The 56,146-nt window shown below is 74.3% G+C and carries 49 protein-coding genes and 1 pseudogene (1 of these 50 cut by a window edge); 28 read left to right on the top strand and 22 right to left on the bottom strand.

Translation table 11 applies throughout. The features are described from left to right. From ABTZ17_RS05730 to ABTZ17_RS05715, 4 genes are all read left to right on the top strand, one after another. A protein-coding gene (locus ABTZ17_RS05730; RefSeq protein WP_352194229.1) for a YbaK/EbsC family protein crosses the window boundary here: on the top strand, nt 1-70 show its final stretch. 509 nt of this gene lie to the left of the window's left edge; 70 of the gene's 579 nt are visible here — the last part of the coding sequence; the start codon falls outside the window, past its left edge; it ends in the stop codon at nt 68-70. 134 nt (nt 71-204) lie between these two features. Continuing rightward, nucleotides 205-594, top strand: a complete 390-nt coding sequence (locus tag ABTZ17_RS05725; RefSeq protein ID WP_352194228.1) for an ASCH domain-containing protein — start codon at nt 205-207, stop codon at nt 592-594. Nucleotides 595-706: 112 nt separating this feature from the next. After that, on the top strand, nt 707-1,312 hold the full coding sequence (locus tag ABTZ17_RS05720) for a hypothetical protein (protein ID WP_352194227.1): 606 nt from the start codon (nt 707-709) through the stop codon (nt 1,310-1,312). A 243-nt stretch (nt 1,313-1,555) separates the two neighbouring features. Then, the gene (locus tag ABTZ17_RS05715; RefSeq protein WP_352194226.1) at nt 1,556-2,074 is read left to right on the top strand and encodes a hypothetical protein; all 519 of its coding nucleotides are present in this window, start codon (nt 1,556-1,558) and stop codon (nt 2,072-2,074) included. Between the two features lie 144 nt (nt 2,075-2,218). Here the strand turns inward: ABTZ17_RS05715 and ABTZ17_RS05710 are convergent, their stop codons facing one another. Then, nucleotides 2,219-3,349 (bottom strand): hypothetical protein, encoded by a 1,131-nt coding sequence (locus ABTZ17_RS05710; protein ID WP_352194225.1) that lies wholly within the window; start codon nt 3,347-3,349, stop codon nt 2,219-2,221. A 100-nt stretch (nt 3,350-3,449) separates the two neighbouring features. Next, on the bottom strand, nt 3,450-3,890 hold the full coding sequence (locus ABTZ17_RS05705; RefSeq protein ID WP_352194224.1) for an ArsI/CadI family heavy metal resistance metalloenzyme: 441 nt from the start codon (nt 3,888-3,890) through the stop codon (nt 3,450-3,452). A 279-nt stretch (nt 3,891-4,169) separates the two neighbouring features. Here ABTZ17_RS05705 and ABTZ17_RS05700 point away from each other — a divergent pair. The 4 genes and pseudogenes from ABTZ17_RS05700 to ABTZ17_RS05685 form a co-directional block, all read left to right on the top strand. Then, nucleotides 4,170-4,463: pseudogene (locus ABTZ17_RS05700) on the top strand (ArsR/SmtB family transcription factor); the annotation flags it as partial. A gap of 170 nt (nt 4,464-4,633) precedes the next feature. Beyond that, a complete protein-coding gene (locus ABTZ17_RS05695) occupies nt 4,634-5,575 on the top strand; it encodes an aquaporin (protein ID WP_352194223.1) in 942 nt (313 codons plus the stop codon). Nucleotides 5,576-5,631: 56 nt separating this feature from the next. Further along, nucleotides 5,632-6,045: an arsenate reductase ArsC gene (locus ABTZ17_RS05690; protein ID WP_352194246.1), complete on the top strand. Its 414-nt coding sequence runs from the start codon at nt 5,632-5,634 to the stop codon at nt 6,043-6,045. Next, entirely contained in the window at nt 6,042-6,554 is a 513-nt protein-coding gene (locus tag ABTZ17_RS05685) for a GNAT family N-acetyltransferase (protein ID WP_352194222.1), read from the top strand. The genes ABTZ17_RS05690 and ABTZ17_RS05685 overlap by 4 nt, the downstream gene beginning before the upstream one ends. A 141-nt stretch (nt 6,555-6,695) precedes the next feature. On the opposite strand, the gene ABTZ17_RS05680 is transcribed toward ABTZ17_RS05685, so the two are convergent. Further along, nucleotides 6,696-7,040 carry a hypothetical protein gene (locus ABTZ17_RS05680; RefSeq protein ID WP_352194221.1) on the bottom strand — a complete coding sequence of 115 codons (345 nt, stop codon included), beginning with the start codon at nt 7,038-7,040 and terminating at the stop codon, nt 6,696-6,698. A gap of 143 nt (nt 7,041-7,183) precedes the next feature. Further along, nucleotides 7,184-7,432 carry a hypothetical protein gene (locus ABTZ17_RS05675; protein ID WP_352194220.1) on the bottom strand — a complete coding sequence of 83 codons (249 nt, stop codon included), beginning with the start codon at nt 7,430-7,432 and terminating at the stop codon, nt 7,184-7,186. A gap of 178 nt (nt 7,433-7,610) precedes the next feature. Here ABTZ17_RS05675 and ABTZ17_RS05670 point away from each other — a divergent pair, with 178 nt between their 5' ends. The 3 genes from ABTZ17_RS05670 to ABTZ17_RS05660 all read left to right on the top strand — a co-directional run bounded on the left by ABTZ17_RS05670 (nt 7,611) and on the right by ABTZ17_RS05660 (nt 10,780). Next, nucleotides 7,611-7,868, top strand: coding sequence for a hypothetical protein (locus ABTZ17_RS05670; RefSeq protein WP_352194219.1), 258 nt, complete (start codon nt 7,611-7,613; stop codon nt 7,866-7,868). 199 nt (nt 7,869-8,067) lie between these two features. After that, nucleotides 8,068-9,087 carry a PHP domain-containing protein gene (locus tag ABTZ17_RS05665; RefSeq protein ID WP_352194218.1) on the top strand — a complete coding sequence of 340 codons (1,020 nt, stop codon included), beginning with the start codon at nt 8,068-8,070 and terminating at the stop codon, nt 9,085-9,087. A gap of 244 nt (nt 9,088-9,331) precedes the next feature. Then, a complete protein-coding gene (locus ABTZ17_RS05660) occupies nt 9,332-10,780 on the top strand; it encodes a serine hydrolase domain-containing protein (protein ID WP_352194217.1) in 1,449 nt (482 codons plus the stop codon). A 169-nt stretch (nt 10,781-10,949) separates the two neighbouring features. Here the strand turns inward: ABTZ17_RS05660 and ABTZ17_RS05655 are convergent, their stop codons facing one another. After that, nucleotides 10,950-11,432, bottom strand: a complete 483-nt coding sequence (locus ABTZ17_RS05655) for a WapI family immunity protein (RefSeq protein ID WP_352194216.1) — start codon at nt 11,430-11,432, stop codon at nt 10,950-10,952. A 114-nt stretch (nt 11,433-11,546) separates the two neighbouring features. Here ABTZ17_RS05655 and ABTZ17_RS05650 point away from each other — a divergent pair, with 114 nt between their 5' ends. Further along, complete coding sequence (locus ABTZ17_RS05650; protein ID WP_352194215.1) at nt 11,547-12,377, top strand: tetratricopeptide repeat protein; 831 nt, start codon at nt 11,547-11,549, stop codon at nt 12,375-12,377. A 54-nt stretch (nt 12,378-12,431) separates the two neighbouring features. Here the strand turns inward: ABTZ17_RS05650 and ABTZ17_RS05645 are convergent, their stop codons facing one another. From ABTZ17_RS05645 to ABTZ17_RS05635, 3 genes are all read right to left on the bottom strand, one after another. Then, nucleotides 12,432-12,656, bottom strand: coding sequence for a hypothetical protein (locus ABTZ17_RS05645; RefSeq protein WP_352194214.1), 225 nt, complete (start codon nt 12,654-12,656; stop codon nt 12,432-12,434). 270 nt (nt 12,657-12,926) lie between these two features. After that, nucleotides 12,927-14,696 carry an FG-GAP-like repeat-containing protein gene (locus tag ABTZ17_RS05640; protein ID WP_352194213.1) on the bottom strand — a complete coding sequence of 590 codons (1,770 nt, stop codon included), beginning with the start codon at nt 14,694-14,696 and terminating at the stop codon, nt 12,927-12,929. A 184-nt stretch (nt 14,697-14,880) separates the two neighbouring features. Beyond that, nucleotides 14,881-15,627, bottom strand: coding sequence for a hypothetical protein (locus tag ABTZ17_RS05635; RefSeq protein ID WP_352194212.1), 747 nt, complete (start codon nt 15,625-15,627; stop codon nt 14,881-14,883). Here ABTZ17_RS05635 and ABTZ17_RS05630 point away from each other — a divergent pair. Further along, nucleotides 15,601-16,758: an S-4TM family putative pore-forming effector gene (locus ABTZ17_RS05630; RefSeq protein WP_352194211.1), complete on the top strand. Its 1,158-nt coding sequence runs from the start codon at nt 15,601-15,603 to the stop codon at nt 16,756-16,758. The genes ABTZ17_RS05635 and ABTZ17_RS05630 overlap by 27 nt on opposite strands. Before the next feature lie 51 nt (nt 16,759-16,809). Here ABTZ17_RS05630 and ABTZ17_RS05625 read toward each other — a convergent pair whose 3' ends face one another. The 4 genes from ABTZ17_RS05625 to ABTZ17_RS05610 all read right to left on the bottom strand — a co-directional run bounded on the left by ABTZ17_RS05625 (nt 16,810) and on the right by ABTZ17_RS05610 (nt 27,082). Further along, the gene (locus tag ABTZ17_RS05625) at nt 16,810-22,374 is read right to left on the bottom strand and encodes a hypothetical protein (RefSeq protein ID WP_352194210.1); all 5,565 of its coding nucleotides are present in this window, start codon (nt 22,372-22,374) and stop codon (nt 16,810-16,812) included. Next, entirely contained in the window at nt 22,371-24,110 is a 1,740-nt protein-coding gene (locus ABTZ17_RS05620; RefSeq protein WP_352194209.1) for a hypothetical protein, read from the bottom strand. The genes ABTZ17_RS05625 and ABTZ17_RS05620 overlap by 4 nt, the downstream gene beginning before the upstream one ends. A 202-nt stretch (nt 24,111-24,312) precedes the next feature. Continuing rightward, on the bottom strand, nt 24,313-25,239 hold the full coding sequence (locus ABTZ17_RS05615; RefSeq protein WP_352194208.1) for an ADP-ribosylglycohydrolase family protein: 927 nt from the start codon (nt 25,237-25,239) through the stop codon (nt 24,313-24,315). Nucleotides 25,240-25,369: 130 nt separating this feature from the next. Next, nucleotides 25,370-27,082, bottom strand: coding sequence for a carbohydrate binding domain-containing protein (locus tag ABTZ17_RS05610; RefSeq protein WP_352194207.1), 1,713 nt, complete (start codon nt 27,080-27,082; stop codon nt 25,370-25,372). Between the two features lie 444 nt (nt 27,083-27,526). On the opposite strand from ABTZ17_RS05610, the gene ABTZ17_RS05605 reads away from it, so the two are divergent. Then, on the top strand, nt 27,527-27,871 hold the full coding sequence (locus tag ABTZ17_RS05605; RefSeq protein ID WP_352194206.1) for a WhiB family transcriptional regulator: 345 nt from the start codon (nt 27,527-27,529) through the stop codon (nt 27,869-27,871). 125 nt (nt 27,872-27,996) lie between these two features. Next, complete coding sequence (locus ABTZ17_RS05600) at nt 27,997-28,866, top strand: histone deacetylase (protein WP_502994601.1); 870 nt, start codon at nt 27,997-27,999, stop codon at nt 28,864-28,866. Nucleotides 28,867-28,896: 30 nt separating this feature from the next. Here ABTZ17_RS05600 and ABTZ17_RS05595 read toward each other — a convergent pair whose 3' ends face one another. Beyond that, nucleotides 28,897-29,601 (bottom strand): maleylpyruvate isomerase N-terminal domain-containing protein, encoded by a 705-nt coding sequence (locus ABTZ17_RS05595; RefSeq protein ID WP_352194205.1) that lies wholly within the window; start codon nt 29,599-29,601, stop codon nt 28,897-28,899. Between the two features lie 247 nt (nt 29,602-29,848). Between ABTZ17_RS05595 and ABTZ17_RS05590 the strand changes: the two genes are divergently transcribed. Next, complete coding sequence (locus ABTZ17_RS05590; RefSeq protein ID WP_352194204.1) at nt 29,849-30,886, top strand: sulfotransferase family protein; 1,038 nt, start codon at nt 29,849-29,851, stop codon at nt 30,884-30,886. A 46-nt stretch (nt 30,887-30,932) separates the two neighbouring features. Here ABTZ17_RS05590 and ABTZ17_RS05585 read toward each other — a convergent pair whose 3' ends face one another. Both ABTZ17_RS05585 and ABTZ17_RS05580 read right to left on the bottom strand, forming a co-directional pair. Next, nucleotides 30,933-32,270 carry an amidohydrolase gene (locus ABTZ17_RS05585; RefSeq protein ID WP_352194203.1) on the bottom strand — a complete coding sequence of 446 codons (1,338 nt, stop codon included), beginning with the start codon at nt 32,268-32,270 and terminating at the stop codon, nt 30,933-30,935. Next, a complete protein-coding gene (locus tag ABTZ17_RS05580; protein WP_352194202.1) occupies nt 32,267-33,712 on the bottom strand; it encodes an MFS transporter in 1,446 nt (481 codons plus the stop codon). Before ABTZ17_RS05580 ends, ABTZ17_RS05585 begins: the two co-directional genes overlap by 4 nt. A 345-nt stretch (nt 33,713-34,057) precedes the next feature. Between ABTZ17_RS05580 and ABTZ17_RS05575 the strand changes: the two genes are divergently transcribed. After that, on the top strand, nt 34,058-35,170 hold the full coding sequence (locus ABTZ17_RS05575) for an Lrp/AsnC family transcriptional regulator (RefSeq protein WP_352194201.1): 1,113 nt from the start codon (nt 34,058-34,060) through the stop codon (nt 35,168-35,170). A 55-nt stretch (nt 35,171-35,225) separates the two neighbouring features. Here the strand turns inward: ABTZ17_RS05575 and ABTZ17_RS05570 are convergent, their stop codons facing one another. Beyond that, nucleotides 35,226-35,525: a hypothetical protein gene (locus ABTZ17_RS05570; RefSeq protein WP_352194200.1), complete on the bottom strand. Its 300-nt coding sequence runs from the start codon at nt 35,523-35,525 to the stop codon at nt 35,226-35,228. Nucleotides 35,526-35,925: 400 nt separating this feature from the next. Next, complete coding sequence (locus ABTZ17_RS05565; RefSeq protein WP_352194199.1) at nt 35,926-37,722, bottom strand: nucleobase:cation symporter-2 family protein; 1,797 nt, start codon at nt 37,720-37,722, stop codon at nt 35,926-35,928. A gap of 482 nt (nt 37,723-38,204) precedes the next feature. On the opposite strand from ABTZ17_RS05565, the gene ABTZ17_RS05560 reads away from it, so the two are divergent. Both ABTZ17_RS05560 and ABTZ17_RS05555 read left to right on the top strand, forming a co-directional pair. Then, nucleotides 38,205-38,909, top strand: a complete 705-nt coding sequence (locus ABTZ17_RS05560) for a helix-turn-helix domain-containing protein (RefSeq protein ID WP_352194198.1) — start codon at nt 38,205-38,207, stop codon at nt 38,907-38,909. Between the two features lie 520 nt (nt 38,910-39,429). Continuing rightward, nucleotides 39,430-40,872 (top strand): nucleobase:cation symporter-2 family protein, encoded by a 1,443-nt coding sequence (locus tag ABTZ17_RS05555; protein ID WP_502994600.1) that lies wholly within the window; start codon nt 39,430-39,432, stop codon nt 40,870-40,872. 67 nt (nt 40,873-40,939) lie between these two features. On the opposite strand, the gene ABTZ17_RS05550 is transcribed toward ABTZ17_RS05555, so the two are convergent. Beyond that, on the bottom strand, nt 40,940-41,113 hold the full coding sequence (locus tag ABTZ17_RS05550; RefSeq protein ID WP_352194197.1) for a hypothetical protein: 174 nt from the start codon (nt 41,111-41,113) through the stop codon (nt 40,940-40,942). A 73-nt stretch (nt 41,114-41,186) separates the two neighbouring features. Beyond that, nucleotides 41,187-43,169, bottom strand: a complete 1,983-nt coding sequence (locus tag ABTZ17_RS05545) for an APC family permease (RefSeq protein ID WP_352194196.1) — start codon at nt 43,167-43,169, stop codon at nt 41,187-41,189. 341 nt (nt 43,170-43,510) lie between these two features. Between ABTZ17_RS05545 and ABTZ17_RS05540 the strand changes: the two genes are divergently transcribed. Beyond that, nucleotides 43,511-46,048 (top strand): ATP-binding protein, encoded by a 2,538-nt coding sequence (locus ABTZ17_RS05540; protein ID WP_352194195.1) that lies wholly within the window; start codon nt 43,511-43,513, stop codon nt 46,046-46,048. 59 nt (nt 46,049-46,107) lie between these two features. Here ABTZ17_RS05540 and ABTZ17_RS05535 read toward each other — a convergent pair whose 3' ends face one another. Then, nucleotides 46,108-47,433: an NsdA family TPR-like regulatory protein gene (locus tag ABTZ17_RS05535; RefSeq protein ID WP_352194194.1), complete on the bottom strand. Its 1,326-nt coding sequence runs from the start codon at nt 47,431-47,433 to the stop codon at nt 46,108-46,110. A gap of 255 nt (nt 47,434-47,688) precedes the next feature. On the opposite strand from ABTZ17_RS05535, the gene ABTZ17_RS05530 reads away from it, so the two are divergent. The 6 genes from ABTZ17_RS05530 (at nt 47,689) to ABTZ17_RS05505 (ending at nt 52,071) form a co-directional block, all read left to right on the top strand. After that, on the top strand, nt 47,689-47,847 hold the full coding sequence (locus tag ABTZ17_RS05530; RefSeq protein ID WP_352194193.1) for a hypothetical protein: 159 nt from the start codon (nt 47,689-47,691) through the stop codon (nt 47,845-47,847). A gap of 127 nt (nt 47,848-47,974) precedes the next feature. Beyond that, the gene (locus ABTZ17_RS05525) at nt 47,975-48,901 is read left to right on the top strand and encodes a hypothetical protein (protein WP_352194192.1); all 927 of its coding nucleotides are present in this window, start codon (nt 47,975-47,977) and stop codon (nt 48,899-48,901) included. A 40-nt stretch (nt 48,902-48,941) separates the two neighbouring features. After that, a complete protein-coding gene (locus tag ABTZ17_RS05520) occupies nt 48,942-50,264 on the top strand; it encodes a tetratricopeptide repeat protein (protein WP_352194191.1) in 1,323 nt (440 codons plus the stop codon). A 190-nt stretch (nt 50,265-50,454) separates the two neighbouring features. Further along, on the top strand, nt 50,455-50,622 hold the full coding sequence (locus ABTZ17_RS05515) for a hypothetical protein (RefSeq protein ID WP_352194190.1): 168 nt from the start codon (nt 50,455-50,457) through the stop codon (nt 50,620-50,622). Nucleotides 50,623-51,184: 562 nt separating this feature from the next. Then, nucleotides 51,185-51,523 (top strand): hypothetical protein, encoded by a 339-nt coding sequence (locus tag ABTZ17_RS05510; protein ID WP_352194189.1) that lies wholly within the window; start codon nt 51,185-51,187, stop codon nt 51,521-51,523. Then, nucleotides 51,520-52,071: a hypothetical protein gene (locus ABTZ17_RS05505; protein WP_352194188.1), complete on the top strand. Its 552-nt coding sequence runs from the start codon at nt 51,520-51,522 to the stop codon at nt 52,069-52,071. Before ABTZ17_RS05510 ends, ABTZ17_RS05505 begins: the two co-directional genes overlap by 4 nt. A gap of 52 nt (nt 52,072-52,123) precedes the next feature. Here the strand turns inward: ABTZ17_RS05505 and ABTZ17_RS05500 are convergent, their stop codons facing one another. Further along, a complete protein-coding gene (locus tag ABTZ17_RS05500) occupies nt 52,124-52,600 on the bottom strand; it encodes a hypothetical protein (RefSeq protein WP_352194187.1) in 477 nt (158 codons plus the stop codon). 633 nt (nt 52,601-53,233) lie between these two features. Next, nucleotides 53,234-54,409, bottom strand: coding sequence for an amidase (locus tag ABTZ17_RS05495; RefSeq protein WP_352194186.1), 1,176 nt, complete (start codon nt 54,407-54,409; stop codon nt 53,234-53,236). 717 nt (nt 54,410-55,126) lie between these two features. Between ABTZ17_RS05495 and ABTZ17_RS05490 the strand changes: the two genes are divergently transcribed. Both ABTZ17_RS05490 and ABTZ17_RS36860 read left to right on the top strand, forming a co-directional pair. Further along, complete coding sequence (locus ABTZ17_RS05490) at nt 55,127-55,933, top strand: SDR family NAD(P)-dependent oxidoreductase (RefSeq protein ID WP_352194185.1); 807 nt, start codon at nt 55,127-55,129, stop codon at nt 55,931-55,933. Nucleotides 55,934-55,947: 14 nt separating this feature from the next. Next, entirely contained in the window at nt 55,948-56,022 is a 75-nt protein-coding gene (locus ABTZ17_RS36860; protein WP_502994603.1) for a 50S ribosomal protein bL37, read from the top strand. Nucleotides 56,023-56,146 lie beyond the last annotated feature (124 nt).

Below are 56,146 nucleotides of genomic sequence, written 5' to 3'. Positions count from 1 at the left end.
CGACCCGACCGTGCTCGTCCGCCTGCCCCGCGCCCGGGTGACCCTCCTGCACCGAGGCTCCGCCGACTGAGGGGTCGGGCCGGGGTTCGGGCCGGGGGTCGGTTCCACCCGATAATTCCCTCCCCGCCCCGCGCGCCCCCGGCTACCCTCGTCGCCGCGGGCGCCCCGAACGGCGGGGCACCCGGAACAGAGAGGGACACGACGATGTGGCCACGTGTGAACGGCATGCGCGGACTGGAACTCGGCACCCCCGGCGAGCTGCGCTCCCGCCTCAACGGACTGGTCCTGGCGGGGAAGAAGCGGGCCACGACGGGCCTCCTCGACGAGTACCGGACCGAGACCGAGGGCCTGGAGTACGTGGGCGAACGGCTCGCCCTGCTGGACGACGAGGGCGCCGCCCTGGCCACGGTCGAGATCACGGACATCACGCTCAGCACCTTCGCCGAGGTGACCTGGGCACACGCCGAGGCGGAGGGCGAGGGCGATGCCGACCTCGACGCGTGGCGGGCCGGCCATGCGAGGTTCTGGACCTCGGTCGGTACTCCGGTGACCGAGGACACCCCGCTGGTCTGCCTGGCGTTCCGCCTGGTCTGACCGGCTCCGGTCGCGCCACGGGGGATCGAGGGGGGATCCAGGAGATCGAGGGGGCCGAGGAGGCCCGGCCGCGGGGCTTCCCGTCCGCCCTGTCGGTTGTCATGATCCAGCCATGACCGAATCCGTACCCCCGTCCGTGCCGCCGTCCTCGCCCCCGTCCGACGGCCCGTCCCCGCCCGGGTCCGGGCCGGTGTACGAAGCGCGCTACGGCTGGGACCTCAGGACCGTCGGCGTCGTGGCCATCTGCGCCGTCTTCACCGTCGCCCTGCTCCTCCTCGACACGATCCCCCTGTTCGCGCGCGTGATCGGCCTCCCGCTGTTCGGCGGGGGAGGCGTGCTCATGGCGTACAGCGCGCTGAGCCGGAGGGTCGCCTTCCGGGTGGACGCGGTCGGTGTCCTGCTCGGCGGCAGCCCCGCCCGGTACGCCGCCACCAGCGCGCTCGTGCCCTGGGCGGACGTCACCGGACTCGTGCTCTGGCGGCAGGACGCGGTCGGCGCCAAGCTCCCGTACGTCGGTGTCACCCGCCGCCCGGGTTCCCCCGCCCTGCCGGGGGACGGGCCGAAGGCGCGGGCGGTCCTCGCCGCGCTGGTGCCGGTCTCCGCCGACGTCGCCATGTCCTCGCGGGCGGTCTCCGGCTGGCGGCTCGACGAGCGACGACTGGCCGCCGCGGTCGAACACTTCGCCCCCGGCACCCCGGTACGCGACCTGCGCGGCTGACACCGCGTCGGGGAGGCGGCGGAGGAAGGGCGGGGAGGGGGAGAAGCGGCGGCGGGGGCCGTCGCCCTCCCGGGCGCGATCGGCGGGCCGGAGTGGTCGGGATTGGGCATTTCGGGCTAAGCGGTGGTGCGCCAGCCGGGCGGTCGGGCTTGACGTGGTCATAGTCATCCGTGGCAGCCGCTTGGTTGTCCTCCGCGCCGCAGGTCGCGGTACGGCGGTGTGTCTGCACAGAGGAGCCGGCTCATGCTGAAGCCCACCAGGACCATCCTCGCCCTCGTCACCGGAAGTCTGGTGCTCGGCCTGGCCGGGTCCACGGCCGCCGTGGCCGTGGACGGTCCGCACCGCGACGGCCCGCAGTCCGTCGCGCGGGACAACGAGGACGCGGAGCGCCCCGGCGCCGGCGAGTACGGCCAGGCCCGTTACGCCCGCGGCGTGGTCGTCTCCAACGGCCCGCTGACCGTGCGCAGCCGCCCCAGCACCAACGGCCGGGCCGTCGGCAAGGTGCACCCGCAGGAGAAGCTGGCCATCGAGTGCAAGGAGCGCGGCCAGGACGTCCGCGGCAACGACATCTGGTACCTCCTGGAGGACCGCCGCAGCAACGGCAACGACGAGCGCGACGAGTACCCGATCGGCATCGACGGCCGTGACGACGAGCGCCCCGGCCGCGAGGACATGTCCGACTCCCGCGGGGAGTACGGGGAGCACTGGGTCGCCGCCCGCTACGTCAAGAACCTCAACCCGGTGAAGTGGTGCCGCCTCTGACCGTTGGTCGGTGCGGAGCCCTCGTGGACCTCCGGCGCGGTGGGGACCCCCTGACTCCCCGCCGCCCCGGAGGTCTTCGTCGTTCCTGGGCGGGACAGGGAGGGACGGGAAGGGGCGGGACAGGGAGGCGCCCCGCCCTGTCGCCTACTGGGGGAGGTACGCCTGCGCGCTCGCGCAGGTCCACACGGTGGGCTTGCGCACGCCCTTCGCGTTCACGGCGTACCCGCCCACCCGGTCGCTGTCGGAGACCGCCTCGGCGCCCGAGGCGCCGTTCGGGGAGAGGCGGGGCAGCGCCAGCATCGGCCCGAAGCCGGGCCAGTACTGCGCCTGGTCCGGCAGGACCGTCTCCTCGGGGTGGTACTTGGCGGTGCCGACGCTCACGTTCGTCGTCGGGCTGATCGCCTGGAGCGTCCCGTAGGGGAAGGTGCCCAGCGTGCCGGGGTCGATGCCGGGAGTGTCCGGGGTGGCCTGGTACGAGGAGTAGTACCGGTACGCCGGGCCGTTCCAGGCGTAGCCGACGACGCGGCCGGACTCGTCGAGGTCCTGGGTCTCCATGGTGGTCCAGCCGCGGGCCCAGGAGGGCAGTTCCCGGGCGGGTCCGCCGCCGGCCGGCCACAGCACCGGGTAGCTGCGCAGGATGTGCTCACCGGTCTCGGGGACCTCGTGGTCCTGCTCGGCGACGCCCACGATGTCGCCCCGGTTGTTGATGGAGACGACGGTGATCAGCCTGGTGCCCGGACCGGAGTCCGCCGGCAGCGCGAGCCGGCGCGTGACCTTGCCGCCCTTCCAGACGATGCCCACGCCGTCCGCGTCGGTCATGACGATCGCGCCGGAGTTGTTGACGTCGATGTCGTACCGCTGCCAGTACGCCTCCGGCAGGACCTTCACCGCCGGGTCCCCGGCCTTGTAGCTGAAGCCCCGCAGCTTGTTGTCGACAGCGGAGCGGAACTGGCCCACCATCAGGTTCTTGGTGTTCACCGCCAGGACCGCGCCGGTGTCCTGCGGGCCGGGCAGCGGAATCCGGTGGACCGTCGTGCCGGTCCAGTACACCGGCTTCCCCGCCGACCGGCCGGCGGCGAACTTCGGCGCGCCCAGTGCCAGTACGGCGTCGGTGTCGTGGCTACCCGGGGTCGCGTCCGCGACGGTCCCCATGACGTTGACCTTCGGGGTGCAGGCGGCCGACTCGGCCGCCGCGGCGGTGGCGGCGGGCGCCACCACCGCCACGAGCCCGGCCAGCACGGACGCGGCGGCGCAGACGGCGATGCTTCTCTTCACGTTGACGTTCTCCCCCATGTCGTCAAGCAGGTGCGCCGAACATATTGCCTGCCGTTCGACCGGAACGGACCGGAATGTCGCCACCCTCTTTGAAGGGGCGTCAGGCGGTGCCGCCCGTGCCGGGGGCCGGGCAGCAGCGGTCCTCCGCCGCGGGGGCGGCCTTCGTGAGGGTGTCGGCATCGGCCTTGACGACGTACACCTCCCAGGGCTCCTTCCCCGGGCCGGTGACCCACACCTTGTCCTGGAGGGCGTAGCAGCAGGAGGTGTCGGCCTCCTCCGCGGTGGCGAGGCCCGCGTCCCGCAGTCGGGCCGTGGCCTCCGTGACCTCCGCGCCGGTGGCCACCTCGACGCCGAGGTGGTCCAGGCGGGTGTCCTCGCCGGGCTCGCCCTGGATCAGGACGAGCTTGAGCGGGGGCTCGACGACGGCGAAGTTGGCGTACCCCTCGCGCCGCTTCGCGGGTCCGGTGCCGAACAGGCGGGTGTAGAAGTCGACGGAGGCTTCGAGATCGGCGACGCGCAGGGCGAGCTGGACACGGGACATGGCGGTCTCCCCTCGAAGGCCCGGCGCGCGGGTGTGGCCCGGCTGCCGGCCTTCTGTATCGATGGATGTCGATGCAATGTTGATGGGGGAGACCTTGGCAGGGGCATCGACAGCTGTCAATATTGAAGAATGTCGAAACAGTTGGGGTTGTTGCCGGTCCTGGATCAGGACGGGTGCGGGGGAACGGGCGCGGACGGCGTCGGGACCGGGATCGGGCCCGAGGGCGGGACCGGACGCGGGGCGGGGGATCCCGGGCGGGCGGGGTGCCGCACGCTGCCGCTGGTCCGGGAACCTCTGGACGCGGAGGCGGCCGGCGGGCTCTCGCGGATGTTCAAGGCGCTGTCCGACCCGGTGCGGCTGCGACTGCTGTCGCTGATCGCCTCCCACGAGGGCGGCGAAGCCTGCGTGTGCGACCTCACCGGCCCCTTCGACCTCTCCCAGCCCACCATCTCCCACCACCTCAAGGTGCTCCGGGAGGCGGGACTCGTGGACTCGGAGCGGCGCGGGACCTGGGTGTACTACCGGGCGCTCCCGGAAGCCCTGACCCGGCTCTCCGACCTCCTCCGGGTCCCGCGCGCGGCGGGGACGGGCGGGGTCACCGGAGATCACGGGGTCACCGGAGATCACGGCGGCGCGAGGGCCGGTGACGCCGAGCGGGAGGGTGACGCCGAGCGGGAGGGTGACGCGGCGGGGGACGGGGACGTCGCGGGGGGTCGGGGCCTCCTGGAGGAGGGGGTTCCGGCGTGAGCGGGCCCGTGTCCCTCGGGCGCCGCGCGCTCGTGGAAGGGCTGGGGACGGCCGCGCTGGTCGCGGTGGTCGTCGGAGCCGGGATCCAGGCCACCGGACTGTCGTCCGACGGCGGGGTCAGGCTGCTGGCCGCCTCGCTCGGCACCGTCTTCGGGCTCGGCGTGCTCATCGCCCTCCTCGGCCCCGTCTCGGGGGCCCACTTCAACCCGGCCGTCACCCTCGCCGCCTGGGCCACCGACCGCCGAGGGCGCCGAGCCCCCGGTCCTCACCACCGCAGCGCCCCGGACGGCCCCACCGCGCGCGAAGTCGCCGCGTACCTCGGAGCCCAGACGGTCGGGGCGATCGCGGGCGCCCTCCTCGCCGACGCGATGTTCGGCGCACCGCTGCTCCGCCTCTCCACCCACGAACGCTCCTCCGGGCAGCTCTGGCTGGGCGAGCTCGTGGCCACGGCGGGCCTCGTCTGGCTGGTCCTCGGCCTGGTGCGCACCGGCCGCACCCACCTCGCCCCGCCGCTCGTCGCCGCGTACATCGGCGCCGCCTACTGGTTCACGTCCTCGACCTCGTTCGCCAACCCGGCGGTGACCGTCGGACGCGCCTTCACGGACACCTACGCGGGGATCGCTCCGGCCTCCGTACCGCCCTTCCTCCTCGCCCAACTGCTCGGCGCGGCCGCCGGAGTGGGCCTGACCACGCTCTGCTTCGGGTGCCCGGGTCCGGACTCGGTCCCGGTTCCGGTTCCGGACTCGGTTCCGGGCTCGGTCCCGGGTTCGGACCCGTACCCGGTCGTGGATCCGGTCGTGGATTCCGACCCCGAACGGGTACCGGCCGACGGGGGAGCGTCGCGGCCCTCGCCGGCCGTGCCGCACCCGTCCCGAGGCCCCGCCCACACATCCGCCGCCGTCCCCGGCCCCACCGAAGGAAACACCTCGCACCGATGAACACCCCGCCCCCGGAACCCCGTTCCGCCGCCACCGCCGCCCCCGCGGGTGCGTCCATGCCCTCCGTCCCCTCCGTGCTGTTCGTGTGCGTGCACAACGCCGGTCGCTCCCAGATGGCCGCCGCCTACCTCGCGCGCCTCGGCGGTGACCGCGTGGAGGTCCACTCGGCCGGCTCCGCCCCGGCGGACACGGTGAACCCGGCGGTCGCCGAGGCCATGGCGGAAGTGGGCATCGACATCTCCGCCGAAACGCCCAAGATCCTCACCACGGAGGCCGTCCGGACCTCGGACGTGGTCATCACCATGGGCTGCGGCGACGCCTGCCCGTACTTCCCCGGCAAGCGCTACCTGGACTGGCGGCTCGACGACCCCGCAGGTCAGGGCGTCGCCGCCGTCCGCCCCATCCGCGACGCGATCGAGTCCCGCGTCCGCGGCCTCCTCGCCGAACTCGGCATCGGCCCGACGGAATGACGGCCGCAAGCACCGACCCCGCCCACCGCATCGCACCCATGCTGCCGGAGCACGCCGAACAGGTGCTCGCCATCTACCGGTCGGGCATCGACGAGGGCGACGCCACCTTCGAGACCACGGCCCCGGGCTGGCGGGAGTTCGACGCCGCCAAGCTGCCGGACCACCGGCTCACGGCCCTGGACGGGGACCGGGTGCTCGGCTGGGCCGCGGTGGTACCCGTATCCGACCGCTGCGTGTACGCGGGAGTCGTCGAGCACTCCGTATACGTCCATCCTGACGCCCGGGGCCGGGGCGTCGGCCGCGCACTCCTGGCCGCTCTGCTCGACTCCACCGTGGCGGCCGGGATCTGGACCGTCCAGTCCGGCATCTTCCCGGAGAACACCGCGAGCCTCGCCCTGCACCGGAGTGCGGGCTTCCGTGTCGTGGGCACCCGTGAACGCATCGGCCGCCACCACGGCGTCTGGCGCGATGTGGTCCTCGTCGAACACCGCAGTCCGATCGTCGACTGACCGGTTACTCCGTCGATTGACCGGTTCCCTCCGCGACACGGAGCCGTCGATGGACCCGCCCGGACGGAGCGGGCGGGTCCGGGCCGGTGGCCGCCGACCGATCCGCGGAGGGAGGTCGGGCGGCTGTCGGGACGGGAGCGGTCAGCCGCAGTAGGCGCGGGTGATGATCGTCGGCTCGCCGTGGCGCGGGGTGTCCTGGGTCACCAGCGTGAGCCGGTTCGGGTCGAAGTCGCCCGTGGTCATGTCGGTCTGCCCGTGGGCCCGCAGGTTGCCGCTGATGCCGACCTCGCGGCCGGTGAAGTTCCACACCCGGATCCCGTGGTCCACGGGCGTCGCCACGGAGCCGACCAGCGAGGCGGGGTCCCCGGCGGGGCAGTAGGTGTCGGTTCCGGTGCCCTCCGCCGCCGAGCTCGCGGAAGCGACGGGCAGGACGGCGGCCACGGCCAGAGCGGCGGCGAGGGCGGCGGTACGGTACGGCGTGCGCATGTGCATCTCCTCAGCCGGCGCGCGTACGGCCCCGGCACGCAGCACAACGCCCCGCCTCCCGCCCAGGACACGCCCACCCCGACCCCCGGCCGGCCGCCCGACGTCACCCGGATGCCGTACGGGGCGGGGTCGGGTGGGATCCATCAGGGTGTGTGTGGGGTGGTTCCGTCCGGGAGTGGGGTGCCGCAGCGGGCGCAGACCTTGCCGGCGCGGTCCGGGTCCAAGGCTCCGCATTCCTCGCAGACGAGGTGCAGGAGGCAGGCGGGCTCGCCTCCTCCCGCGCCGACGCGGGGCAGGACGTCCGGTCCCGCGCCGGGCTCGTCCTCGTGCTCGCGCTCGTGTTCTCCCGTGTCCTCGTCCGCTCGCGGTCCGCGCTCGGGGGTCGTGTGCATGGGGCCTCCGGGACGACCGTGACGGGGGGAGCGGGGGAACGGGAGGAGCGGGGGAGCGGTGGCCGATGCAGGGGACCCGCCACGGGCAGCCTAGCCCCGGGAGTCCCGTCGGAACACCGGTTCGCGGTCCGCGATCGGGTCCGCGCTTGCTCGACGCCGGGCCGGGCAGACGCCACGCATGGCAGAGGAGAAGGCAGAGGCGAAGAAGGACGAGCCCGCTGACGCGAACGAAAACGTCGAGGAGGACCGGGGAGAGCAGGGCGGCCCGGAACAAGCCCCGTCACCCCGTGCGCTCCTCGCGGACGAGGGTGCGATGGTCGACGAGCACGGCCGGCCCCCTGGCGTGGCCTCTCGTACGGGCACGGGTGCGGGTCCGGCCGCCGACCCCGCCCGTGTGGCCCGAGCCCGGGCCGAGGCCGACGGAACGGAGCGGTAGGAAGCGGAGCCGCAGCGGCCGGCCGCTGCGGCCGGCACCGGCCCCGCGCCGCATCCGGATGCAGCCCGCAACCGTCGGTGACACCCTGGAGTACGGCCGCTCGTGAGCGGAGGCGTGGCCGCCGGCCGGGGACGCGGCCGGGTCCGGAACCGGGCTGTGGCCCGCCCCGGGCCTTCGTCGGGACGGAGGTGTGACGTCGATGGACCCCGTGGCCGCGCTGCGGCGGATCGCCTTCCTGTTGGAGCGGGCGCAGGCGCCCACCTACCGGGTGCAGGCCTTCCGGACCGCGGCCGCCCGGATCACGGAGATGGAGCCGGGCGAGACCGAGCGGCGGGCGCGCGAGGGAACCCTGGAGGCCGTGAAGGGCATCGGACCGAAGACGGCGGCCGTGGTCGCCGAAGCCCTCGCCGGCCGCATCCCCGACTACCTCAGCCACCTGGAGGAGGAGGCCGACGCCGGGCTGACCTCGGACGGCCGGGGCGAAACCCTCCGGGCGGCCCTCCGCGGCGACTGCCACCTGCACTCCGACTGGTCCGACGGTGGCGCCACCATCGAGGAGATGGGACGGGCGGCGGCCGAGCTGGGCCACGAGTGGGCGGTCCTCACCGACCACTCGCCGCGGCTCACCGTGGCCCGCGGACTCTCCCCCGACCGCCTCCGCGAACAACTCGCCGTGGTCGAGGAACTCAACGAGACCTGGGCGCCGTTCCGACTCCTCACCGGCATCGAGTGCGACATCCTCGACGACGGCACCCTCGACCAGGAACCGGAACTCCTGGCCCGCCTCGACCTGGTCGTGGTGTCGGTCCACTCCAAGCTGAGGATGGACCGCCGCGCCATGACCCGCCGCATGGTGGCCGCCGTCCGGAATCCACACGCCGACGTCCTCGGACACTGCACCGGCCGCCTGATCACCGGACGGGGCCGCCCCGAGTCGGAGTTCGACGCGGACGAGGTCTTCGCGGCCTGCGCCGAGTCGGGCACCGCCGTGGAGATCAACAGCCGCCCCGAGCGCTCCGACCCGCCCCGCCGCCTCCTGCGCCGGGCCGTCGACGCGGGCACCCTGTTCGCCCTGGACACCGACGCGCACGCCCCCGGCCAGCTCGCCTGGCAGATCCTGGGCTGCGCCCGGGCCGAGGAATGCGAGGTGCCGGAGGAACGGATCGTCAACACCTGGCCCGCGGAACGGCTGCTGGAGTGGACGCGATCGGAGTCCTGAGCGCCCCACCGCAGGGCCCACCCGGTGCGTGACCACCCCTGACCGATCCCCGCCCGTCCCCGTCCCCTTCCCCGCTCCCACTCCCGCCGCACCCGCCCTTCCCATCTGCTGCTTCGCTCCGTACATTGCGGCCGCCCCGTGCACCAGGTGTCGACACCGATGACCGACACCGATGACCGACACCGACGGTCGGCGTCGCTGGTCGACGGGGCTACGGGACGGAACGCACACCACTGGGGGACACATGAGGTCGACGGATACGTGCCGGACGAGGGCCCGACGGAATGCGATCGCCGCAACGGCGGCACGCGCCTCGGCCTTCGCCCTGGCCCTGACCCTGGCTCTGGCCCTACCGGGCGCCGCGACCGCGGCCCCACCGGACGCGGGCGCCACCCGCACGAACACCACCGGCAGCGGCGCCGGGCACGAGGAGCTGCTGGCTGCCATGGCGGCCGAGGCGGGTACCGCCCGGGGCGGGGACGGGATCCCCGGGATCATCGCCCGGGTGCACCGCGACGGCGTCGACTGGACCGGTACGGCGCGCTCGGACGCCGGCGCGCCCGACCGCGACCCCGACCGGCCCTACCGAGCGGGCTCCATCACCAAGCTGTTCGTGGCCACGACCGTGCTGCAACTCGTCGCCGAGGGAAGGCTGAAGCTCAGCGACGACGTGTTCGGCCTGCTCGGGCCCGTCCTGAAGGCGAACGCCACCCAGGGCTGCAACCCGTACACCTGGACCTGCTTCGACCCGCCCGGACCGGGCAAGGCGCCGATCACCGTCCGGGACCTGCTGACCCACTCCAGCGGCGTCTTCAACTACCTCCGCGACACGAGCTTCCTGGCCGAGGCAGGACCGGCCTTTCCCGCTCTGCCCGACTACACCCCGCAGCGACTCGTTGACGAAGGCGCCAACCACGGACCGCAGTTCGCGCCCGGCCGGGGCATGGAGTACAGCAACACCAACTACATCCTGCTGGGCATGGTCGTCGAGAAGGTGACCGGGCAGCCGTGGGCCGAGGAGATCGGCCGCCGGATCATCCGGCCGCTGGGTCTGAGCCGCACCGTTCTGCCCGGCTCGGACCCCGTGCTGCCCGGCCCGCACGACGCCTTCTTCACCAACTACCTCCAGCCCCGGGGCGCCCTCGGCCACCTCTCCCGGCCCGCGGCCGACTGGAACCCCTCCATCGGGGGCGCCGCTGGAGCCGTCGTCTCCACCACCGGAGACCTGGTCACCTTCATCCGGGCCCTGCTCGGCGGCACCCTGCTGCCGCCGCGACAGCTCACCGACATGCGGGAACTCCTCAACGCCAACGTGGTCGGCACCCCCGGCCCCGGCGTGCCCGGCATCTCCTGCGATCCGCAGCTCGCCTGGCCCGAGTGCGTCGTCAATCCGCGCATCAGCACCGCGAACACCGGGGACACGGCCGCGGCGGGCCACTGGTACGCCGACCAGCCGTGGAAGTCCATCCGCGCCGACGTCGGCCTGGGCCTGGTCCGCCGTACCCTGACCTGCGCCGACGACCGCGAGGTCAGGCTGTACGGCCACAACGGCGCCGCGTTCGGCTCCTTCAGCTACCTCTACGCCACCGAGGACGGCTCGCACGCCCTCGCGCTCAACTACAACGGCGACTGGCCCAAGTGGGAGCTGTACAGCCTGAACGGCCTCCTCGCCGCCGAGTTCTGCACCACCTGACCGGGGAGGCGGACGGCCGGGACCCACGCCCCGGGCCGAAGGGCCCGCCCGGCTGACGCCCACCACCCAGCGGGCTCCCGTCCCCACCGGCCGGGAGCCCGCCCCGGGGGCCGTTCTCACCAGGGCACGCTGAGCAGGACAGTCTCAGCGCGGCCTCTCAGCGCGGCTTTCAGCGGGGCGGGAAGGCGGCCAGGGCGAGGTCCCACGTGTCGGCCGCGAGGAGCAGTGCCTCGGTGTCCGTCCTGATCTCCACGGCGTACTGGTGGATGTCGGGCCCGTCCTCGCCCCGGTGCCACGGGGGCGCCGCCTCCAAGGACAGGTGCACGCGCACGATCCGCGCCCCGTCCTCGCTCCGCGCGGCGAGGCTGAACGCCAGGACCGGCTCGATGAACCAGGTGTCCGGCGAGAGCTCGCCCTCGGACGCGTCGGTGACGGCCACGGTGCCGGCGGCCACGGCGCGCAGCCATGCGGCCACCCGGCGGGCCTCATCGGTGAGCAGGCAGGGATCGTCGAAGGACCACGTTCCCTCCGGAGTGCTCACCGTGCCGCCGATGACCAGCCAGTTGTCGTCGTACGCGTCGCCGCGGACCGTCGCGAACTGATAGCGGAGCGGGCGCAGCTCGACCCTGTGGTCGGCATCGTTCAGGAGCACGGGTTCAGGATGGCACGTGCCACGGCGCGCGCCACGGCGTGCTCCCGAGGGCGGGACGCGGCACGGGTCAGCCCCGGGCCGGGTGAGGCCGGGCCGGGTCCGTAGGCTCGGGGGATGAAGATCTTCGGGTGGGGTGGCCGGCGCGGGGTGGGGCGGACGGAGGAGAGGGTGGCTCGGGCGGCGGAGCTGTACCGGTCGGGGAGTTACGTCGAGGCCGAGCGCGAGGCGCGTGCCGTCGCCGCGTCCGGGTCCCGTCGGAACGCGGGCGATCCCCACGCGGCCCTCGCGCTGGGGATCGCCGCGCTCGCCGCGGGGGCCCAGGGGCGCCATGCCGAGGCCGTCTCCACCTACGACACGGCCCTGCCGGTCTTCGGGGAGACCTTCGGTACCGCACACCCGCAGACCCTGAAGCTGCGCTCGGACCGCGCCCAGGCGCTCGCTTCCCTCGACCGGCACGCCGAGGCCGAGGCGGAGTGCGCGGCCGTCGCCCGGACCGCCGCCGACGGTACGGACCCGGACCTGCCGCTCGTCGCCACCGCCGCCCGCAGCGGGCGGATCTACGCCCTCTGCGCGCTCGGCCGGCATCCGGAGGCGGAGGCCGTCGCGCGGGAAGCGCTGGCAGCCCATCCCGGGCCGGACCGTTTCACCCTGGTCCTGCGCCTCGGGCTGGCCCGCGCCCTCCGGGGCCAGGACCGCCACGAGGAGGCCCTTGCCGAGGCGGAGTACGCGGAACGGCTGTACCGGCTCCTGCCGCCGGAGCAGCGGCGCCCGGAAACCGGCGCCCCCGAACTGGCCAGGGCCGCCGCCCTCCTCGGCCTGGGGCGCGCCGCCGAAGCCCGCCCTCTGGCCGCCGCGGCCCACGACTCCTGCCTGTCCGCCTTCGGTCCGTCCCACCGCCGCACCACCGAGGCCCGGACCCTGCTCGCCAGCCTCGACGCGGCATGACGACGGCCGGGGCCCCTGGTCGGGGCCCCGGCCGTCGGACGGTCGTGGGTCGGGTCAGGCGCGCGGGTTCTTGCGGCCGGTGCCGAACTCGCCGAGCGGCGAGACGAGGTTCGGGTCCGACACCGACTGCTCGTCGCTGAAGACGACGGTCGCCTGCGGGGCGGGGGTGGACACGGACCCGTGGTCCCCGGTGGACGCCTGGCTCGTGGCCGGGACGGCGATGAGGACGCCACCGGCGATGGCCGCGGCACCGGCGAGCATGAGGATCTTCTGCTTCATGAGGGTCTTGCCTTTCGCTGTGCTCGATGTTCCCTGGGCGCCGCTGCACGTCCCGGACCGCGGAAGGGTCCGGGCGGGGCGCCGTGTGCGGGCGGTGGACTGACCGCCCGCACAGGCCGGCACTCCTGCGGCAGAGCCAGTCGACCACGCCGGCCGGGCCCGCCCCCAGGAAGTTCCACCGGCAGAAGTGGCGCGGTCACAGTTCTGCCGGCCCCCGGGTGCGGGCTCTCCGGGCCTTCTCCGGTGGAGGGGTGCGGGGCGTGGGGTGGGTCAGCGGGCGGAGCGGATCCACTGCCAGCCGCCCTCGCCGATGGTGACGGGCGGGAGGAAGCCGGTGCCGGCGGGGTCGCCGGGCAGGAGGGTGAGGTTCCCGGTGTTCGCGCCCTGCGGGGCCGTGGTCAGGAGCAGGTCGGCGCGGCCGTCGCGGTCCGCGTCGCCGACCGTGCCCGCGAGCGGGTGGGCGGTCCGGTCGGCGGTGCCGAGCGTGGTCGGCGCGGGCAGGAGGGCCGCCCCGGCGGAGGGGTACTGGAGGATCCCGCCATCGGCGGCGCGGGCCCACAGGTCGGCCCGGCCGTCACCGGTCACGTCGCCGGGCGCGAGGATCTCCGGGAGGTCGGCGGGCCGCCACTCGGGGCCGCCCAGGACCACGGCGTCCCGCGGCAGGGCCGGGTTGGTGCCGACCGTACCGCGGTGCAGGTACAGGCCGTTGACGCTGCGGCCGATCATGTCGGGCTGTCCGTCGCCGTCCACGTCGCCGACGGCGAGCAGCGTGGCGTGGGACCAGCCGGTGGGCCGCCCGCCCATCGGGATCCGCTCGCCGAGCAGCCCCCGCCCGGTGTTCGGGTACACCCACAGGCCGTCGCCGATCCGGGCGACCACGTCCTCGCGGCCGTCGCCGGTCCAGTCCCCGCGGTGGCTGACGTCCGCGCCCGCGAAGCCGGTCCCGATGACCCGGTGGGCGCCGAAACGGCCGTCGCCCAGGCCCGGGTAGAGCCGCAGCGAGCCGTCCTCCTGGACGGCGAGCAGGTCGGGCAGCGCGTCACCGGTGAGGTCGCCGGGGACCCGGGCGCGTTCCTGGAAGGCGGCGGCGGACCGCACCAGCAGGTGGTCCTTGGCCTTGGTCAGGCCGGTCTCCACCGTCTCGCTCCGCAGGTCGCGGAAGTCCTGCCGGGTGAAGAAGGTGAAGTCGAACTTCGAGACGTACTTGGTGCCCGTCTCCACGTCCACGGTCGTCGGGGCCCCGGTCCGGCACTCCGCCACCGCCGCCGTCTCGCACGCCGCGGTGAACCACCGCCGGTCCGTGCCGTCCGCCTCGGCGAAGGACAGGGTGCCGGGCAGGCCCGCGTACACCGGGTCCATGTGGGCGTAGTCGGGACGGGCGTTGAAGTCCCCGGCCAGGATCACCGGGAGGCCGTTCGACCAGCCCTCGATCCGCTCCAGCAGGGCCGGGGTGTCGTTCAGGGTGGCGTTGTCGCGCCGCAGGTGCGTCCCGCAGGCGAGGACGGTCCGGCCGTCGACGGGCGCCTTCGCGCACACCACCGACCGCTTCTCCCCGACGAACCCGGGCGGGGTCAGCTCCGCCGACATGCCGGTGACCTCGGACTGCGGGGCGCGCACGAGCAGCGCCTGCCCGAAGCTCTCGTCGTCGCCCCACTTGTCGCAGCCGTCGGCGGTCTGCGTACTGGTCCACACGCCCGTGTACCCGGGCAGCAGCAGCCGCAGCCGGTCGTACTGGCCCTTGCACATCTCCTGGAGCGCCACCACGTCCGCGTCCCAGTCGACGATCTGCCCCCGCAGGCCCTCCGCCCAGGCCGCCGGGGCCAGTTCGCTCCGGCACTTGGCCTCGTACGCGCCGCAGGCGTTGTAGGAGACCGTCCGCACCGGAGGCGTGCCGTCCGGAGCCGCCGCCGACACGGTCGGGGCCGCGGCCAGGGCCGCGGCGGTCAGGCCGGCGCCCACCGTGACGAGCCCGGAGGCCAACCAGGCCCCCAGCGCCCTTCTCGTCCGCGTACCGGCGTTCCCGATGTGACCACCACTCATGTCCGTGGCTCCCCCGTTGCTGTCGTCGACGACCGTGGGCCGGAGCCCGTGCGCGGCCGGACCGATGCCCGGCGCTCGCCGCCCGTCCCCGGCCCGAACAGCGAGAATCTAGCCGGACGGGGGAGACCGATCAACTGTGGGTGTTCGGCTCACAATTGCCGTTGAGTTCGGGGTGGTCGCGAGGTCAGGGGAGGAGGTCGGACACGATGCGGTCCGGGACGGCGAAGTCGGTGTCGCAGTCGGGGCAGGTGGCGGCGCCGAACACGTAGGTCAGCAGGTGGGCGACCTCGGACCGGCCGTCCGAGAGCGCCAGGTCGTGGAGGCGGCGGCCGATGCCGTCGAGCGCGGCCGGGGCCGCGGGGCGGAGCGGGCGGGTCGTGGCTGCGTCGGTGTCCGGGAGGGAGTACTCCCCGCTGCTGGTGAAGAAGCCGCCCTCGGCGAGCACGACGAACAGGTCCGACTCGCAGCCGGGGCAGGCGATCTCGTACTCCTCGTTCCCGAGGCCCCAGGCCAGTTCCTCGCCCCAGCCCGGCACGCCCTCGATGCCGAGCATGGACTCCAGGAGGTCGATGTACTCGGAGCCGCCGGTCGCGGTGCGGAGGTGACGGTTCACCAGTGTCAGCAGCGTGGCGATCTCGGACGCGTACCGGGCCCGGACGTCCCCGGCGCCGTGCGCCTGACCGGTGCCCGCGAGGACGGCGCCGGCGAGGTACAGGGCCTGGACGGCCTGCTCGCGATCGTCCACCGCCGCGGTGTCCGCGAGCCACGGGAGCGCCGCGAAGCTCGCGGAGTAGACGCTGCCCTGGTGGCAGAGCGCGGACCACAGCTCGCTCCAGAGCTCCGGATCGCGTTCGGCGTCGATGCGCGCGAGCAGGGCGGGTACGTCCCCGGCGGGGCCGTAGGCGTGGCTGAGTTCCTGCCAATCGGTCATCCCGGCATCCCATCACGGCCCACTGACGACGACCGCTCGGGGTGCCTCGTACGCGGTGCGCTCCGTCCGCGCCGTCCGGCGTCGCGGCACCCGCCTCCGGTCCCGGACGGCCGGCGCCCCCGGGCAGGCGTAGGCGCCCGCGGAGATGGACACAGAACAGAGGCGGAACGGAACGGGCAGGGCAGGGGAGGCCCCGTAGGACGGGCCACGGGCGAGGGGGAGTACGTGGGGACACCGGCACCGGGCGGGATAGAGGTCCGTCAGAACGAACCCGACATGATCACGATGCTGCGCGCGGCGGCCGCCTCGCACCGGCAGGCCCAACGGCTCGTGGCCCTGCACCTGACGGCCTCCGCCGTCCTCGCGGGCGGGGCCGTCCTCGCCCTGCTCGTCCCCGCCACGAACGCGGCCGTCAGCCTCCTCGGCATGGTGTGGGCGCTCGCGTACGCCCTGTGGGCGGGGGAGTGGTCCCAGCGCGGGCACCGCAAGGCCGCCCTCATCCAGGAGGCCTTCGACACCGAACTGTTCGGGCTGCCCTGGAACCGAGCCGTCGCCGGCTCCCCGCCCGAGGCCCACGAGACGGCCCGGCTCTCCCGCCGCTACCGCGGGGACGAGGCCAAGCTCCACGACTACTACGAGATCGACGCCCTGCCGCGTCCACTGGACGTCCTCGCCTGCCAACTCCAGAGCCTCGGCTGGGGCGTCCGGGTCCGCAGCCGCTACGCGACCGCGATCCAGGTCGGACTGGCGGTCTGGTGCCTGACCGGCCTGCTCGTCGGGATCACCGCGCGCATGAGCGTGTCCGAGGTCCTGACGACCTGGTTCGTGCCCTCGCTCGGCCTCCTCCTGCTCGGCGTCGACACCCAGCGCGCCCAGCGCGACACCGTGGAGGCCCGGGAACGCGCCCACCGCGAGCTGAGCGACCGGATCGACGCGTACGTCGCGGCCGGCTCCGACCCGGCGCACCACCCCGCCCTCCTGGAGCTGTCGCGCCAGGTCCAGGACGTGCTCCTGCAGACCCGCCTCAAGCACGCCCGGGTCCCCGACTGGTTCTTCGACCGCTTCCACGGCACCGACCGCGCCGACTTCGCGGCCGACCTCCGCGAGCTGCACCGCCGCACCGGCGTGTAGGCGCGGACAGGGGGCGGGGGAACGGCCCGTCGGCCGTCCCGCCCCCGCCGGTCACCCCGCCCGTGCCCCAGGCGGCCCCTCGGCCACCGCCCGGAGCCGGCCGATGACCTCCGCGTCCGCGCCGGGGCCGGATCCGAACGGGCCGGGCCCGCCGACGCCCTCCAGCAGGGCGAGCACCCATCCGGCGAGTTCCGCGGCGTCCGGATCCCCCGGACGCGCGGTCAGCCAGTGGTCGGCCCGCTCCGCCACCGCTCTCCTCTGGCGGGCCGTCAAGCTCCTGTCCTTGATCAGGCGGACCGCCGTGGGGAGGGAGCCCCGGACCTCGTTCGGCACGTCGCCGGTGCCGGCCCCGAGCCACCCCACCAGGTCGTCCACGATCCGCTGCTCCCAGGAACGGTTGCCCAACCGCCGCCGGAGGTACTGGGGCCGGGCGAGCATCGCCTCGGCCAGGTACGGGGCGGAGGCCTGCTCGTGGTGGTGGTGCCACCACCCGCGGGCGTGCTCCATGGCGTCCCGTTCCTCCTGCTCCGTCAGGTCGTCCCGATCCAGGAGCCGCTGGATGAGGATGCCGGGGATCCGCTCGTACGGATGGTCGGCGACGAGCGTCAGCGCCTCCTGCCGGGCCCAGGCGCTCTCGCCCGGGGAGAGGGTGCGGCGCTGCAGCAGACCGCCCAGGACGAGCGAGCGCCACGGCCAGGGCGGGTCCTCGCGCAGGACCTCCCGGGCGTGGGCCACCACCCGGTCGTCGTCCGGGGGCGCCAGCGGCAGCAGGCGGGCGAGGAGGTGACCGGCCTTCTCGACGGGAGGGGACGTGGACAGCCAGGCGGTGCCCGCCGCCACGGCCACCCGCGCGGTCTCCGCGTCGATGTCCTCACGGGACAGGAACATGGCGACCAGGCTGCCCGTCTCCTGGTGCTCGGGCTGCGCCCCCAGCCAGGCCCGGGCAGCGGCGCACATGCGGACGTGCTCCTCGGAGCCCGCGCCGATCTCCTTCCGCCGGACGAGGCCCTTGAGGGCGTACGCGGCCTGCTCCGTGACCGCCGCCGTGTCCAGCCAGTCCAGCGACTGCGTGATCACCTCCGTCACGAACTCCCCGGGCAGCTCCCGGGGGCCCAGCAGGGATTGGACGAGCAGCCCCCACTGCCCCCGCAGGTCCTCGTCCGCCAGGAGCAGCTTCCCCCGCTCGCGGAGCTTCGAGGCCCGGTCCGGATCCGTCGGGAGCGTCAGGGCCGCGCGCAGCATCGGCAGGTGGACCTGGAGGGCGAAGATGTCCACCCCGTCGGCTTCGGCCGTGGTCGGGGTCGTCTGCCGGGGGGTTCCGTCGCTCGCCAGGAGCCTGTCCAGGAGGGTGATGACGTGGTCCACCGCGGCGGCCAGCTGCTCGGGGTCGGGGGCCTCCCGTTTGAAGGCCGACAACATCCAACGGACCACGTGCAGGGCGGTGGTGTTCCGTCGGCCGTGGCGCTCCAGCCAGGACAGCGCGTACGCGTAGACCTTCCGTGCCTCGCCGCCGGCCAGTTGCTTGTGCTTCAGCAGCGCCTGGAGCACCACAGTGGCGTCCTGGGCCCGGTGGTGGGCGCGCAGCCATTTCATGGCGGGCCCGATGGCCTCCGTACCGAGCGGCAGACCCGGCCCCGACACGGCCAGGACGGCACCCAAGGCCGGGAACGCCTTGCTCTGAGCGGAGTGTTCCTCCGTCCAGCGCAGCAGGGCGCGCGCCAGCGCGGGCCCGCCCGCGGTGCGGTGGGTGGCCCGCAGCACCCGGGCCGCGGTGTCCGGGGTGACGTTCTCCCGCTCCCACTGCACCAGCCACGTGCAGGTGACCGTCGCGAGTCGGGAGCGCAGCTCCTCCGGCAGGAAGGGGTCCTGCGGATCCTGGTCGCGTTGGGACCTCCGCTCGGCGTGCATCAGATCCGTGAGGACCCAGATGGCGGGCCGCCGCGGCCAGTTCAGCTCCAGCCAGTCCACCGACAGCGCGGCCGCGGCGCGCAACCGCCCGGAGTCGACCCGGTCGTCCAGCATCAGGCCCGACAGGACGTGCCCGGCACGCGGATGCCGGGCGTTCTCCGCCAGCCACAGGTCGGACGAAGCCAGGGCCCGCCGGTGGTCCGGGCCCGACACCTCCTCCCGCACGAGGAGCCACTTCAGCACCTCGTTCGAGGTGGAGGCCAGGGGATGCGACGCCAGATGGGCCTTCGCCATCTCCAGGGCCTCGGCCAGGATCCGGTCCTCGACGTCCCGCCGGGAGAGCAGCGCCGCCAGCAGCGGGGCGTTCGTCTCGGCACCCGGGTCGCCGCGCAGCTCCTCCAGCGCGCGTTCCGCCAGCGGTCCCGTACGGTCCGGGTCGTGGGACCGCTGCTGCACGAAGGCGGCCGCCAGCACGTGGTTCGGCCGGACCTCCGGGTGTGCCTCCAGGAACACATCGGCCATCAGCAGGGCACGGTCGCGCACCGGCCCCCGGGTCTCGTGCCTCCGCAGCAACCAGCGCAGCACCCGGTCGGCACCCGCGTCGCGGGCGTGCCGGTCCAGCCAGGAGAAGGCGAGCTCGACGATCCGGCGCCGGTCCTCGTTGCGGTCCTCGTACAGGGCCCGGGCCAGCAGCAGAGGGTCGACGGGCGTGGCCTCGGGACGCGCGAACCAGGGACCGGCCACGGAGGTCCAGTGCACGTACGTGAGCCGGTGCCACGGCCGTGTGAACAGCAGGAACTCCAGCACGCTCGCGGCGCCGTGGCCCACCTCGGCCAGGGTGCGGCCCAGGACCTCCGCCCGCTCGTGGAACCACAGCCCCGCCTGCCCGTCGAACCGGTCCCGGACCGCCTCGGGAGCCGTCGGGAACCAACGGGTCACCGAAGCGGCCGTGTTGGCGAAGGCGCCCGTGTCCGTGAGCGCGGCGTCGAGGAGCAGGCCCATGCCGGCGCGCTCGGTTCCGTGGCGGGTGACATGGGCGAGGAAGGTGTCACAGGCGAGGGGGTGCGCCACGACCAGCACGCCGTCCTGCCGGGTGTCGGCGTCGGTGGCGTCGGTCGCCTCCGTCCTTCCGGGCCCGCCGGTCCCGCCGACGGGTTCCTCGGGCCGGCCGGCCGCGTGGCCGCCGGGGCGGGTCGGATCGAGGTGCAGCAGACCCGTCTCGTGCGCGAGGCGCACCAGGTCGGCGCCGTCGTGCCGGGCCGTCCGGCCCAGCGCCCGTGCGGTCGCGGACAGTGCCTCGTCCGCGACCGCGGCGAGCCGGTCCGGGGGCAGCGGGGCGGAGGCGAGGACGGCCGCGACGGGCAGCAGGACGAGCAGCCCCGCCGTCTCCGGGTCGGCGGCCCGGCCCTGGAGGTGCCGGAACAACGCCTCGGGCAGGGAACCCTCGGGGAGGAGCGGTCCCGGCACCGGGCCCGGACTCGCACCGCTGTCGGCCGCACCTCGCGTGGGGGAGACCCCGGCCGTGGTTCCCGCCAGCGCCCCGGCCTCCCCTGCCCCCGCCGCCTCCCCCGCCTCCGCCGCGCGCTCCAGAAGCACCGACCACATGGCCGCGGACGCGGGGGGCAGGGGGTTCGCCACGTCGTTCCCCAGGGCCGCCAGGACGGCACTCGCGCCGGACGCCCGCACCGCGTGCCCGGCGGACCTGCGGAGCACCGACCGCAGCAGCGGCGCCCGGTATTCCGCCTCCTCGGGCAGATGCCGGACCTCGGCGAGCAGCGCGGCGGCGCCCCGCCCCAGCTGGGAGGTCCAGTGCGTGCCGCGGCGCGAGGTGGCGAGGAGACCCACCGGTCTGCCCCGGTGGGCCAGGTCCAGCAGGGCCTCGTGCAGTCCGGGCAGGTCCAGCCCGGGGAAGCGGTCGAGACCGTCGATGACCAGCAGGGCGGGCGGGTCCGCCGCGGTCCGGCCGGAGAGCGCCTCGGACAGCTCTCCCACCACCTCGTCCGTGGACAGCGGGAGCAGTTCGGCCGAGCCGCCGTCGATCCCGCCGAGGAAGTGGACCGGCGAACCGGCCTCCTCCGCCAGCGCCGCCACCTCCAGGCACCAGCGCGACTTCCCCGTACCCGGCGCCCCCAGCAGCACCGTACGGTCGGGCAGCCGGTCCCCGTCCGCCTCCGGAACGAGCGACCGCGGGGTGAGGACGGGGGCGATCGGTCCCCCCGTACGGATCGCCGCGGCCCGGACCGTCCTGCGGAAGAACGGCAGCTCCTCCGGCAGCAGCCACCGCCCGCGCACCGCCGCGACCACTTCCGCGCGGGTGCGCAGCAGCCGTTCCGGGACCTCACGGGCCCGGCGGGCCGCCGCCGCGTGCGGCCCCACCAGGGGGAAGTCGCCGCTGGCGGGGACGGACGGCACCACACCCGCCGGAAGGCTGTTCCGGGCCTGTTCCAGAGCGGCCCGCGCGGCGTGCGCCGCGAGCCGTGAGTACCACCAGCGCACCCGATCCCCGGCCGCCTCGTACGAGGTGTGCACCAGGGCTTCCGCGACCACCGACCACAGGTACTGGGCCCGCCACACCTCCACGTCACCGGGCAGGCACTCCCGGCAGACCTTGTCCACCTCGCGCAGCGCGTCCACCACACCGGCGCCGATCCGGTCGCCCCGGCTCGGAACGGGATCGACCACGATGTCGATGAGGGCGCGCGCCTCGGCCGACGCGTGCGGCCTGAGCTCGGCGACGCGGCGGTCCACCAGGGCGAGGACCAGTGCGGCGACGTCCCGGCTGAGCGGCACCTCGTCCCGGTAGTGGGCCAGGTCGATCAGCCAGTGCCGGCCGGGCACCGGGCGCCCCTCCTCCGATGCCACGAGGACGTTGTCCAGGTGCAGGTCCCCGTGCGAGCGGCCCGTGTACCGGTCGAGGGGCAGTGCGCCGATCGGACTGTCCGGCCGGGCGATCAGGGCGGGGTTGGGCAGGATCAGGTGCGGCTCCGTCTCGTCCCGGATCCACATCCCGGTACCGGTGTCGATCATGAGGACGTCCCGGGCCCACCGTCGTGCCGAACGCCCCGGCTCCAGCGCCGACCGCAGCTCGCCGGCGAGGAACTCCCCGACCGTGGTGCTCCGTAGCGCCCGGTCCGGGTTCCACACGTCGAACAGGGTGCGCGTCAGCTCCGCACAGGGCGCCCGCAGATCGCCGTTGGGCACGGCGCTCAGCGGGACCACGTCCACCACCGACTGCGGGAGCCGCTGGAACATCAGCCGCCGTCCGTCCGGCAGGTCACAGGGCGGGTACGCCTGTGCGACCACGTGCGCCGAGGCGAAGGCGGGTGCCGAGGCCGCGGCCCGTTCGTGCAGGTCCGCCTCCGCGGTGTCCGGTCCGCCGGGCAGCAGCTTCACCACGACGCGTTCGTCCGTGCGGTCCGGGTGGCCGAGGACCACCAGACCCAGCCGGGCCCCGCTGTACCCGGAGCGTTCCCACGGCGCGGCCTGCGCCCGGACGCCCACCCCCCGCTCCGCCCAGTGGGTGCGCAGGGCTTCCGCGGCGGGCTCGTCGAAGAGACGGGTCAGGCCGTCGTCCGCGGCGGTGCCCTCCTCGGGCGGGTCCACCCGGGGCCGCGGCGGGACGCCGCGGCCGTCACGCGGCCGTCCACCCGGGGTGCGGGCGGCCGGGATCCCGGATTCCGGCCGGGTCCGGTACCCGTCGGCGCTCATCGGGCGCCTCCCTTCCGGCCCCCCTTCGAACGACGTTTCCTGCGCGCGAGGTCGCTGTCCCGGCTCGCCCGCCAGGCGTCCAGGACCTCCGCCACCGCCCGGGTGTCGGGGTGGTCCTCGTGCAGGACGGAACGCCGCCGCTCCAGGAGCTCCGCGGCGTGCCCGATGGCCGCGTCGAACTCCCCGGCGTCGTGCTCGGCGTAGGCCAGCGCGCGGAGGGCGGCGAGCGTCTCGGGATGGGTGGGACCCCGGTGTTCCTCCTGGCGCCGCCACATCTCACGGAAGGCGGCCAGGGATCCGCTGACGTCGGCATCCGCCAACAGCGCGAAGGCCAGGCTGCGCAGGGCGGCCGACCCGGCTTCGTCCTGTACGCCGCCGGCCGACCGCGCGGTCAGCGCCCCGCGCAAGGTCTCCACGGCTTCCCCGGAGCGGCCGGCGGCGATGAGCGCCGAGGCCAGCCGCCTCTGGAGCGCCAGGACGGCCGCCGACCCCGCGCCCTTCGTGCGCGTGGTGGCCGCGATCAGGACCCGGTACTCGCTCGCGGCGGCCGCCGGATCACCGGCGTGCATCCGGATGTCGGCCAGGCGGGCGCGCAGCGACAGCACGACCGGGTGCAGCGGACCGGCATGCTCGGACTGCGCGTCCAACGCGGCGGTGACCGTCGCGGCGGCGCCCTCGTAGTCCCCCGCGGACTCCTGCCAGTGCGCGAGCCGCCGCCGCGCCGCGTACAGCTTGGTGGGCGCGGACGGCACGGCCTCCAGCAGGGCCTCGACCACGCCGGTCAACTCCTCGGCCGCCGCCGCCCGGTCGCCCGCCTGCCCGAGCGCCTCCGCCAGATACGTGCGCGCGGTGAGCACGGCGGGGGCGTCCTCGCCGAGGGCGGTCCGCCACCGGTCCACCAGCCGCTCCACCTCGGACAGCACCTCGTCGTCGACCCGACCCTGGGTGAGGCTCCCGAGGGACTTCAACACGGCCGGGGAGCCCGGCTCGGCGGTCGCCCAGAACGCGGCCGCGGGGTCGGTGCGGGCAGGGAGCGCCGCCGGCGGGGACGGCACGTGCGAGCCCGAGGCGGACAGGGAACCGGAACCGGAAGCGGAAGCGGAAGGTGGAGTGGGGGACGTGGTGGCGGAGAGGCCGCCGCCGGGCGTGCCGCCGAGCCGGGACCGCAAGCGCTCGGCCTGCTGCCGGGCGGTGGCGGCCCGCGCCCCGTCCGGCACCTGGTCGTAGCCGGCGGCCAGCAGCTCCCACTGCTCGGCCGCGTCGGCCATGTCACCGACCGCTTCCAGGGCGTGCGCGAGGCGCCGACGGGTGGCCGCGAGCCGCTTCCCCGCGCCGGCTCCGGCGACCACCGCCGTCAGTACGGTGCGCAACCCCTCCACCGCTCCCCGCGCGTCCCCGGTGGCGATCCGCAGGTCCGCGATCCGGGACCGGGTGTCGAGCACCGCCTCGGAGGCGTGCGGCAGGGCGTCGAGCTGGAGGGTCAGCAGTTCCTCCGTGAGCGCCAGGGCCTCCTCGGGCCGGCCGTCCGCGACCTGCCAGTGCGCCAGCCGGGCCCGCGCCTTCACGGCGCGCACGGCCAGCGGGCCGCCGTCGCGGCACTCCGCGTCGAGCACGTCGCGCAGCTCCTTCGCGGCTTCCCAGAAGGCGCCCGCCTGCCCCCGCGCCTCGGCCCGCCGCATGCGCGCCGACAGCGTCTTGGTGTGGTCCGGCCCGAATTCCCGCAGGGCCGCGGCCACGGCTTCTTCATGGCCTCCCCCCGAGCCGGAAGCGGAGGATCCGCCCTCCGGTCGTGGAGAGGTGCCCTCGGCTCCGTCCGGACCTGTCGAAAAGGATGAACTGCCCATGCTGAACCCCCTGACCCCCGGTGCGACGCCCCCGCGTCATGGCTCGAATACCCCTCGCGCACCCTCCGTACGCCGCCGAACCGTGCCCACGGCACTACACGCCCGGATATGCCCCGCCGGTGAGGGCCGGCAGGGGTTCGAGGGCCGTGTGCCAGGCGGGCGGGAGGGCCGCCACTCCCGTGCGGGCGGCGATGACCCCGCCCGCGATGGCGCAGGTGGTGTCGATGTCGCCGCGCCCGCCGACGGTGGTCCACAGCCCCTCGTGCAGGTCGTCGAGGTGACCGGCCGCGCACCACAGGGCGAAGGGCACGGTGTCGGGTCCGGACATGCGGTACCCCGAGCCCGGGACTTCCGCTGCGTGCCGGACGGAGGTGTGCTCGGGGAGCCGGGCCGCGACGCGGAGTCCGGAGCGGACGTCGCCGACGGGCAGTCGGTCGGCGACGGCCCGCAGGAACGCGGCGCGCGCGGGCGCGGGGCCGCCCCGGCCACCGGCGGCCAGGGCCGCGGCGACCGCGACCGCCACCGCTCCGCCGACGGCCTCCGGGTGGTGGTGCGAGACCTCGCTCTGCCGGGCGGCCTGCTCGGCCACGGCGTCCAGGTCCGCGGCGAGCCAGGCCCCGAGCGGGGCCACCCGCATGGCGGCGCCGTTGCCCCAGGAGCCCTGGCCGCCGAACTGCCCGGCGACCACCTCCCGCCAGGGTTCGCCGGCGCCGATCCGCCGGAGCACGTCGTGCATCGAGGCCCCGTAGCCGCGGTGGGTGTCCTCGGCGTAGGCGGCGGCGAGGCGCAGGGCGAGGCGGTCCCGGTCGACGGTCCCGGCACCTTCGGCGAGTTCCCGGATGAGCACGAGGGCCTGCGCGGTGTCGTCGGTCCACTCCCAGAGGGGCTCCGGGGGCGGGACGCGCGCCGCGAGCGCCGTCTCGCCCTCGCGGCGCAGGATCCCGAACCAGCGGTCGCCGAAGGCGTCGCCGAAGGCGAGTCCGGCCAGGGAATCGAGGGCGGTGACGGGGAAGTTGCTCATCGCCCCAGTGTCGCGACCCGTGTCCGGACGGGCATCGGAATTACGGCGGGGCGGTGGAACGGCCGTGGCGGCCGTCCCCGGTCGGGGACGGCCGCCACGGTGGGTCGGACGGGAGGGGTGCGGTGGTCCGTCAGCGGCCCTGGAGGGACTTGACGTTGTCGCCGAAGCCCCAGCCCTTCGAGCCGTCCCAGTTGATGGACCAGGTCATCAGGCCCTTGAGGGAGCCGCTGAAGGCGTTCCAGGACTGGCTGACCAGGCTGGGCGCCATGTGGCCGCCGCCCGCGCCGGGCTGGGCGGGCAGGCCGGGGACCTGCTTGTCGTAGGGGACCTTGATGGTGGTGCCCTGGATCACCAGGCCGTTGTTGAGGCAGGTGGTCTGGGCGGTGAAGCCCTGCACGGTGCCCGCGGAGTAGGAGTCGCCGGAGCAGCCGTACATGCTGCCGTTGTAGTACTGCATGTTCAGCCACCACAGGCGGCCGTTGTCGGCGTACTTCTTGATGATCGGCAGGTAGGAGCCCCAGATCGACCCGTAGGTGACGCTGCCGCCGGTGACGTACGCCGTCTCGGGCGCCATGGTCAGGCCGAAGCCCGCGGGCATCTGGGCCAGGACCCCGTCGATGATGCGGATCAGGTTGGACTGGGAGGCGGACAGGGTGTTGATGTTGCCGCTGCCCGACAGACCGGTCTCGATGTCGATGTCGATCCCGTCGAAGTTGTACTTCTTCAGGATCGGGACGACGGTGGCGACGAAGCGGTCGGCGACGGTGCTGGAGCTGAGGTCGATGCCCGCGGTGGCGCCGCCGATGGACATGAGGATCGTCGCGCCGGCCGCCTTGGCCTGGCACATCTCGGCGGGGGTGGCCACCTTGACGCCGGTGTCCATGCCGTCCTGCCACAGCACCGTGCCGTCGGAGAGGATCACCGGGAAGGCGGCGTTGATGACGTTGTAGCCGTGGGCGGCGATGCGGCTGTCGGTGATGGGGATCCAGCCCATGCCGGGGTGGACCCCGTTCGCGGCGCCGTCCCAGTTCTCCCAGTACCCCTGGAGCACCTTGCCCGCGGGCTTCGGCTTGGTCGGGCAGGTCTCGCCGGGCGGCTGGCTCGTCGGCGGCTGGCTCGTGGGCGGCTGCGAGGTCGGCGGCTGCGAGGTGGGGGGCTGCGACGTGGGCGGTTGGGAGGTGGGGGGCTGGCTGGTGGGGGGCTGCGAGGTGGGCGGCCGGCTGGTCGGCGGCTGCGTGCCGCCGGGGCCGGAGAGCGACACGTCGTCCGCGTAGTAGGCGGGCTGGCCGTACCAGCCGTGCAGGTAGACCGTCACCGAGGTGGTGGTCGGCCCGGTGGTGAACCCGACGCTGAGCGGTCCGTACGAGGCGCTGCTCGGGGTCCACGTGGAGGTGGTGCCGGACAGGCCGGTGCCCGTGGCGCCGAGGTAGACGTAACTGCCCTGGACCTGCGCGCTCAGCGTGTACGAGGAGTTGGGCTGCACGCTGACGGTCTGGGTGCACTGGGCGTGGTCCTGGCCCGTGGGCGTGGCCTTCAGTGCCGAAGTGCCGGACTTGACCGGGCTGTTGACGGCCGCGCCGGAGCCGCCCGCACAGCTCCAGCCGGAGAGCCCGCTCTCGAAGCCGGGGTTGGTGAGCAGGTTGGCCGCGGCGGAGTCGGCGGTGGTGGCGGCGCCCGCCGTCACCGACCCGGCCACGGCCAAGCCCGCGGCGATCACGGAGATGGCGCTGAGTGCGGCGAGCGAACGCCGGGTGGTGCCGGGGCCGTTCCCGGTGTCGGGACCCGTGCCGCTCCCGGTGCCGTGCGGCGGCGTGAGCGGGGATCGTGGCCTTCGACGGAACATGCGGTGCTCCCTTCCCGCCGAACGCCATGGCCATGACAGGCCCATGGGGGGCGTGACGCCCGGCTCTGGATCAGGTGGGGACATGTGGGGCTGTGCCGGTCCGGATCGTAGGAGCGGGCGAGGGATGCGGTCAATAGGTCTGGACCAATGGGTGTGCGGGGTGACCCGCGCGTGCCCGCGCGGTGACCGGCGGCCCCCCGGTCCGGAGGCCCGTCGGCGACCGCCCGGACCCCGGCCCACGGGTCCGCGATCTCGTCGGTGGGACCCGCCCGTCCGAACCCCCCGACCGACCGCCAGCCCTTCAAACCCCCGTTCGTTTCACCACTCGAAACGGTGGTGATGTGATCAGGCCATTCCTTCTGCTGTCCGACAGTCGTACGGTCGCCGGACCTGCCTTTCCTTAGGGTGAAAGCGGGGGCCGAGCGGACTGAGGAGGAGACGGGCATGGGGGCGGAACGGGAAGCCGAGAGCTGGATGCTCAGGGGCGCGTGCCGCGGGGCGGACCCGGACGAACTGTTCGTGGAGGGCGCCGCGCAACAGCGCGCCAAGGCACTGTGCGCGGGTTGCCCGGTACGCACCGAATGCCTCGCGCACGCCCTCGACCACCGGATCGAACACGGGGTCTGGGGCGGCATGACCGAACGCGAACGCCGCGCCCTGCTGCGCCGCCGCCCGCTGGTCACCTCCTGGCGCGGACTCCTCGCGGCGGCCCGCTCGGAGTACGAGGGCCGGGCCGCGACGCCCGGCGGACCGAGCCCCCGGGAAGAAGCCTGGCGCCAGGCCGGCTGACCGACCCGCGCGAACGGCGCGTGCCGCGTGCCGAAGTGGGGGCGGGGGTGGTGTGCGGGGGTGACGTGCAGGTGTGCGGCGTGGGTGCGGGGGTGGGCTCCTCGGGGCGTTCGAGGATGAACCGCATGACCCGGACGACCCGCATGACCCGGACGACCCGCATGACCCGGACGACCCGCATGACCGTGCACACCGCCGCCGCCTTCACCCCCGCTCCGGACGCCCCGCTTCCGGAGCGGGTCTGGTACGCGTCCTACGGCTCCAACATGCACGTGGACCGCCTCGCCGCCTACCTCGTCGGCGGCGCGCCGCCGGGCGCCGACCACCGCTACCCCGGCTGCCGCGACCCCCGGATGCCGGAGCGGTCCCTCGCCGTCGAGGCCGACGGCTGCCTGTACTTCGCGACGGAGTCGGCGGTGTGGGGCGGGGGCCGCGCCTTCTACGACCCGGGAGCCCCCGGGCGGATCCGGATGCGCGCCCACCTGCTGACGGCGGGCCAGTTCGCCGACATCGCGGCGCAGGAGATGGGCCGGGCCCCCGGCCGGGACCTCGACCTCACGGAGGTACTGGCCACGGGTCGGGCCGCGTGCGGCCCGGGGCGGTACGAGACGCTGGTCTGCCCCGGAGCGATCGAGGGCGTGCCCGTCCTCACCTTCACCGCCCCCTGGGCCCTGCGCGAGGTGCCGGCCGCCGCTCCTTCGGCGGCGTACCTGGGGCACTTGGCGGGCGGTCTGCTGGCCGCCGGCCCCTGGCGGCCGGACGAGGTCGCCGCCTACCTCGCCGGCCGTCCGGGAGCCGCCGGCACCTGGACCCCACCCCGGATCCTCGGCCTCCTCCCGGACCCGCCGACGGAGCGGCCCACCACGCGGAACGCAGGCGTCCGGAACGAGGCCGTCCGTGACGCGGCCGTGCGGAACGTTGCCGTCCGGCGGCCGTCCCGCCCGGCCGAGGGCGAAGATCCGGCCAATCTCCGCAACCCGCCGGGGCCGCCCTGACGGCCCCCACCGGGCGGGGGTTCGGCCGGTTCAGTCCCGGAGGGTGCCGTCCCAGCGCCAGTCGGTGAGGCGGGGCCGGCCGGGGAGTTCGGTACGCCCGGTGGCCCACAGGAGGGTGCTCCACGGGTCGGTGTCCGTGGGCGCCTCCGGGAACAGCCTTGTCAGCACGCGGGAGCACAGCCCGGCGGGCGGGTCCCAGGGCAGCCCCAGCCCCTGGGTCAGGTCATGGGCGTGGACCAGGGTCTCCACCAGCCCCATGGCGGCGAACCCCTCCGGATCGGAGATCCCGAACCCGTGGTACGCGCGGGTCTCCGGCGACGCCGTGCGCACCATCGCGACGAGCAGGGCGCCGCTGGCCTCCAGGACCTGGAGCAGTCCGGCCGGCCCGGCCCCGCGGTCCGCGTGGACGGCGTTCGCCGGGCCGCCGGGCCGCCGGCTCTCCCAGACGAAGGGCACCTCACCGTCCAAGGGCGGCTTGCGGGGCCCCAGTTGGACGGCGTAGGCGAACAGGTCGTCGCTCAGGTGCTCGACGGTCTCCCAGCAGTCCCACTCCAGCGGACCGGCCGGCTCCGACCACGCCTCCGGGGGCGCCGCGCGGAGCGCCGCGACGCAGAGCTGCACCCCTAGGTCGAGGTCGTCGGCGGTGACGGGCCGCCGGCCGGACCCGGCTTCGGAAGCGGGCTCGTTCGAGGGCCGCGGAAGTGACTCGGACGTGGTGTCTGATGCGTGTGACATGGCCCGGACGCTACCCCCGCCGCCCCCTGACCACCGCCTCCTTTTCCGAGTCCTGCCGTGCCCTTCCGCCCGCGGGCGCGGGATTGCCCGAGCGGGTTCGCGAGGGGTCCTCCGGCGGGATCCCCGGCGGGATCCCCGGCGGGATCCCCGGCGGGATCCCCGGCGGCAGAAACGGAACTGCACTCTCTTGGCTGACGTAGCGTTGAAGAACGGTCGCGGTGGGCGACGGACTTCGGAGGGCTGCTGGGTGGACATCACCTTCATCGTGGGGACCGGCCGCTGCGGGTCCACCATGTTGTCCCGGGCGTTGCAGGCGCATCCCGGGGTGCTGAGCATGAACGAGTTCTTCACCTCGCTGGCCTGCACGGGAGAGGCCCCGTTCCGGGGAGAGGCGTGGACGGGGCCCGAGTTCTGGTCCGTGCTGAGCGGGCCGGCCCGGCCCCTCGACGCGATCGCCGGCTCCCGCCACCCGATGCCGGAACTGCTCTACCCCTACGGGCGGGGGCGCTTCACCCCCGAGACCGGGGTACCGGCGATCTCCCACATGGCGCTGCCCGCGCTGGGCCCCGACCCCGACGCGCTCTACGACGAGCTCGCGGCGGTGGTGCCGGGCCGGCCCCGCTCCACTCCCTCCGAGCACTACCGCGCGCTCTTCGCCGAACTGGCCGCACGGGCCGGGAACGCGGTGGTCGTGGAGCGGTCCGGGGCCTCCCTCGCCTTCCTCCCCGCGCTCCGGGCCCTGTTCCCCGAGGCCCGATTCGTCCACCTGCACCGGTCCGGGCCCGCCGTCGCCCTGTCCATGAGCCGGCACATCGGCTTCCGGACGCTGCTGTTGAGGACGGAGGCCATGGGACTGCTCGGCCTGGACTCCCCCTTCGCGATCGGCCCCGAACACGCCCGGGAACTCCCCGAGCGGCTCGCCCACCTGGCCGGCGAGGTGGACTGCGACCTGGTCATGCGGACCCCGCTGCCGCTCGCCGCCTTCGGGGGATTCTGGTCGGGCCTGATCGGGCGGGGCGTGGCCGAGCTCGTCGAACTGCCGCCGGAGCGGCGGATGTCCCTGTCGTACGAGGAGATCCTCGACCGGCCCGAGCACCACTTCGCCCGACTGGCCGCCTTCGCCGGGGCCGAGGCGCACCCGGACTGGCTGCGCGGGGCCGCGGCGTCCGTGGTCCGCGCCGAGCGGCCGCCCGTCACCGACGCCGACACCCTCGCCGCCTGCGCCCCCGGGGAGGAGGCCCTGGAGCGCCAGGCCCGCCTCTTCGGCGCCGCGGCGGGGCACTGAGGGGCCGGCCTCGCCGCCCCCGGCCCCTGCTCCCGCTGTCCCTCCGTCAGGCCGCCGTACCCGCCGCGCGGTCCGCGCGGGCGCGTTCGCGGGCGCGTTCCGCCCGTCGGGTCAGGAGGGTGGTGCGGTGGGTGGGGTCGGTGGCCAGGGTGAGGGCGGTCCAGGCCATGGCGAGGCCGCCGTCGAGAACCGCCCGGTCGGCGGCGTCGGTGGTGCCGTACTTCGTGAAGTCGGGGTGGTGCATGATCGTGTCCCCGCAGTCGTAGCCGATGGTGGGGTGGATGGCCGGCAGCAGGTGGGAGACGTTGCCCATGTCGGTGGAGCCGGCCCGCAGGCTCGGGTCGGCGGGCGCCGGTCGGCGGCCCAGGGCTTCGGCGGCCTCGCGGTAGGCCGCGCTCATCGCGAGGTCCTGGCGGAGGTCGGCGTAGTCGTTGCCGACGGTGGCCAGGGCGAGTTCGGCGCCGGTGGCCAGGGCGCCCGCCTCGAAGCAGGCGCGGACCCGGGCCCGCAGTTCGTCGAGTTCCTCGCTGGTGCGGGCCCGGCAGTCGTACAGGGCGGTCGAGCGGTGCGGGATGACGTTCGCGGCCTCGCCCGCGGAGGTCACGATGCCCGAGACCACGGCCTCCGGCAGCAGCTGCTGCCGGTACGCGGAGATGGCCACCTGGGCGATCATCATGGCGTCGGCGGCGTTGATCCCGCGGTGCGGCATGGCCGCGGCGTGCGCGGGGACCCCTGTGTAGGCGACGTCGAGGCTGCTGATGGCGAGGGAGGCCATGCCCACGGCGTCCGCGGGGGCGGCGTGCACCATCATCGCGGCGTCGAGGCCGTCGAACGCCCCGGCCCGGATCATGTCGACCTTGCCGCCGCCGGATTCCTCCGCCGGGGTGCCGAGCAGTTCGACGGTGAGGCCCAGTTCGTCGGCGAGCGGGGCCAGGGCGAGGGCCGCGGCCACCGACGCGGCCCCGTTGACGTTGTGTCCGCAGGCGTGGCCGATCCCGGGCAGGGCGTCGTACTCGGCGCAGATCCCGATGACCAGGTCGCCGGTGCCCACGGTGGCGCGGACGGCGGTGGGCAACCCGAAGGCGCCCAGTTCGGTGGCGAAGCCGGCGCGCTCCGCGAGCCGCGCGATGCGGCGGGCCGCCCGGTGCTCCTCGTAGGCGAGCTCCGGGTCCGCGTGCAGCGCGTGGCTGAGGCCGAGGACGGCCTCCTGCCCGCGGGTCAGCGCGACCCGGGCGCGCTCGCGCAGAGCGGTGCCGGCGGCCGACGGGCGGGTGACGGGGGCGGTGGAGCGGGAGAGGGACAGGCGGGCGGGGGCGGACGGGCCGGCGGGGGCGGAGTCGGGGGTGTGCGGGCCGCCGGTGGGGAAGTCGGGGGTGTGCGTCATCGGGTCTCCTCGGGGGAGGGGCGGTGCAGGAGGGCCAGGGCGGCGCCGAGGACGGACAGGGCCGCGCACAGCGTCCAGGAGGTGGTGTAGGCGCCGAGGTCGGGGAGGGTCGCGCCGGGCCGGGTGTGCGCGGTGGACACTCCGAGGACCACGGCCGCGCCGAGGGAGCCGCCGACGCTGATGAGCAGTTCGTTGATGCCGGAGCCGACGGAGGTGCGGTGCGCGGGTACGGCCTCCACGGCCAGGGTGCGCGTGGAGTGCTGGAGCAGGCCGATGCCGAGGCCCGCGACGCCGTTGACGGTGGCGAAGGCGGCGACGGAGCCGTGGACGGCCACGGAGGCCCCGTACCCGACGGCCATCAGCACGGACCCGGCGACCAGGGTGCCGCGGTCGCCGATCCGGCCGGCCACGGCGGGCGCGAGGAGTGCGCCGAGGGCGATGGCCAGCAGGTAGGGCAGCATCGCCAGGCCGATGCCCACGGGGTCGAGGCCCGGCCCGTACCCGGTCTCCGCGCGGGCGGTGCCGTAGAATACGGGGTTGGCGATCTGCAGGCCGAACATGCAGGAGCTGAAGGTGAGCGTCACCAGGGACACCACGATCACCCCGCGTCGGGCGAACATCCGCACGTCGATCACGGGGTCCGGGGCCCGCAGTTCCACGCGGACCCAGAGGGCCAGCGCGAGGACCCCGCCGAGCAGGACGGCGAGGACCCGGACCGAGCCCCAGGCCCAGCCGGGAGTGCCGCCCAGACCGAGCCCGAGCATCACCGCGACCAGGCCCAGGCAGAGCAGGAGCGCGCCGGCCCAGTCCACCCGGCCCGCGGGCCGGGTGGCGGTCTCCGGCAGCAGCGGCCAGCTGATCGCGAAGGCCAGGGCCACGGCCGCGGCCGGGACCCACAGCGCCGCGGTCGGGCTGTCGACGCTCGCGGCGACGGCCCCGCTGGCGAACAGGCCCAGGGTCAGCCCGCCCACCAGGGCGGCCACCATCACGCTGATGCCGCGCCGGCTCTCGGAGTCCCCGCCGCCGGGACGGTTGCGGAGGGTGCCCACCAGCAGGGGGAAGAACCCGGCGATGGCGCCCTGGAGGATCTGTCCGACGAGCAGGGTCGTGAAGTCCCGGCTGATCCCGACGAGCACCGAACCGGCGAGGACCAGGGCCAGGTTGAAGCGCAGGATCCGGCGGTGGCCGTGCAGGTCGCCGAGGCGGGAGAGCAGCGGGGTGGACACGGCGGAGGCGACCAGGTTGGCCACGCTGATCCAGTTCAGATCGGCCGCCGTCACCCGTAGCACCTCGGTGAGGCTCTTCAGCAGCGGGGAGAGGAAGCCCTGGATCACGCCGCTGGACAGTTCCACCAGCAGGACGGAGACGAGCACGGCGCCCGCGGGCGTGGCTCTCGGACGGACACCGGGGGCGGGGCCGGTCAGCTGGACGGGGTGGGGCATGGGCGTCACCTGGGGGAAGCGGCCCGCGGGCCGCAGGCGGATCGGGAGGGCCGGAGGGCAGTCGCTCCGGCGAAAGGCCGGATCCGCCCTCGCTGTCACGGCCTGCCAGGCCCGGGGGCGGATCCGGGGACCAATGTCGTCGCCGGGCCCCGCCGCGGACAAGGGGCCCGGGCGCAGTCGGGCGATACCCGCGTCAGCCCGTCCGGGACGGCGCAATCCGGCGCCCGAGGGGGATCTCCGGCCGTCTTCGGACGCCGTTTCCGGCCTGCCTCCCCGGCCCCGTAGGGTCCCGCCCCGATCGTGGGGCGCGACGGGCTGACGGAACGGAACGGAGCGGAACAGGACATGACGGGAACAGGGACGGGACCGGGAAGCGGAACGGGGCCGGGAAGCGGGACGGGGTCTGCGGGCGGATCGGGGTCGGTCAGCGGGACGGGACCGGGCCCGGGCACCGCGGCGGGACCGGGCGGTGTCGCGGGCGCGGCCGGCGGCGGGCCGCTGCGGCTGGACGAGCTGGACCACGCGGTCCTGAAGGTGCTGCACCGCAGTCCGCGGGCCACCTTCGCGGAGGTCGCGGCGGCCGTGGGCGCGCACGAGCGCACGGTGGGGCGGCGCCTGGACCGCATGCTCGCCACCGGGCAGGTGTTCTTCGCGGCCGGGCTGATCCCCGAGTATCTGGGGGAGGGCATCACGGCCGAGGTGGCGCTGCACTGTGCCCCCGGCTCCCTGCGCGAGGTCGCCACGGCGCTCGCGGCCCGCCCGGAGACGCGGTCGGTGGAGGTGGCCACGGGCTCGCTGGACGTCTTCGCCGAGGTGCACGTGACCACGTACGCGGAGCTGCTGGAGCTCGTCGACGGGGTGCTCGGGGGGCTGACGGGCGTCGTGGACGTGACCAGCTCCCTGGTCCTCCAGCTGCTGATGACGGCCAGCGACTGGGCCCCGTACGACGACGAGCCCACCGACGTCCGACGGTGCGCGATGGAGGGGCGGCCGCTACCGGAGCCCCCGGAGCTCGACGCCCTCGACCGGAAGCTCGCCGCCCTGCTGCTGCGGGACGCCCGGATGCCAACGAAGAACCTGGCGGCGGAGCTCAACGTGGGCGAGACCACCGCCCGGCGCCGGCTGGCCCGGCTGATGGGCTCGCACGTGCTGCACCTCCGGCTGCACGCGGAGCCCGAGTTCCTCGGGTACCCGGTGGAGGCGCGGTTCCGGTTGGGGGTGCCGTACAGCCGCCTGGACGAGGCCGTGCGGTTGCTCGCGGCCGAACCGGCGCTGCGGCAACTGATGGTGACGTCCGGTCCGATGACGCTGCTGGGCTACTCCAGCCACCGCACGCTGCGCGATTTCCACGCCTTCGCGGCCCGCGTGTTCAAGGGGCTGGACCAGGTCAACGCCTCGGACACTGCGCTGCTGATGAGGAGCTTCAAACGGGCCGGGTTCACCGAGCCCGGGCCCTGACCGCGCGGGTCGGCACCTGGATCGACGCGTGGGTCGGCTCGTGGAGCGGTTCGGGTCAGCGTGGGGTGCCGAACGACGCCGCCAGGGATCCCGGGGAGCGGGGCCGGGCCGTGGCCCGGCCCCAGTCGGGGGACCAGCCGGCCCGTACGCCCCGGGCGCTCCAGCCGAACCCCGCCGCCCGGGGCACGTCGCGGCCCGCGGCCAGGTGCTCCTGGGCCCGGTGCCAGGCGGCGCGGGCCGCCTCCAGGGCCTGGCGGGCGTCGTCGGCGTGGCCCGTGAACACGTGGGAGCCGCTCCTTCCGCGGTCGGTCGAGACCATGGGGACCTCGACCGAGTAGACGGTGCGGACGGACATGCGGATCACCTCTGGGCGGACGGGCGGGCAGGGAGGGGTGGAGTGGTGGGGGGAGGGCAGCGGTGCGGAGAAGGGGACGGGGCGGGGGACTGCGGGCACCGGGGGTGCCGGTGGAGGGGGTGCCCCGGTGGACCTGCCGGGACCGTGCGGTCCAGCGGCGGCGGGGCGGTTCCCATCCGTCCCATGAACGCCCACGGGCGGGGCTCCCGGCAAGGGCCGGCGGAAGGAGCGGCGGAATGCGGCGCGAGCTGGGCCGCGGAGCCGTGATCCGGCCGACGGGGGGCCGTCGCGGGGCGCATCCGGCGCGATCGCCCCGGACGCGCTCCGGGAGCCCCCGACCACCCGACCTCCTGGAGGACCGGCGGCGCAGGGGCACCTCCGCCGTGGTTCCTTCGGCACTTCACCAGCTGGGCGGGGGGAATCCCCGGCCGTCCGGCCTCGAAGCCGGTGCTCCGCCAGGCCCGGGACCCCACTCCCTCCCGTCTCCTGTCCCGCTCTCCGTCCCGTCTCCCGTGCCGTTCTGCTCCAGGAGCGCGGCGCGGACGGCCTCGGGGTCCAGGTGGGGGAGTCCGCCCCCGGGCCGGGGCGCCGGACGATAGGGGCCGCCGTACGGTACGCCCGGGCCGGGGCCGTACGGTCCGGGACCGCCGTTCCCGGGGTGCGGTGCGGGCGGCACGGCTCCGTGGCGGGCCGGATCCCGTGGCGTGAAAGCCGACCAGGACGGGTCCCCGGGCGGGCCGCCCGGGGACGTCGGTGCGGCGGGCCGCGGGGTCGGTACGGCGTCCGGGACGTGGTCCTCGTCGGCCTCCGTGCCCCGACCGAGGTGGTTGAGCAGGACGTTGAGGAGGACCGCCACCAGGCAGCCTGCGGTGACCCCGGAACCGAGGACGGTGGACAGGGGCTCCGGCAGCCGCGCGTAGAGATCGGGCTGGGCGATCGGGAACAGGCCGAAGGCGAGCGTCACGGAGACGATCAGACCGTTGTGCCCGGTGCCCAGGGCCGCCTTGGCCAGGGTGCGGATCCCGGTGACGGCGACGGAACCGAAGAAGACCACGGCCGCCCCGCCGAGGACGGGCAGCGGGACGAGGGCCACCAGGGAACCGAGCACCGGGACGAGTCCCATCAGGACCAGGATCGCCCCGCAGCAGGTGACCACCCAGCGGCTGCGGATCCGACTGAACGCGACCAGGCCCACGTTCTGCGCGTAGGTGGTCGTCATGAAGGAGCCGAGGACCGCGCCCAGGGCGGTGGCGGCGCCCTGGGCGCGGAGGCCGCCGGCGACGGTGCGGCCGTCGGCGGGACGACCGACCACGGCCCCGAGCGCCATGAGGGAGGCGGTCGACTCCGTCATCGACACCAGCATCACCACCAGGGCGGTGGCGATCGCCGCGCCCTGGAACTGCGGGGCGCCGAAGGCGAAGGGCTCGGGGAGGGCGAACAGCGGTGCCTGGCGGAGGGGTTCGAGTCCGACCTTGCCCATGGGCACGGCCATGAGGGTGCCCACCGCCATGCCCAGCAGGACGGCGATCCGGCCGAGGAACCGGCCGCTGAGCAGCCGGTGCAGGGCCAGGGTGACGGCGAGGGTGCCGCCGGCCAGCGCGAGGTCGGAGGCCGAGCCGAAGTCCGGGGAGTCCGGGTCGCCGCCGCGGGCCCAGCCGGCGGCCACGGGCAGCAGGGACAGCCCGATGAGGGTGATGACGCTGCCGCTGACCAGCGGGGGGAACCAGCGCAGCAGCCGGGTGAAGACGGGGGCGAGGAGGAGGCCCGCGAGTCCGGCCACCAGCGAGGCCCCGAAGGCCAGGGGGAGGGCGTTCTCCGGTTCGGAGTCGGTGAGGGCGAGCAGTGGTGAGACCACGGCGAAGGAGACTCCGCCGGTCAGGGGCAGGCGGGAGCCGATGCCCCGCAGGCCGAGGGTCTGTGCGACGGTGGCCAGACCGGCGCACAGCAAGGCGGCCGAGAGCAGGGCGGAGAGGTGGGCGGCGGACAGTCCCAGCGCTCCGCCGATGATCAGGGGAGGGGCCGCGATGCCGGCGTACATGCCGGCGACGTGCTGGAGGGCGGCGGGCAACAGGCGCCGGACGGGCAGGAGTTCGTCCACCGGATGCGGTTCGTCGCCGGTGGGGTCCGAGGCGGCCGGGGGTCTGGGGGTGGGCTGGTCTTCGGCGCGGTGGGGGCCGCGGCGGGCGCGGGGGCGCATGGGCGTCCTTCGATGGGCGTGACGGCGGAGGTGCGTGTGCGGGGACGACGTACCGCGTACGGCTGCGGCGGTGCGGGGGACGGACCCGCACCGACGAACGGGGAGGAACCGGGATGCGGGCGGCACGGGGTGGGGCCCTCCGCATGGGTTCCGAGATACGGAAAGTGAATTCCGCTGTGGACTCGGCGGGACTCTAGGAAGCCCGCCACCGTTCCGTCAACTCCCCCAAGCGGAAGCCCACGAATTCCCCGGACTTCGGAGGAACTGACGAAGATCGATGGCGAGGGCGCCTCTGAGGATCCGCCCGTTTCCGGCGAAACAGCAGGTCAACGGCGGTTGCCGAGAACCGATTCCGGGTCCGCGCGGACGATGGCGGCCCCACCCGACCTGCCCGTATTCGCCCTTGTCCACCCGAGCCCCGCCCCGTGCCGGTCCCCCGCGGCCCTTGGCGGAGCCGGTGCGGCTCCCTACCGTGTCGCCCCATGTCTTCCACGGATCACCACCCGGCCGCCCTGCCCCCGCTCGACCCCCACCGCCTCGCCGCCGTCCGCGGACAACTCGGCCTGACCACCGGTCAAGTGGCCTGGGCCGTCGCGGCCTACCGGGGCCGCCCCCTGCACCCGGCCCTGATCACCGACTGGGAACAAGGCCGGGCGCACCCCCGACCCGACGAGGTCGAGGCCCTCGCCGCCGCCCTCTGGTGCGCCCCCGCCGACCTGGTCGGGGAACCCCGCACCCTGCTCGAATGCCGGACCGTCGCGGGACTGACCCCGGCGGAGGCCGCGGCCGCGACCGGGCTGCCCCAGCACCGCTACCTGGAGGCCGAGGCCCGCAACCGCTGGCGCGGAACGGCCGAGCAGACCGCCGGAATGGTGGCGGCCCTGCGGCCCCCGCCCGCCGTGTACGTGGCCGCCTGCGGTCTGACCGGCAAGGTCCGGATCATGGTGCGGGAGGCGGTCACCGGCTGGTGGCCCCATCACCTGCGCGCCCTGCACCGGCTGGTCCCCGTCGAGGCCCACCTGCTCGAACGCGCCCTCGGCCTGCTGCACGACGCCTACCAGCGGCTCCAGGCCGAGGCGGAGGCCGGCGACACCGCCCGGGCGACGGACGCCGAACTGCGGGCCGTCGCCTTCCTGGACCGGATCGACGCGCACCTGTGGCAGGCCCTCCGGGACTCCGCCGCCTGACCGCGCGACCGTCCCGTGCGGCCTGAACCCGACCCGGATGGCCGGTTCTTGACAGAACCATGAAAGCGTGAGGAACTGATCCGGCCCGGGCCGCACCGGTGCCGCAGCCCCGTCCCGTGGACCGGACGGTGAGCGGTTCCCGCCCGACGGCTCCCCGCCGGGGGACACGATCCCCGCTCCGGCCGCCGTCACCCGCCGCCCGCGCCCGCACCTCCCGCTCCTTCCCGCTCGTTCCCGGATCCCGGCCCCGCTCGTGCCGGTTCCCGGACAGTGGCGCGCCCCCGTCCGGGCCGCGCCACCGCGAGGCGGTCCGGACCGGTACCCGTCCCGTACCGGTCGCGATTCCGCACAGCCGCACAGCCGCACAGCCGCGCAGCCGCACGGTCACGTGGCCGTACGGCTGCGTGTCCGCCCCCCCCGCATCCGTCTTCCTCGATTCCGACCGCGCCGGTCGGCCGGTCACGCCTGCCGTCGTGCCCGTCCGTCGGTCCGTCCACCCGCGCTTCCCAGGAGAAGTCCCGTGCCCGAGCCCGAAGACCACGAGCCGACCCCCGGCGCCACCCCCGGCGACACCCCCCTCGGCGACAACGCCCCCGCCGGCCCCGCCACCGAGGCGAAGCATCCCGTCGACCAGACCCTGCCGCCGGGCAAGCTGATCGGCGCCGGCCTCCAGCACGTGGCCGCCATGTACGCCGGGGTGGTCGCCCCGCCGCTGGTCGTCGGCATCGGGGTGGGACTGTCCACCGCCGAGATCGCCTTCCTCATGAGCGCCAGCCTGTTCACCTCCGGAATCGCCACCCTCCTCCAGACCATCGGCTTCTGGAAGGTCGGAGCCCGGCTCCCCTTCATCAACGGGGTGTCCTTCGCGGGCGTCGCCCCGATGCTCGCGATCGCGAAGGCGGAGGGCCCCGAGGACGCCCTGCCGGTCATCTACGGCGCCGTGATCGTGGCCGGGATCTTCGGTTTCCTGCTCGCCCCCTGGTTCTGCAAGCTCATCCGCTTCTTCCCACCGGTGGTCACCGGGACCGTCATCACCCTCATCGGTGTCTCCCTGCTGCCGGTCGCCTTCAACTGGTCCCAGGGCGGCAACCGCCAGGCCGACGACTACGGCAGCCTCGCCAACATCGGCCTGGCCGGCCTGAGCCTGCTCATCACCGTCGTGCTCCGACGCCTGCTCACCGGCTTCCTCAAGCAGATCGCCATCCTCCTGGGGCTCGTGATCGGCACCCTCGTCGCCCTGCCCCTGGGCCTGGCCGACTTCAGCGGGGTCGGCGACGCCGACCTGATCGGCTTCCCCACCCCGTTCCACTTCGGCGCACCCCAGTTCGCGGTCGCGGCCATCATTTCCATGTGCGTGGTCATGCTGGTCTCGATGACCGAGTCCACCGCCGACGTCCTCGCCCTCGGGGAGATCGTCGAGCGCCCGGCCGACGAGAAGACCCTCGCCGCCGCACTCCGCGCCGACGCCCTCGGCACCGCGGTCAGCCCCTTCTTCAACGGCTTCGCCGCCAGCGCCTTCGCCCAGAACGTCGGACTCGTCGCCATCACGAAGGTCCGAAGCCGCTTCGTCGTGGCCGCCGCCGGCGGCATCCTGATCCTGCTCGGACTCTGCCCCGTCCTCGCCTCGCTCGTCGCCCTCATCCCGCAGCCCGTCCTCGGCGGCGTCGGCATCGCCCTCTTCGGCACGGTCGCGGCCAGCGGCATCCAGACCCTCGTGACCGCGGCCCTCGAACGCGGGGACAACGTCCTCATCGTCGCGATCTCGCTGGGCGTCGGACTCGTGCCGGTGGCGGCCCCGGACTTCTACCACGCCTTCCCCGAAGGCGCCCGCATCATCCTGGACTCCGGCATCAGCACCGGCTGCGCCGCCGCCGTCCTGCTCAACCTCGCCTTCAACCACCTGGGCCGCGGGAAGGCCGCGCAGGAGGAGCCGCGGATACCCGCCGCCCACCCGGTGCACTGACGGCAGGGCCCGACCTGGGCAAGGCCCGACCGGGGCAGGGGTCGACCGGGCGGGGCCCGAGCCGCGGTCACGGCCGGTAGACCAGCTCCATCCCGATCGCGGTGATCGCCGCCCACACCCCGATGCCGAGCAGCCACATCGCGTCGAGGGCCGCGCCGGCGGCGAACAGCACCGCACCGGCCGCCGCCAGGACGAGCACGGTCCGGCGGATGCCGCGGTCGGGACGCCAGTCAACGGTCACGTGCAGAGAATCCCGTCGGCCCGCCCCCCGGGGCAAGGGGCCGACGGGATTCCTGACGGTGTCTTGACGCGGATCAGCGCCCGACATCCGCACGGGTCGGCCGCGGCGACGGCGCGTCCGCCGTGAGCCGGAACCGCAGCCGGCAGATCACCGCGTCCGTGTCCCGGCGGACGGCCCGGGCCACCACCGCGCCCCGCTGGTTCTGCAACAGCCGCTGCCACAGCCGCGCCGGCTCCGCCTCCGGGATCAGCACGGTGACCTGCGCGTCCGGCCTGCTCCGCACCAGCCCGCGCACGTACGCCGCCACGGGCCGGCCCAACGACCGACTCTCCGGGTACAGTTCGACCAGATCCACCCCGGGATTCCACAACTCCCAGTCGCGCCGCAGGGCTTCGGCGCCCCGACGGTCCTCGGGAGAAGGGTGCGTGACGGTCACCGCGACCACCTCGTCCCCCAGCGACCGCGCCGCCGTCAGGGCCCGACCGGTCAGCAGGGACAGACCGGAGACGGGTACGACCACCAGCGAGCGGGCACCCCGAGGTCGGTCCGGGACCCGGCCCAGCTCCAGGCGGTCCCCGATCGTCGCGTACGCCCCGTGCACCCGCTCGAAACCGAGGACCAGCAACGGCAGCGCCAGCACGATCAGCCACGCGCCCTCGGTGAACTTCGTGGCGGTGACCACCAGCGCCGACACCCCGGTCAGCAGGGCGCCGCACCCGTTCAGCACCGCCTTCGCCCGCCACCCGCGGGGCCGTTCCCCGTACCAGTGCCGCACCATCCCCACCTGGCAGATCGTGAAGCCGACGAACACACCGATCGCGAAGAGCGGCACCAGGGCGTTCGTGTCGCCGCCCGACACCGCCAGCAGCACCGCCGAGACCAGCGCCAGGGCGAGCACCCCGTGCCGGTGCACCTGCCGGTCGGCCTTCAGGGCGAAGACGTGGGGCAGGTGGTTGTCCCGGGCCAGCAGGGCCATCAGGACGGGCAGCCCGCCGAAGGAGGTGTTCGCGGCCAACGCCAACAGCACCATCGTGGCGAACTGCACCACGTAGAAAGCGAGGTTGTGGCCGAACGAGGCGTCCGCGAGCTGCGCCAGCACGGTCACGCCCTCCACCGGCCGGAGGTGGAACCGCCCGATGAGCAGCGACAGCCCGATCAGCATCACCCCGAGCAGCGCGCCGAGCGCGACCTCGGTGCGCTGCGCCCGGCGCGCCGCCGGAGCCCGGAACGACGGCACCGCGTTCGCCACGGCCTCCACGCCCGTCAGCGCCGAGCACCCGGCCGCGAACGCCTTCAGGAGCAGGAGGGCGCCCACGGCCGTCGCCCCGTCGCCCAGCGCCGAGGCGTGGCCTTCGGCGGAGGCGGTGCTCACGGGCCCGTCCCGGAGGAGCCCGACGACCACCATGGTCAGGATCGACCCGACGAACACGACCGTCGGCACCAGGAACGCCTTCGCGGAGTCGACCACCCCGCGCAGGTTCACCGCCGTGACCAGCACCAGCACGCCCAGGCAGAGCCACACCCGGTCCCCGTACAGGGCGGGGAAGGCCGAGGTCAGGGCGGCCACGCCGGCCGTCACGGACACGGCCACGTTCAGCACGTAGTCCAGGACCAGGGAGGCCGCCGCCACCAGGCTCGTACGGCGCCCCAGGTGGCGCTTGGCCACGGCGTAGGAGCCGCCGCCGTCGGGGAAGGCCGCGATGACCTGCCGGTAGGAGGCCACCAGGACCGCGAGGAGCGCGGCGATCGCCAAGGTCACGGGGAGGGTGAAGCCGAGTCCGTACGCCCCGGCCGCGGTCAGCACCAGCACGATGGCCTCCGGCCCGTACGCCACCGAGGCCATCGCGTCCAGGGAGAGGGCGGCCAGCCCCTGGAGCGCGGTCAACCGGTGCCGGTCGCCGCCCTCCGCGACGGAGGCACGCCCGCTCGCGAGACGGGTGTCGGTCGGGTCGGTCGGGTCGGTGGGGTCGGTCGGGGCGCCGGTATCAGGGGGTTCCTCCGCCCCGGGGGCGGAGTCGGGGTCGGCGGCCTTCGGCTTGCGCAGGTGCGTGGACATCTTCGGTGGTTCCTCCGTGGGACAAGGTGAGGACAGCGTCCGCGCGGCGGGACCGCCCCGCCAGACTCCTTGGCGCTCTCCATACGGCCGTGCCGCCGGTCTTCACGCGCCTTTGACACCGAAGCCCTGCCGACGGCGGCGCCTACGCCGATGGACACGTGGACGGACGGCCATGGTCATGGCGGTGCCGCGACCCCCGTCAGGGAAGCGTCAAGAAGCGCCGCGCCCCCGTATGGACCCCGTCAAGGCGGCACCACGGAAGGAAGAGGGCGGGGTTGGCTGGTTCCCTACCCGCCGGTCCCCGCCGGCGGGCACCGATCAGGAAGAAGAAGAGTCCGGACATGGGACGCGGCAAGCTCCGCATCTACCTCGGCGCGGCCCCGGGCGTCGGCAAGACGTACGCGATGCTCTCCGAGGCGCACCGCCGGGTCGAACGGGGCACCGACTGCGTCGTCGGCTTCGTCGAGCACCACGGCAGGCCCCGCACCGAGGTGATGCTGCACGGCCTGGAACTCGTCGAACGGCGCGAACTGGAGTACCGGGGAACGGTGTTCACCGAGATGGACGTCGAGGCCATCCTCGCCCGCCGGCCCGCCGTGGTCCTCGTGGACGAGCTCGCCCACACCAACGTGCCGGGCTCCCGCAACGCCAAGCGGTGGGAGGACGTGGAGGAACTCCTCCGCGCGGGCATCGACGTGGTCTCCACCGTCAACATCCAGCACCTGGAATCCCTCGGCGACGTGGTGGAGTCCATCACCGGGGTCCGGCAGCGGGAGACCGTCCCCGACGAGGTGGCCCGGCGGGCCGACCAGATCGAACTGGTCGACATGTCCCCGCAGGCCCTGCGCCGCCGGATGGCCCACGGCAACGTCTACCGGCCCGACAAGGTCGACGCTGCCCTCTCCAACTACTTCCGGCCGGGCAACCTGACCGCCCTCCGCGAGCTCGCCCTGCTGTGGGTCGCCGACCGGGTGGACGAGTACCTGCGCGAATACCGGGGCGAGCACGACATCCGCTCCACCTGGCAGGCCCGCGAACGCATCGTCGTCGGCGTGTCCGGCGGCCCGGAGGGCCGCACCCTGATCCGCCGGGCCGCCCGGCTCGCCGAGAAGGGCGCGGGCGGCGAGGTCCTCGCCGTGTACATCGCCCGCAGCGACGGCCTGACCTCGGTCTCCCCGAAGGAACTGGCCGTCCAACGCACCCTGGTCGAAGGACTCGGGGGCACCTTCCACCACGTCATAGGCGACGACGTGCCCGAGGCGCTGCTCGCCTTCGCCCGCGGCTGCAACGCCACCCAGGTCGTCCTCGGCGTCAGCCGCCGCCGCTCCTGGCAGTCCGTCCTCAGCCCCGGCGTCAGCGCCACCGTGGCCCGGGAATCCGGTCCCGACCTCGACGTCCACATCGTCACCCACGACGAGGCGGCCAAGGGCCGCGGTCTGCCCGTGGCCCGCGGCGCCCGCCTCGGTCGTTCCCGCATCCTGTGGGGCTGGGCCGCCGGAGTCGTCGGCCCGGCCGTGCTGGCCGTCCTGCTCAGCAACCTCGTGCCCGACCTCGGGCTCGCCAACGACATGCTGCTGTTCCTCACGTGCACGGTCGCGGCCGCCCTCCTCGGTGGTCTGCTGCCCGCGCTGGCCTCGGCGGCCTTCGGCTCCCTGCTGCTGAACTACTTCTTCACCCCGCCGCTGCACCGGCTGACGGTCTCCGACCCGAAGAACATCGTCGCCATCGTCATCTTCATCGGCGTGGCCGTCTCCGTGGCCTCCGTGGTGGACCTGGCGGCCCGCCGCACCCACCAGGCGGCCCGGCTGCGCGCCGAGTCCGAGATCCTCTCCTTCCTCGCGGGCAGCGTCCTGCGCGGCGAGGACTCCCTGCCCGCCCTCCTCGAACGCCTCCGCGAGACCTTCGGGATGCGCTCCGTGGTCCTGCTGGAACGCGCGGGCGAGGTGGAGCCCTGGACCACGGCCGCGGCCGTCGGCCCCGACCCGGTGGCCAGACCCGAGGACGCCGACGTCGACCTGCCCATGGGCGACCACATGGCGCTCGCCCTCAGCGGCCGGGTCCTGCCCGCCGAGGACCGCCGGGTCCTCGGCGCGTTCGCCGCCCAGGCCGTGGTCGTCCTGGACCGGCAGCGCCTCAGGGACGAGGCCGCGAGGTCCCGTGGGCTCGCGGAGGCGAACCGCATCCGCACCGCGCTGCTGGCCGCCGTCAGCCACGACCTGCGGACCCCGCTCGCCGGCATCAAGGCGTCCGTCAGCTCGCTGCGCTCCGCCGACGTGGAATGGTCCGAGGAGGACCGCGCGGAACTCCTCGAAGGCATCGAGGACGGGGCCGACCGGCTCGCCGCCCTCATCGGCAACCTCCTCGACATGTCCCGCCTCAACACCGGGACCGTCGCACCCCTCATCCGGGAGACCGACCTCGACGAGGTGGTCCCGATGGCCCTCGGCGGCCTCCCCGAGGACGGCATCGCCCTCGACATCCCGGAGACCCTGCCCATGGTCGCCGTCGACCGCGGCCTCCTGGAACGGGCCGTCGCCAACATCGTCGAGAACGCCGTCAAGTACAGCCCGCCCGGACAGCCCGTCCACGTCACCGCCAGCGCCCTCGCCGACCGGGTCGAACTCCGCGTGGTCGACCGCGGCCCCGGCGTCCCCGACGAGGCCAAGGCCCGCATCTTCGAACCCTTCCAACGCCACGGAGACGCCCCGCGGGGCGCCGGCGTCGGACTGGGCCTCGCCGTCGCCCGCGGCTTCACCGAGGCCGTCGGCGGCACCCTCACCGCCGAGGACACCCCCGGCGGCGGCCTCACCATGGTCATCACCCTGCCCCGCGCGGGCGAGGGCCCCCCGGTCCCCCGCACCTGCCGACGAGCGCGGTGACCTGACAATCGCCGGGCCCGGGCGCACGGGAGTTGTGGGTGCGGCCGTTGCTCGGGGGGTCAGGCTGTTCTGAGGCGTTCGAGGAATTCGGGTACGCCGTCCACGGATCGGTACGGCGCGAAGCCGGGCGCGAGTTCGCGGACGAGGGTGACGCAGCGGTCGGCGCCGATGCGGGTGGCGAGGTCGAGGGACTCGGTGCCGACCGCGAGGGCCTGGTCGACTTCGCCGGCCTTGAGGAGGCTGCGGGCCTCGTAGGTGCGGAACACTCCGCGGGTCTTGTCCCGGGTCCGAGGGAGCAGGTTCAGGCCCTGCTCGATGAGGTGTCGGGCTTCGTCGGTTCGGCCCAGGTCCAGGAGACACTGGCCGGAGTCCACGGCGAGGTCCGCGGTGCTCATCCACCGGCACCACCCGGGGGCGGGGTCGGGGGAGTCGGTCAGGAGCGAGTTCTCGGCGGCGGTGAGATCGCGGTGGCAGTCGGTCGCGTTTCCCAGGGCCGCGTGGGCGCGGGCCCGTCGCAGGTGCAGCAGGGAGCGGGCCGTGGGGTGGCGGGTGTGGATGAGGGCCTGGCTGAGCGGTTCGACGGCGGTGGCGGGCTGACCGAGCCAGATGGACTGGTAGGCGAAGTCGGAGAGGACCCCGGCTCCGAGGTCGCGGTTTCGGGCGGTGTGGGCGTTGGTGAGGGCCGCGTTCCACAGTTTGCCCGCGGCGTAGTGGTGGCCCTGGTCGAAGCGGTACCAGCCGCAGGTGCCGGCCAGAGAGGCGGCGAGGAGATGCAGGCGGGTGCCGACGGGCTCGCTGTAGCGGGCGTCTTCCAGCAGGTCGGTGACGGTCGCCAGGTGGGCGTCCAGCAGCTTGATGGTGTGCTGGCGCTGTTCGGTGGGCAGCGCCGTGAGCCGGGCGCTGGTCTCTTCCAGCCAGTCGACGAGGTCGGTGTCGACGCGTTTGCCCGCGAGGGCGGTGGTGAGGCGTTCGGGTTCGAGGGTGGCCCATTGGGAGGCCAGGCCGGCGAGGGCGAGGGCGCTGTAGGTGAGGAAGGTTCGACGTTCGCGGTCCATTGCGGCTCTCTGTGCGTCTCGTAGTGCTTGGACGGTGTACGCCGCCCCGAGCGGGGTCGGGTCGTCACGGCCAGGGAGCCAGTGGGGCCAGGGGTACCGCTCCAGGTCGGAGATCGGCACGTCGAAGGCGTCCGCCAGGAGGAGGCGGGATTCGAGGGTCGGCGTCTTGCGGCCGTTTTCCCACCTGCTGACGGCCGTCTTGTCGACGCCGGAGCGGAGACCTTCCGGCCGCGTCGCGGCGGCGCGGTGCAGCCGGGCCACCAGGTCGGTCTGGGACCAGCCGCGCAGGGTGCGGGCGTAGGCGAGGGGGTGCCGGATCGGATCGTCCACGCCTCTCATCCCATCATCCGCAGTGACGGGCAGACTACCGCGCGTGCGGGCGGGACAACCCCGAGACAACGGCCAACGCCTATGTTTCGGGCGTGAGTTGGCGGTGTACTCGTCATGCCCCGCCGTGTTCCTCCCACAAGGGGACGGAGATCGGGCGCAACCGGACGGGTTCGATCACCGCCCGAGACGCCCGGCTTCCTCCGCGGGAGGCCGTCGAGGGCGCATCCGCAACCACATCACCGAAAGGACAGCCCCATGACCCAGCGTGTCGATGTCGAGGACCTGACGCGCCGCCTGGACCACTCGGTCCCCGACGGCGTGTTCGAACCGAAGACGGGCGTGGAGTCGCTGACGCGTCGCCTGGACCACTCCGTCCCCGACGGCGTCTTCGAGCCGGAGCGGCCCGCGCTCTGAGCCCTGACCGTGACCTGACGCCGTCTCGATGACGGTCGGGCGGGTCGGCCCCGGGAACCGCGTCCCGGGGCCGACCCGCCCCCTCCCGAGCACCACCGGCGCGCGCCGCACACCAGAGGAGTCCATCGTGTTGACCACCATCCCCACCCGAGTCGAGTCCGGCTCCTTGTTCGACCTCGATCGCAACGACCCTTCCCTGACCCGCCTGCGCGAGGAGGGCGCCGAGTGGGCCATCCCGTTCGCGCTGATGGAGAAGCTGGTGAAAACCGGAGCGCCCTACGCCGAGCACGCCCGCACGCTGCGCAGTGACCGGGTCCGGGTTGCCGGGGCCTGCTTCGACTGGCTCGACGACGACCTGCCTCCGGCGATCGCGTCGGAGATCAACCTCACCGACTACTCGATCCTGAAACACACCCCGGAGCGCCGTGAGGCGCTGACGCAGGCCCTGGAGAGGCTGGCCGCGGCCCACCCCGAGGACTTCTCCCGGGTGCGGGAGTTCGTCCGGGCCCTGTTGTGGGTGGGCGTCAAGCCCGGGACGGCCGCCGCTTCCCTGACCAGCTCCAGCGACCCCGCGCTGCCCTACGTGATCGTGTTCTCCGAGAAGGCCCGGCACCACATCCCCCCGAACACCGTCGACACGGAGCCCTCCGGCCTCTTCCTCGCGGAGAACCTGCTCCACGAAGCCGTTCACCAGTCGGTCAGCTTCCACGTGCTGCAACATCCGGTCTTCGTCCAGGGGTACTCCTCCCGGACCTCACCCAAGATCGAGATAGCGTGGCGTGCCGCGCAAGGGGTGGCCCGCAACCAGTTCTGGGAGGTGGACCGGGCCTTCCACGCGACGTGCGTCTACAACCGGCTCCTCAGGTTCCGCCGCACCGAACTCGACCGCGACGACCTGGCCGCCCACGAGCGCAAGGGATTCCAGGACGCCTACGCCGAAGGCCTCCCGGCCGTCCGCTACCTCATGGACCGGCTCGAAGACCACACGGCGCACTTCACCGAGCACGGCCAGGCCCTGTTGGCCGGGCTCCGCCACGAGACCGACCAGGTGTGACCCGGGCCGCCGGGACCACCACCGAACACGGGAGAGACGTGTGCTCCAACACCTCATCGCCCAGGACGAACACCTGCGCATGGTCCCCACCGACCGCGACCAGCTGACAGCCGCCGTCGCCGGGATGCGCGAAGACCTCCGGGCCCCAACCGCCGGCAACGACCCGGAGCGGACCCGGATGCTGGCCCGGTGGGTCGGTATCGGGCTGGTCACCCTGGGCGACCCCGGCGACGCCCTCGCCTTCCTGCGGCAGGCCCTCGACCTGGCCACCGCCGGCGGGAACACCCGGGCCGCCATCGCCACCGAACTCAACCTCGGCGACGCCTACCGCTACGCCGGCCATCCACAGACCGCCGACTCGCTCTACCACCGAGCGCTGGACGCCGCCCGCGACCAGCACCCCGAACTCCTCGACTTCGCCCTCCAACACCTCGGCAAACACCTCATGGAACAGGGCGACCTCACCGCCGCCCGCACTCACCTGCTCGAAGCCCGGCGACTACGGACCGCCAAGGGAGAGGCCGGGCTGATCGAGTCCACACAGGCAGCCCTGGACCACGTCGAACTCCTGATCAAGCAGACGGGCCCCGATTCCTTCACCGCGACAGACGTCGAAGACGAGACGGCACAGCGGGCCGAACAGTGGACGGCCTGGCTCCAGGCACACACCACGACCCGGACCCGCCAGGGCCGGAACGAAGCATTCCCCGCCCTCCGAGACCCCGTATCCCGGCTCACCGCACACCAACTGCTGCGCCCCGTCACTCTGCAGGGCGGGTCTTTCCCCGCGGAGCTGATCGAGGCGATGGCAGTGGAGGCGGAGAGGGTCTTGGCCGGTGGCGGCTACCTCCACAACGGGAAGCGGAACGCGGCTGTCGGCGACGCCGCGAACCGCTTCGCCGGGCAGGTCGACCTCGCCGCTGTCGTGAAGCGGTCCACCGGCCTGGAAGTCGAGCAGCCGCACGGCGGCGTCTACATCGGCTACACGGCGGCAGGCCAGTTCCTCGACTTCCACGTCGATGAGTCGGGCTTCGGCGAGGTCAACCTGATCCTGTGCCTCACGCACCGCCGGCCCGCCACAGCCGCGACCGTCAGCACCACCGTGTTCCTCGGCCCCGACGGCTACACCGAGTACGACCTCACACCGGGGGAGGGCCTCCTCTTCGACGGAGCGGCGACCCCACACGGCCGAACGCCCCTCGCCGCCGGGGAACAGGTCACCCTCGTCAGCCTCGGCTTCCGGGAGCGCGACCGAACCGCGCGACCCGCCGCACGCGTCCCGCCCGGACCGGATCAGCCCCGGTCGGACCTGTCAGGTCGGCTTGTGCGCCGGATCAGGGACCAGTCCGACGTATCGGATTGATTCACGCCCGGGACGCGGTTGTGCAACAACGCCGCACGGCGCGAACCTGCTGTTCGGCGGAGCCCGTGGGGCTTGGCACCACGTCAGGTCCGTTACATCACAGGTGGTTCCGGACCCACCCCACCCCTCCAGGGAGCGCGCGTCCACCGGACACGGGCAGCGCCGCCGATCACCGCCAGAGGAGGACGGCATGCCGATGAGTGACGACGAGATCCGCATCGCAAACGAGCTGCGCGAGCGTCAGGAACGCGAGCACGCGGAGTTCACGGCCAGGCAGGAGGCCGAGTACCAGGCGCGCGTCGAGGAAGAGAGCCGCCGCAGGGCCGCTGAGCAGCCGCGCTCCGGGCCCACCTGGTAGGGCTCGTTTCCCGGCGGGTAGGTGGCAGGCTGCGGCTGCGTGCAGGCCGTGGCCTGCCATTCCTCGGACCTGGGAGAAGGGCGGAATTGAGGCTGGCCGTGTCGGTCGTACGGCCTGTTGGGTTCCTGAACACAAGGGGTGCCGGTCACGGTGGTCTGCCGTGTCATGGACAGGGGGATAATGGGGCGCCAAGAGAAACCACTGGATCCGGCGGGCGGTCCGGTCACGGAGTTCGCGACCGCCCTGCGCACGCTGCCGGTGGTCATGGCGTTTGTGGGGGCCTGCGGCGGGGATCCGGAGCGATGGCGGAGCCGTTGGGAGCAGGCGACGAAGTCGATGGCGGCGCTGGGCCCTTGGGGTCCCGGCCGCCCTCACTCTCCTGTTCGTACCGGCAGTCGCTGGGCCGGGGTGCTGCCCGCGCGTCGCCGGAGGCGGGGCTTCGGGGTGAGGGCGGGTATGGGCGCCGACGGGCTCTGTATTCATGGGTAATGGAGTCGACAAACCTACAATTTCATGGAGTGGGGCGGGGACACCTTTGATTCATGGCAAGGTGGCGCTGCGGGTGGCAGTGCGCGGATCGGGCGCGCTGTTCACGGCGGGCTGCGGCACCGGCAGCGACCACGCGGCCGGCAGTGCGGCGCGAGGGGCGGCGTGGCCCTCCACTCCCGCGCCGGACGCCGCCCTCCTGCGGGCTTCGGGGGAGCGCGGCCGGACCGCGGGCGAGCGGCGGCGGAAGGGCGCTGTCACCGAGACCCGACTCACGAACGGCGCCCGGAGCCTCATGGCCAGGCTCACCGAGCTCGACCGCGTCTACAACCCCCTGCCGGCCGCCCACCACGAGAGCCGCGCCGCTGACGTGCCCGCCCCGGCCGCCCCGGCCGACCAGGGGAGGCGCCCGTGACCGCCGTCGATCCCGGGAGCGGCTTCGACCTGGAGCAGTGGGCCGAGGACGTGGCACGGCTCGCCGGGGTCGTGGACCGCGGCTTCGAGGCCGTGCACGGCTTCGCGCCGGACGGCCACCGGATGGTCCCGGCCGGGCCCGAGGAGGCCGCCGGCATGACCGCCCGGCTGCGGGAGGCCGGTGCGCATCCCTCTGCCGAAGCCTTCTGGTCCCGTTTCTCCGCCGTCGAACTCCCCGACCTTGACAACGGGTTGTGGCTCGGCGACGCCGACCTCGTGCCCCGCGACCGCCCCACCCGGCTGACCGGGGCGGTCCAGGACGTGGTGACGGGCCTCGGCACGGACGGCGGCGGTGCCCACTACGCGTTGAGTGCCACGACAGGCCGCGTGTACCACTTGGTGGCGGTGGTGCCGGAGCCGGACGGCTCGCTGGAGGTGGCCGACCGCTGCCACTCGGTCGCCGCACCGCACCTGTGGCACTTCCTGGCGGACCGGCTGGCCGCTCTGGCCGAGGCAGCCGCCTTCGTCGCCGCTCGCACCGCCGACTGACCGTCCGGACCTGACCGTCCGGACCTGACCGTCCGGGCCGACTGCGGCCGGTTCAGGAGCAGAAGACCTCGCGCGCCGCGTCCGCGCCCTTGTTCCAGCCGTCGGTGAAGGCCGCGTTCGCGGACGCCGGAGGCTTGGCCGTGCAGCTCTCGTTGACGGCGTCCCAGCCGGCCGTGATCCCGGCCTTGTAGGTGGTGCCGGGCCCGACGCTGGGTTCCGGACCGCCGGTGCACGGGATGGTGGTACCGCCCTGCGTGATGGCGTAGCGGTCGTCGGCCTTGTTGCCGATGCGGAAGGAGCCGCCGTCGGGCACGTCGAAGTCGGTGGCGGGAGCGGTCGGCGACGACAGCTGGGCCTCACCCCGCGTGAACCCCTCGCCCTCGATGGTGACCCGCTCCACCTGGTCGGGGTCCGAGACGGTGCAGGTGGCCGCCGGGGCGGCCGCGTACGCGGCCGGCGCCGTGACGAGCGCCGAGACGCCCAGTGCGATGGCGGCGGCTGCGGCAGTGGTGCGCGCGCGTCGGTGCATGGTGCTTCTCCTCGTCCCTCATCCCGCGTCGCTCCATCGTCCCCCGCCTGCTACGGCGTGTCGACCGGACGGGTGAACAGCACGGGCCCGCACCCGGCCTGCTTGCCGGACCGACTCGACTGCCGGCCGGGGGAGCACACGGCTCGACGAGACGGCCGCGGTGCGGGGCCGGCGACCTGGCGTGAACCCGCCGGCCGAGGGCGGTGGCCCCCCGGAGCGAGCAGAGTCGGATCGGGCACCACGAGGCCCGCCATGTCGTGTCGGACCGTGACGGAGCGGGCATGCCCTGGGCAGGGCGAGGTGGTCACAGGTGAGTGGTCACGGGGAGTGGCCACAGGGGGTGGGCGATGACGAAGCTCGGTGCAGGGGCACTGCTCCTGGTCTGCTACCTCGACGTTGTCGCTGTTCTCGCGATCGGGGACTGGCTCTCCGACGTGGGTCCTCTCTTGCTCTTCGGCAGCCCGGTCGCCTTCGGTACGGGGTTCGTGGCTCAGGCTGCACACGACGTCCATCGGCGCGACTCGGAGCGCGGCACGCCTCCGTAGGGCCCGAGTCGCATGACAACGAAGCTGGATCAGCCGACATCGAAGGCGGAGTCAGCGGCCGGGCGTGGTTCTGGAGGACCCCGCTCGGCTACCCCAGGGCCTGGAACGCGCCCGCGGCTTCGAGGAGCGTGGTGTCGGCGTGGTGGCGGGCGACGAGCTGGAGCCCGACGGGTACGCCGGCCGGGGTGAAGCCCGCGGGGAGGGTGATCGCGGGGTGGCCGGAGAGGTTGAAGGCCCAGGTGAGGGCCACGTTCATGCGGGAGCCCGGCCCGTCGTGCCCGTGGGGCGGGTGCGGGGTCGTGGGAGTGGCCACGAGGTCGACCTGCTGGAAGGTGTCCTCCAGGACCCGGGTGTTGTGCCGGAGGAGGGCGTCGGTGTGGTGGTCGGCGGTGCCGCTGCGGAGGGCGGTCCAGGCAGGAGCCGGGTCGCGGAGGTGCACCGGGTGGTCGACGAGCTCGCACAGGCCCGCGCGGCTGATCCGGCGGAGGGCCCGCAGGGCGCTGACGGCGATGTCCCGGTCGGTGTCGGCGTAGCCGAGGGTGGGGCTCCACAGCACTCGCGGGGTCCGGCCGGACGTGGCCGGGGCGGTGGTGGGGACGACGGTGTGGAAGTAGGCGGCGGCGTCGGCGACGGTGCGGGTGAGGACACCGGGGCTGTTCAGCCCGGCCCGGTCCCGGGCGGGGAGGAGGCCGTTGGTGGGCTTGAAGCCGACGACGGCGCACCAGGCGGCCGGGATGCGGACGGATCCCGCTCCGTCGGAACCGGTGGCGAGGGGGACGATGCCGGCGGCGACGGCGGCCGCGGCGCCGGCCGATGAGCCGCCCGGGGACCAGTCGGGGTCGAGGGGGTTGAGGGTGGGGCCCCGGTCGGTGACGCCGTAGGTCTGCCAGGCGGTTCCGGCAGCGGGGACGGAGGTCGCGCCGACCGGCACGCACCCGGCTTCGAGCAGGCGTAGGTTCTGCGGGGACCGGATGCCCTCAAGGCCCTTGACGGCGAAGGGCACCCCGGCCAGGGGCATGTGCACTCCGACGGCGTCGGCGACGGCAGCGTGGGCGTGGGCGTCGGCGACGGCGGCGTCGACTCGTGCGGCCCGGGCCCGGGCCTCCTGCGGCCACCAGGTGGTGAAGGCGCGCAGCTGCTCGTCGCGATCGGCCCCGAAGGCGAGGACCGACTCGACGAGCTCTGTGGCGGTGACCTCGCCTCCGTTGACGAGCCCGGCGATGTCGACTGCGGACCGGCCGAGATGAGCGTGCTGTTCGGTCATGCCGGTCTCCCGATTCGGGGCCCCGGTCGTGCCGGGGCCGGCGGCGCATGTGCTGGTCGGTCCCGGTGCGCTGTGAGGGGTCCGTCCGGCGCCAGGGCTCCGCGGCATTCTCTCAACGCCTCCGAGATGCCGGCCGGTGCGGGAGGTGACGCTACTCGTAGGGTTCACCGTCGGTGCCGGTCCGGCCAGGGAGCCTGTCCTGCACGTGGGCACACCGAGCTCTTCGCCCACCTGCACGGCGACCGCTTCCGCCCCATCGAAGGTCTCGGCCCTGGACCCCGGCACCCTCCACGGTGACAAGTACGCGCTGCGCCCCGTCGGGCACACACCCTCCGCGCGTCTCGCCAGGAACGCGGGGCCGCACGGGGGCCCACGGGCCCCGCACAGGCCGGATCCTGACGCGGTCCTGATGGGCGGCGTCAGAAGCCCGTCAAGGTGGCGCCCGGAGCTTGCCCCCGAGGCCCGGGATGCGCTGGGATGAAGCCATGAACCGCGGTCCGCGCCACGACGACCGGCCACCGCATCCGGTGCCGCCGACGGTGCCCGCTGTCCACCCGGCCCTCTGACACGGGCCGCGTTCCCGCGTACTCCGCCACGGCGCCCGACGCGCCGCTCCGCGCCGCGTACGCGTCATCCCCCATCACCGCACGTCCTGACCGCCGCCGCCCCGTACCGAGGCGGCCGCCGCTCGGGCGTGCCGGCATCCAGGAATCCCACATGTCCTCATCCCTGTCCGGCCGTACCGTGCTCGTCACCGGAGCCACCACCGGCATCGGCTACGAGACCGCCCGGCAGCTCGTCGAACTCGGCGCCACCGTGCTCCTCCACGGCCGCACTCCCGAGGAGGCCCGGGCCGCCGCGGACCGACTCGTCGCCGTCGACGGCGCCGACGCGGCCCTCCTGCGGCCCCTCGCCGCCGACTTCACCCGTCTGGAAGAAGTGGAGCACCTCGCTCACGCCGTGGTCCGTGACCACCCGCTCCTGCACGCGCTCGTGAACAACGCGGGCATCGCGGCCCCGGAGCGCCACACCCTCACCGCCGACGGCAACGAGATCGCCTTCCAGGTCAACTTCCTCGCCCACTACCTGCTGACCGACCTGCTGGAGCCCGCTCTCACCAGCGATCCCGGCGGCCGCGTCGTCAACGTCTCCTCGTCCCTGCACCGTTCGGGCGCCATCCAGTGGAACGACCCGCAGCGCGTGCGCCGTTACTCGCGACTCGCCGCCTACGCGCAGTCCCAGCTCGCCCTGACCGTGTTCGCCGCCGACCCGCGCGTCACCGCGGTCTCCGTGAACCCGGGCGTCTGCCAGACGGGACTCCTCCCGCTCTACGGGTTCGAGGGCGCACCCGCCTCCGAGGGAGCGCGGCACGTCGTACGGCTCTGCGACCCGGCCACCGAGATCGTCAACGGCGCCTACTACGACCGCTCCGAGCACGTCGCCCCGGCCGTCGCGGCCACCGAGGACCGCACGGTCAAGCGCCTCAACAAGCTCGCCGACCTCCTCGTCGGCCACTCGGTCTGAAGGGAGGAACCACCGTGTCCAAGCGCGCACGCAAGAAGAGAACCCGCCGTAAGAAGGGCTCGAACCACGGCAGCAAGCCGGCCTGCTGACACCGCCACCTGCGGGGCGGGCCTCCCCGGAGCCCGGAGCCGCCCTCCTGTTTCTGGGCGGGCGGGACGAAGGGCTTGTAGTTGGCGGCCTTCACGAAGAAGAGGCCGGCGACGATCACGATGA

It is taken from the genome of Streptomyces sp. NPDC097619 (assembly GCF_040302735.1).
Lineage (GTDB): Bacteria > Actinomycetota > Actinomycetes > Streptomycetales > Streptomycetaceae > Streptomyces.
This window is presented reverse-complemented; position numbering and strand designations above follow the sequence as displayed.

What these genes read in the sequence shown, in the direction of transcription:
- ABTZ17_RS05545 (WP_352194196.1), bottom strand. Translation starts at nt 43,169, where the DNA reads ATGTCCACGCACCTGCGCAAGCCGAAGGCCGCCGACCCCGACTCCGCC.
- ABTZ17_RS05495 (WP_352194186.1), bottom strand. Translation starts at nt 54,409, where the DNA reads ATGACCGAACAGCACGCTCATCTCGGCCGGTCCGCAGTCGACATCGCC.
- ABTZ17_RS05605 (WP_352194206.1), top strand. Translation starts at nt 27,527, where the DNA reads ATGGGGGCGGAACGGGAAGCCGAGAGCTGGATGCTCAGGGGCGCGTGC.
- ABTZ17_RS05515 (WP_352194190.1), top strand. Translation starts at nt 50,455, where the DNA reads ATGCCGATGAGTGACGACGAGATCCGCATCGCAAACGAGCTGCGCGAG.
- ABTZ17_RS05570 (WP_352194200.1), bottom strand. Translation starts at nt 35,525, where the DNA reads ATGTCCGTCCGCACCGTCTACTCGGTCGAGGTCCCCATGGTCTCGACC.
- ABTZ17_RS05565 (WP_352194199.1), bottom strand. Translation starts at nt 37,722, where the DNA reads ATGCGCCCCCGCGCCCGCCGCGGCCCCCACCGCGCCGAAGACCAGCCC.
- ABTZ17_RS05615 (WP_352194208.1), bottom strand. Translation starts at nt 25,239, where the DNA reads ATGAGCAACTTCCCCGTCACCGCCCTCGATTCCCTGGCCGGACTCGCC.
- ABTZ17_RS05715 (WP_352194226.1), top strand. Translation starts at nt 1,556, where the DNA reads ATGCTGAAGCCCACCAGGACCATCCTCGCCCTCGTCACCGGAAGTCTG.
- ABTZ17_RS05645 (WP_352194214.1), bottom strand. Translation starts at nt 12,656, where the DNA reads ATGAAGCAGAAGATCCTCATGCTCGCCGGTGCCGCGGCCATCGCCGGT.
- ABTZ17_RS05705 (WP_352194224.1), bottom strand. Translation starts at nt 3,890, where the DNA reads ATGTCCCGTGTCCAGCTCGCCCTGCGCGTCGCCGATCTCGAAGCCTCC.
- ABTZ17_RS05670 (WP_352194219.1), top strand. Translation starts at nt 7,611, where the DNA reads ATGGCAGAGGAGAAGGCAGAGGCGAAGAAGGACGAGCCCGCTGACGCG.
- ABTZ17_RS05660 (WP_352194217.1), top strand. Translation starts at nt 9,332, where the DNA reads ATGAGGTCGACGGATACGTGCCGGACGAGGGCCCGACGGAATGCGATC.
- ABTZ17_RS05595 (WP_352194205.1), bottom strand. Translation starts at nt 29,601, where the DNA reads ATGTCACACGCATCAGACACCACGTCCGAGTCACTTCCGCGGCCCTCG.
- ABTZ17_RS05685 (WP_352194222.1), top strand. Translation starts at nt 6,042, where the DNA reads ATGACGGCCGCAAGCACCGACCCCGCCCACCGCATCGCACCCATGCTG.
- ABTZ17_RS05665 (WP_352194218.1), top strand. Translation starts at nt 8,068, where the DNA reads ATGGACCCCGTGGCCGCGCTGCGGCGGATCGCCTTCCTGTTGGAGCGG.
- ABTZ17_RS05635 (WP_352194212.1), bottom strand. Translation starts at nt 15,627, where the DNA reads ATGACCGATTGGCAGGAACTCAGCCACGCCTACGGCCCCGCCGGGGAC.
- ABTZ17_RS05600 (WP_502994601.1), top strand. Translation starts at nt 27,997, where the DNA reads ATGACCCGGACGACCCGCATGACCCGGACGACCCGCATGACCCGGACG.
- ABTZ17_RS05575 (WP_352194201.1), top strand. Translation starts at nt 34,058, where the DNA reads ATGACGGGAACAGGGACGGGACCGGGAAGCGGAACGGGGCCGGGAAGC.
- ABTZ17_RS05680 (WP_352194221.1), bottom strand. Translation starts at nt 7,040, where the DNA reads ATGCGCACGCCGTACCGTACCGCCGCCCTCGCCGCCGCTCTGGCCGTG.
- ABTZ17_RS05720 (WP_352194227.1), top strand. Translation starts at nt 707, where the DNA reads ATGACCGAATCCGTACCCCCGTCCGTGCCGCCGTCCTCGCCCCCGTCC.
- ABTZ17_RS05610 (WP_352194207.1), bottom strand. Translation starts at nt 27,082, where the DNA reads ATGTTCCGTCGAAGGCCACGATCCCCGCTCACGCCGCCGCACGGCACC.
- ABTZ17_RS05625 (WP_352194210.1), bottom strand. Translation starts at nt 22,374, where the DNA reads ATGAGCGCCGACGGGTACCGGACCCGGCCGGAATCCGGGATCCCGGCC.
- ABTZ17_RS05500 (WP_352194187.1), bottom strand. Translation starts at nt 52,600, where the DNA reads ATGCACCGACGCGCGCGCACCACTGCCGCAGCCGCCGCCATCGCACTG.
- ABTZ17_RS05530 (WP_352194193.1), top strand. Translation starts at nt 47,689, where the DNA reads ATGACCCAGCGTGTCGATGTCGAGGACCTGACGCGCCGCCTGGACCAC.
- ABTZ17_RS05490 (WP_352194185.1), top strand. Translation starts at nt 55,127, where the DNA reads ATGTCCTCATCCCTGTCCGGCCGTACCGTGCTCGTCACCGGAGCCACC.
- ABTZ17_RS05690 (WP_352194246.1), top strand. Translation starts at nt 5,632, where the DNA reads ATGCCCTCCGTCCCCTCCGTGCTGTTCGTGTGCGTGCACAACGCCGGT.
- ABTZ17_RS05540 (WP_352194195.1), top strand. Translation starts at nt 43,511, where the DNA reads ATGGGACGCGGCAAGCTCCGCATCTACCTCGGCGCGGCCCCGGGCGTC.
- ABTZ17_RS05580 (WP_352194202.1), bottom strand. Translation starts at nt 33,712, where the DNA reads ATGCCCCACCCCGTCCAGCTGACCGGCCCCGCCCCCGGTGTCCGTCCG.
- ABTZ17_RS05725 (WP_352194228.1), top strand. Translation starts at nt 205, where the DNA reads ATGTGGCCACGTGTGAACGGCATGCGCGGACTGGAACTCGGCACCCCC.
- ABTZ17_RS05585 (WP_352194203.1), bottom strand. Translation starts at nt 32,270, where the DNA reads ATGACGCACACCCCCGACTTCCCCACCGGCGGCCCGCACACCCCCGAC.
- ABTZ17_RS05675 (WP_352194220.1), bottom strand. Translation starts at nt 7,432, where the DNA reads ATGCACACGACCCCCGAGCGCGGACCGCGAGCGGACGAGGACACGGGA.
- ABTZ17_RS05640 (WP_352194213.1), bottom strand. Translation starts at nt 14,696, where the DNA reads ATGAGTGGTGGTCACATCGGGAACGCCGGTACGCGGACGAGAAGGGCG.
- ABTZ17_RS05560 (WP_352194198.1), top strand. Translation starts at nt 38,205, where the DNA reads ATGTCTTCCACGGATCACCACCCGGCCGCCCTGCCCCCGCTCGACCCC.
- ABTZ17_RS05650 (WP_352194215.1), top strand. Translation starts at nt 11,547, where the DNA reads ATGAAGATCTTCGGGTGGGGTGGCCGGCGCGGGGTGGGGCGGACGGAG.